Annotated in this window: 52 protein-coding genes and 2 pseudogenes (1 of these 54 only partly in view); 32 read left to right on the forward strand and 22 right to left on the reverse strand. The window is 66.9% G+C overall.

What is annotated here, in order from left to right:
• Positions 1-346, forward strand: a pseudogene (locus AC1DNE_RS20635) (hypothetical protein); the annotation flags it as partial.
• A 76-nt stretch (positions 347-422) separates the two neighbouring features.
• Here AC1DNE_RS20635 and AC1DNE_RS20640 read toward each other — a convergent pair.
• Positions 423-2,051, reverse strand: coding sequence for a long-chain-fatty-acid--CoA ligase (locus AC1DNE_RS20640; protein ID WP_476766445.1), 1,629 nt, complete (start codon positions 2,049-2,051; stop codon positions 423-425).
• Positions 2,052-2,186: 135 nt separating this feature from the next.
• Here AC1DNE_RS20640 and AC1DNE_RS20645 point away from each other — a divergent pair, with 135 nt between their 5' ends.
• From AC1DNE_RS20645 to AC1DNE_RS20660, 4 genes are all read left to right on the forward strand, one after another.
• Positions 2,187-2,651 (forward strand): MarR family winged helix-turn-helix transcriptional regulator, encoded by a 465-nt coding sequence (locus tag AC1DNE_RS20645; protein WP_441472840.1) that lies wholly within the window; start codon positions 2,187-2,189, stop codon positions 2,649-2,651.
• Positions 2,652-2,658: 7 nt separating this feature from the next.
• A complete protein-coding gene (locus AC1DNE_RS20650; RefSeq protein ID WP_476766444.1) occupies positions 2,659-4,122 on the forward strand; it encodes an amidase in 1,464 nt (487 codons plus the stop codon).
• Between the two features lie 301 nt (positions 4,123-4,423).
• On the forward strand, positions 4,424-5,800 hold the full coding sequence (locus tag AC1DNE_RS20655; RefSeq protein ID WP_441472842.1) for an aspartate aminotransferase family protein: 1,377 nt from the start codon (positions 4,424-4,426) through the stop codon (positions 5,798-5,800).
• Positions 5,801-6,008: 208 nt separating this feature from the next.
• Positions 6,009-6,218, forward strand: a complete 210-nt coding sequence (locus AC1DNE_RS20660) for a hypothetical protein (protein WP_441472843.1) — start codon at positions 6,009-6,011, stop codon at positions 6,216-6,218.
• 133 nt (positions 6,219-6,351) lie between these two features.
• Here AC1DNE_RS20660 and AC1DNE_RS20665 read toward each other — a convergent pair whose 3' ends face one another.
• Positions 6,352-6,948 (reverse strand): L,D-transpeptidase, encoded by a 597-nt coding sequence (locus AC1DNE_RS20665; RefSeq protein ID WP_441472844.1) that lies wholly within the window; start codon positions 6,946-6,948, stop codon positions 6,352-6,354.
• A 222-nt stretch (positions 6,949-7,170) separates the two neighbouring features.
• On the opposite strand from AC1DNE_RS20665, the gene AC1DNE_RS20670 reads away from it, so the two are divergent.
• Positions 7,171-8,100, forward strand: a complete 930-nt coding sequence (locus AC1DNE_RS20670; RefSeq protein WP_441472845.1) for a histone deacetylase family protein — start codon at positions 7,171-7,173, stop codon at positions 8,098-8,100.
• A 7-nt stretch (positions 8,101-8,107) separates the two neighbouring features.
• Here AC1DNE_RS20670 and ribB read toward each other — a convergent pair whose 3' ends face one another.
• Both ribB and aroC read right to left on the reverse strand, forming a co-directional pair.
• Positions 8,108-9,385: a 3,4-dihydroxy-2-butanone-4-phosphate synthase gene (gene ribB / locus AC1DNE_RS20675; RefSeq protein WP_441472846.1), complete on the reverse strand. Its 1,278-nt coding sequence runs from the start codon at positions 9,383-9,385 to the stop codon at positions 8,108-8,110.
• Positions 9,386-9,584: 199 nt separating this feature from the next.
• Positions 9,585-10,703 (reverse strand): chorismate synthase, encoded by a 1,119-nt coding sequence (gene aroC / locus AC1DNE_RS20680; RefSeq protein WP_441472847.1) that lies wholly within the window; start codon positions 10,701-10,703, stop codon positions 9,585-9,587.
• A gap of 400 nt (positions 10,704-11,103) precedes the next feature.
• On the opposite strand from aroC, the gene AC1DNE_RS20685 reads away from it, so the two are divergent.
• Entirely contained in the window at positions 11,104-11,895 is a 792-nt protein-coding gene (locus AC1DNE_RS20685; RefSeq protein WP_441472848.1) for a pseudouridine synthase, read from the forward strand.
• 12 nt (positions 11,896-11,907) lie between these two features.
• Here the strand turns inward: AC1DNE_RS20685 and AC1DNE_RS20690 are convergent, their stop codons facing one another.
• Together AC1DNE_RS20690 and AC1DNE_RS20695 are read right to left on the reverse strand one after the other, a co-directional pair.
• Positions 11,908-15,918 carry a Pls/PosA family non-ribosomal peptide synthetase gene (locus tag AC1DNE_RS20690; protein ID WP_476804032.1) on the reverse strand — a complete coding sequence of 1,337 codons (4,011 nt, stop codon included), beginning with the start codon at positions 15,916-15,918 and terminating at the stop codon, positions 11,908-11,910.
• 255 nt (positions 15,919-16,173) lie between these two features.
• Positions 16,174-16,770 (reverse strand): histidine phosphatase family protein, encoded by a 597-nt coding sequence (locus tag AC1DNE_RS20695; protein ID WP_441472850.1) that lies wholly within the window; start codon positions 16,768-16,770, stop codon positions 16,174-16,176.
• A 151-nt stretch (positions 16,771-16,921) separates the two neighbouring features.
• Between AC1DNE_RS20695 and folP the strand changes: the two genes are divergently transcribed.
• The 3 genes from folP to folK are packed head-to-tail and all read left to right on the forward strand — an operon-like array spanning position 16,922 to position 18,640.
• Entirely contained in the window at positions 16,922-17,764 is an 843-nt protein-coding gene (folP, locus tag AC1DNE_RS20700) for a dihydropteroate synthase (RefSeq protein WP_441472851.1), read from the forward strand.
• Complete coding sequence (gene folB, locus AC1DNE_RS20705; protein WP_441472852.1) at positions 17,761-18,135, forward strand: dihydroneopterin aldolase; 375 nt, start codon at positions 17,761-17,763, stop codon at positions 18,133-18,135. The genes folP and folB overlap by 4 nt, the downstream gene beginning before the upstream one ends.
• Positions 18,125-18,640 (forward strand): 2-amino-4-hydroxy-6-hydroxymethyldihydropteridine diphosphokinase, encoded by a 516-nt coding sequence (folK, locus tag AC1DNE_RS20710; RefSeq protein WP_441472853.1) that lies wholly within the window; start codon positions 18,125-18,127, stop codon positions 18,638-18,640. The genes folB and folK overlap by 11 nt, the downstream gene beginning before the upstream one ends.
• 64 nt (positions 18,641-18,704) lie before the next feature.
• On the opposite strand, the gene fabI is transcribed toward folK, so the two are convergent.
• From fabI to AC1DNE_RS20725, 3 genes are all read right to left on the reverse strand, one after another.
• The gene (gene fabI / locus AC1DNE_RS20715) at positions 18,705-19,544 is read right to left on the reverse strand and encodes an enoyl-ACP reductase FabI (RefSeq protein WP_441472854.1); all 840 of its coding nucleotides are present in this window, start codon (positions 19,542-19,544) and stop codon (positions 18,705-18,707) included.
• A 166-nt stretch (positions 19,545-19,710) separates the two neighbouring features.
• Complete coding sequence (locus tag AC1DNE_RS20720; RefSeq protein WP_441472855.1) at positions 19,711-20,655, reverse strand: DnaJ C-terminal domain-containing protein; 945 nt, start codon at positions 20,653-20,655, stop codon at positions 19,711-19,713.
• A 156-nt stretch (positions 20,656-20,811) separates the two neighbouring features.
• Positions 20,812-21,267: an RT0821/Lpp0805 family surface protein gene (locus tag AC1DNE_RS20725; RefSeq protein ID WP_476766439.1), complete on the reverse strand. Its 456-nt coding sequence runs from the start codon at positions 21,265-21,267 to the stop codon at positions 20,812-20,814.
• 124 nt (positions 21,268-21,391) lie between these two features.
• Here AC1DNE_RS20725 and pdxH point away from each other — a divergent pair, with 124 nt between their 5' ends.
• From pdxH to AC1DNE_RS20750, 5 genes are all read left to right on the forward strand, one after another.
• A complete protein-coding gene (gene pdxH, locus AC1DNE_RS20730; protein WP_441472857.1) occupies positions 21,392-22,006 on the forward strand; it encodes a pyridoxamine 5'-phosphate oxidase in 615 nt (204 codons plus the stop codon).
• Positions 22,007-22,019: 13 nt separating this feature from the next.
• Positions 22,020-22,796: an SDR family NAD(P)-dependent oxidoreductase gene (locus AC1DNE_RS20735; RefSeq protein ID WP_441472858.1), complete on the forward strand. Its 777-nt coding sequence runs from the start codon at positions 22,020-22,022 to the stop codon at positions 22,794-22,796.
• Entirely contained in the window at positions 22,777-23,292 is a 516-nt protein-coding gene (locus AC1DNE_RS20740; protein WP_441472859.1) for an NUDIX hydrolase, read from the forward strand. Before AC1DNE_RS20735 ends, AC1DNE_RS20740 begins: the two co-directional genes overlap by 20 nt.
• Positions 23,289-23,732: a TIGR02301 family protein gene (locus AC1DNE_RS20745; protein WP_441472860.1), complete on the forward strand. Its 444-nt coding sequence runs from the start codon at positions 23,289-23,291 to the stop codon at positions 23,730-23,732. Before AC1DNE_RS20740 ends, AC1DNE_RS20745 begins: the two co-directional genes overlap by 4 nt.
• 183 nt (positions 23,733-23,915) lie before the next feature.
• Positions 23,916-24,185: a hypothetical protein gene (locus AC1DNE_RS20750; RefSeq protein ID WP_441472861.1), complete on the forward strand. Its 270-nt coding sequence runs from the start codon at positions 23,916-23,918 to the stop codon at positions 24,183-24,185.
• 134 nt (positions 24,186-24,319) lie between these two features.
• Here the strand turns inward: AC1DNE_RS20750 and AC1DNE_RS20755 are convergent, their stop codons facing one another.
• The 4 genes from AC1DNE_RS20755 to AC1DNE_RS20770 all read right to left on the reverse strand — a co-directional run bounded on the left by AC1DNE_RS20755 (position 24,320) and on the right by AC1DNE_RS20770 (position 28,115).
• Positions 24,320-25,606 (reverse strand): RNA polymerase sigma factor, encoded by a 1,287-nt coding sequence (locus AC1DNE_RS20755; protein WP_476766437.1) that lies wholly within the window; start codon positions 25,604-25,606, stop codon positions 24,320-24,322.
• Positions 25,607-25,668: 62 nt separating this feature from the next.
• A complete protein-coding gene (locus AC1DNE_RS20760; RefSeq protein ID WP_441472863.1) occupies positions 25,669-26,094 on the reverse strand; it encodes a YciI family protein in 426 nt (141 codons plus the stop codon).
• A gap of 73 nt (positions 26,095-26,167) precedes the next feature.
• Positions 26,168-26,590, reverse strand: a complete 423-nt coding sequence (locus tag AC1DNE_RS20765) for a YciI family protein (protein ID WP_476766436.1) — start codon at positions 26,588-26,590, stop codon at positions 26,168-26,170.
• A gap of 184 nt (positions 26,591-26,774) precedes the next feature.
• Positions 26,775-28,115, reverse strand: coding sequence for a dihydroorotase (locus AC1DNE_RS20770; RefSeq protein ID WP_476766435.1), 1,341 nt, complete (start codon positions 28,113-28,115; stop codon positions 26,775-26,777).
• Between the two features lie 150 nt (positions 28,116-28,265).
• Between AC1DNE_RS20770 and ygfZ the strand changes: the two genes are divergently transcribed.
• The 3 genes from ygfZ to AC1DNE_RS20785 are packed head-to-tail and all read left to right on the forward strand — an operon-like array spanning position 28,266 to position 30,414.
• Positions 28,266-29,165, forward strand: coding sequence for a CAF17-like 4Fe-4S cluster assembly/insertion protein YgfZ (gene ygfZ, locus AC1DNE_RS20775; RefSeq protein WP_476766447.1), 900 nt, complete (start codon positions 28,266-28,268; stop codon positions 29,163-29,165).
• Positions 29,162-29,788 carry a DNA-3-methyladenine glycosylase I gene (locus AC1DNE_RS20780; RefSeq protein ID WP_441472867.1) on the forward strand — a complete coding sequence of 209 codons (627 nt, stop codon included), beginning with the start codon at positions 29,162-29,164 and terminating at the stop codon, positions 29,786-29,788. Before ygfZ ends, AC1DNE_RS20780 begins: the two co-directional genes overlap by 4 nt.
• On the forward strand, positions 29,788-30,414 hold the full coding sequence (locus AC1DNE_RS20785; RefSeq protein WP_441472868.1) for a YfbR-like 5'-deoxynucleotidase: 627 nt from the start codon (positions 29,788-29,790) through the stop codon (positions 30,412-30,414). Before AC1DNE_RS20780 ends, AC1DNE_RS20785 begins: the two co-directional genes overlap by 1 nt.
• Here the strand turns inward: AC1DNE_RS20785 and AC1DNE_RS20790 are convergent.
• On the reverse strand, positions 30,389-31,756 hold the full coding sequence (locus AC1DNE_RS20790; protein WP_441472869.1) for a pilus assembly protein TadG-related protein: 1,368 nt from the start codon (positions 31,754-31,756) through the stop codon (positions 30,389-30,391). The genes AC1DNE_RS20785 and AC1DNE_RS20790 overlap by 26 nt on opposite strands.
• 254 nt (positions 31,757-32,010) lie before the next feature.
• On the opposite strand from AC1DNE_RS20790, the gene aceB reads away from it, so the two are divergent.
• Complete coding sequence (gene aceB, locus AC1DNE_RS20795; RefSeq protein WP_476766433.1) at positions 32,011-33,618, forward strand: malate synthase A; 1,608 nt, start codon at positions 32,011-32,013, stop codon at positions 33,616-33,618.
• A 62-nt stretch (positions 33,619-33,680) separates the two neighbouring features.
• On the opposite strand, the gene AC1DNE_RS20800 is transcribed toward aceB, so the two are convergent.
• Genes AC1DNE_RS20800 through AC1DNE_RS20810 form a run of 3 tightly spaced genes read right to left on the reverse strand, consistent with a single transcriptional unit; the run spans position 33,681 to position 35,053 of the window.
• The gene (locus AC1DNE_RS20800; RefSeq protein WP_441472871.1) at positions 33,681-33,842 is read right to left on the reverse strand and encodes a hypothetical protein; all 162 of its coding nucleotides are present in this window, start codon (positions 33,840-33,842) and stop codon (positions 33,681-33,683) included.
• Positions 33,843-33,890: 48 nt separating this feature from the next.
• Complete coding sequence (locus AC1DNE_RS20805) at positions 33,891-34,835, reverse strand: dihydrodipicolinate synthase family protein (protein ID WP_476766432.1); 945 nt, start codon at positions 34,833-34,835, stop codon at positions 33,891-33,893.
• Between the two features lie 8 nt (positions 34,836-34,843).
• The gene (locus AC1DNE_RS20810; protein ID WP_441472873.1) at positions 34,844-35,053 is read right to left on the reverse strand and encodes a hypothetical protein; all 210 of its coding nucleotides are present in this window, start codon (positions 35,051-35,053) and stop codon (positions 34,844-34,846) included.
• A 175-nt stretch (positions 35,054-35,228) separates the two neighbouring features.
• On the opposite strand from AC1DNE_RS20810, the gene AC1DNE_RS20815 reads away from it, so the two are divergent.
• The 8 genes from AC1DNE_RS20815 (at position 35,229) to AC1DNE_RS20850 (ending at position 42,124) form a co-directional block, all read left to right on the forward strand.
• Entirely contained in the window at positions 35,229-36,275 is a 1,047-nt protein-coding gene (locus AC1DNE_RS20815; protein WP_476841172.1) for a DUF3616 domain-containing protein, read from the forward strand.
• Between the two features lie 5 nt (positions 36,276-36,280).
• Positions 36,281-36,841 (forward strand): NUDIX hydrolase, encoded by a 561-nt coding sequence (locus tag AC1DNE_RS20820; RefSeq protein WP_476766430.1) that lies wholly within the window; start codon positions 36,281-36,283, stop codon positions 36,839-36,841.
• Between the two features lie 158 nt (positions 36,842-36,999).
• On the forward strand, positions 37,000-37,899 hold the full coding sequence (locus AC1DNE_RS20825) for a hypothetical protein (RefSeq protein WP_476841173.1): 900 nt from the start codon (positions 37,000-37,002) through the stop codon (positions 37,897-37,899).
• Between the two features lie 138 nt (positions 37,900-38,037).
• Complete coding sequence (locus AC1DNE_RS20830) at positions 38,038-38,322, forward strand: metal-sensing transcriptional repressor (protein ID WP_441472877.1); 285 nt, start codon at positions 38,038-38,040, stop codon at positions 38,320-38,322.
• 25 nt (positions 38,323-38,347) lie between these two features.
• Positions 38,348-39,460: an S-(hydroxymethyl)glutathione dehydrogenase/class III alcohol dehydrogenase gene (locus tag AC1DNE_RS20835; protein ID WP_476841174.1), complete on the forward strand. Its 1,113-nt coding sequence runs from the start codon at positions 38,348-38,350 to the stop codon at positions 39,458-39,460.
• Between the two features lie 198 nt (positions 39,461-39,658).
• Positions 39,659-40,495, forward strand: coding sequence for an S-formylglutathione hydrolase (gene fghA, locus AC1DNE_RS20840; RefSeq protein ID WP_476766428.1), 837 nt, complete (start codon positions 39,659-39,661; stop codon positions 40,493-40,495).
• A gap of 329 nt (positions 40,496-40,824) precedes the next feature.
• A complete protein-coding gene (locus AC1DNE_RS20845; RefSeq protein ID WP_441472880.1) occupies positions 40,825-41,061 on the forward strand; it encodes a hypothetical protein in 237 nt (78 codons plus the stop codon).
• A 208-nt stretch (positions 41,062-41,269) separates the two neighbouring features.
• Positions 41,270-42,124: an outer membrane protein gene (locus AC1DNE_RS20850; protein ID WP_441472881.1), complete on the forward strand. Its 855-nt coding sequence runs from the start codon at positions 41,270-41,272 to the stop codon at positions 42,122-42,124.
• Between the two features lie 75 nt (positions 42,125-42,199).
• Here the strand turns inward: AC1DNE_RS20850 and gpmI are convergent, their stop codons facing one another.
• Positions 42,200-43,714 carry a 2,3-bisphosphoglycerate-independent phosphoglycerate mutase gene (gpmI, locus tag AC1DNE_RS20855; protein ID WP_476841175.1) on the reverse strand — a complete coding sequence of 505 codons (1,515 nt, stop codon included), beginning with the start codon at positions 43,712-43,714 and terminating at the stop codon, positions 42,200-42,202.
• A 115-nt stretch (positions 43,715-43,829) separates the two neighbouring features.
• Here gpmI and AC1DNE_RS20860 point away from each other — a divergent pair.
• From AC1DNE_RS20860 to AC1DNE_RS20875, 4 genes and pseudogenes are all read left to right on the forward strand, one after another.
• Positions 43,830-44,578 (forward strand): annotated as a pseudogene (locus tag AC1DNE_RS20860) (haloacid dehalogenase type II).
• A gap of 18 nt (positions 44,579-44,596) precedes the next feature.
• Positions 44,597-45,283, forward strand: coding sequence for a glutathione S-transferase family protein (locus AC1DNE_RS20865; RefSeq protein ID WP_476766426.1), 687 nt, complete (start codon positions 44,597-44,599; stop codon positions 45,281-45,283).
• Between the two features lie 160 nt (positions 45,284-45,443).
• The gene (locus AC1DNE_RS20870) at positions 45,444-47,117 is read left to right on the forward strand and encodes a formate--tetrahydrofolate ligase (RefSeq protein ID WP_441472885.1); all 1,674 of its coding nucleotides are present in this window, start codon (positions 45,444-45,446) and stop codon (positions 47,115-47,117) included.
• Positions 47,118-47,202: 85 nt separating this feature from the next.
• Positions 47,203-48,162: an alpha-D-ribose 1-methylphosphonate 5-triphosphate diphosphatase gene (locus AC1DNE_RS20875; RefSeq protein ID WP_441472886.1), complete on the forward strand. Its 960-nt coding sequence runs from the start codon at positions 47,203-47,205 to the stop codon at positions 48,160-48,162.
• Positions 48,163-48,284: 122 nt separating this feature from the next.
• On the opposite strand, the gene AC1DNE_RS20880 is transcribed toward AC1DNE_RS20875, so the two are convergent.
• On the reverse strand, positions 48,285-49,322 hold the full coding sequence (locus tag AC1DNE_RS20880; RefSeq protein ID WP_441472887.1) for an L-idonate 5-dehydrogenase: 1,038 nt from the start codon (positions 49,320-49,322) through the stop codon (positions 48,285-48,287).
• A gap of 262 nt (positions 49,323-49,584) precedes the next feature.
• On the opposite strand from AC1DNE_RS20880, the gene AC1DNE_RS20885 reads away from it, so the two are divergent.
• Entirely contained in the window at positions 49,585-50,352 is a 768-nt protein-coding gene (locus AC1DNE_RS20885) for an SDR family NAD(P)-dependent oxidoreductase (protein WP_441472888.1), read from the forward strand.
• A 234-nt stretch (positions 50,353-50,586) separates the two neighbouring features.
• Here the strand turns inward: AC1DNE_RS20885 and glmM are convergent, their stop codons facing one another.
• From glmM to tilS, 3 genes are all read right to left on the reverse strand, one after another.
• On the reverse strand, positions 50,587-51,930 hold the full coding sequence (glmM, locus tag AC1DNE_RS20890) for a phosphoglucosamine mutase (protein ID WP_441472889.1): 1,344 nt from the start codon (positions 51,928-51,930) through the stop codon (positions 50,587-50,589).
• Positions 51,931-52,092: 162 nt separating this feature from the next.
• A complete protein-coding gene (gene ftsH / locus AC1DNE_RS20895) occupies positions 52,093-54,018 on the reverse strand; it encodes an ATP-dependent zinc metalloprotease FtsH (protein ID WP_441472890.1) in 1,926 nt (641 codons plus the stop codon).
• 109 nt (positions 54,019-54,127) lie between these two features.
• A protein-coding gene (gene tilS, locus AC1DNE_RS20900) for a tRNA lysidine(34) synthetase TilS (RefSeq protein WP_476766422.1) crosses the window boundary here: on the reverse strand, positions 54,128-55,125 show its 3' portion. It continues 61 nt past the right edge of the window; the window shows 998 of its 1,059 coding nt (coding positions 62-1,059); its start codon lies beyond the right edge, outside the window; the stop codon is at positions 54,128-54,130.

The following is a 55,125-nucleotide window of genomic DNA, read 5'->3' on the forward strand; positions in this document are numbered from 1 at the left end:
GCTGCTGGCCGAACAGAGCGCCGCCTCCGCCAATGCGCTTTCCGGCCGGATCGGCCAGCTCAACGAGCTGGTCGCGACCTTCCGCACCGGCCGCGAGGCGGTGGGGCAGTCAGGCTATCCGCAGCCTGTCCCGGCAGCGCGCCCGGCGAAAGGCGCGCCTCGCGCCGCGGCGCGCCCTGTCGCCGTCACGGCAGCCGCCCCGGCCGTATCCGCCAGGGCTCCGGCGGCCGAGCCGGAGCGGCTGCGCAAGCTCGCCGAGGCCGCCTTCGCCCAGTCCAAGGCCGCCCCCGCCCCGCGCAAGGTCGCCAATGGCCGCGCCCAGGACGCAGGCTGGGAAGAGTTCTGAGGCGGGAAGGCCCGCCCAATACGACACGACCCGGCGCCCCGAAAGGGCGCCGTTTTCGATTCAGGGACGCAGCGGCTCAGCCCGGCAGCCGGTAGTCCTTGAACATCTCGCGCAGCGCCGTCTTCTGGATCTTCCCCGTCGCGGTGTGCGGGATAGCCTCGACCAGCACGACATCGTCCGGCAGCCACCATTTCGCGATCTTGCCGCTCATGAAGGCAAGCATCTCCTCCTTACCGGGCCTGCGGCCCGGCTTCGGCACGATCACCAGCAATGGCCGCTCGTCCCATTTCGGATGCGCGACACCGATCACCGCCGCCTCGGCCACATCGGGGTGGCCGACGGCGAGGTTTTCGAGGTCGATCGAGGAGATCCATTCGCCCCCCGATTTGATCACGTCCTTCGAGCGGTCGGTGACCTGCATGTAGCCGGCGGGATCGATCGTCGCGACATCGCCGGTATCGAAGAAGCCGTGATCGTCGAGAATGTCCTCGTCCTCGCGCCGGTAATAGGCGCCAGCCACCGCCGGCCCACGCACCTTGAGGCGACCGAAGGTCTTGCCATCCCAGGGCAGGTCCCGGCCGGCGTCGTCGGTGAGCCGGAACTCCACCGTGAAGGGTGGGTGGCCCTGCTTGACCTTGAGATCGTAGAGCGCCTCGCCTTCGAGCTGCTGGTAGACCGGCTTCATCGAGCAGAAGGAGCCGAGCGGGCTCATCTCGGTCATGCCCCAGGCATGGGCGACCGTGACGCCGTATTTGCGCTCGAAGGCCTCCGTCATCGCGCGCGGGCAGGCCGAGCCGCCGATGACGACGCGCTTCAGGGTCGAGAGCTTGCCGCCGGTCGCCTCCAGATGCTGCAGCAATCCGAGCCAGACCGTGGGCACCGCCGCGGTCATGGTGACGCCCTCGCCTTCCAGCAATTCATGCAGGGAGGGGCCGTCCAGCTTCGCGCCGGGCATCACCAGCTTGGCGCCCGTCATCGGCGCGGAATAGGCCAGCGACCAGCTGTTTGCATGGAAGAGCGGCACGACCGGCATCACGGTGTCGCGCGAGGACAGCCCCATATAGTCCGGCGCCGCGCAGGCGAGCGCGTGCAGAACGTTGGAACGATGCGAGTAGAGCACGCCCTTCGGCCCGCCGGTCGTGCCGGAGGTGTAGCAGAGACCAGCAGCCGTGTTCTCGTCGAAGACCCCCCAGGCGAAATCCTCGTCCGCTTCGGCAAGCCAGTCCTCATAGGAGACCGCGCCCTTGAGACCGCACTTCTGCATATGCGCGGCATCGCTGAGGACGATGTAGCGCTCGATGCTCGGCAGCTTCTCCTGCAACTGCTCGATCATCGGCACGAAAGTCAGGTCGAGGAAGAGCAGCCGGTCCTCGGCATGGTTGATGATCCAGGCGATCTGCTCGGGGAACAGGCGCGGGTTGACCGTATGCGTGATCGCGCCGATGCCGCTGATGCCGTACCAGAGCTCGAGATGGCGGTCGCTGTTCCAGGCCAGCGTCGCCACCCGGTCCCCGAGCTTGACGCCTTCACGCTGCAGCCGCTTGGCCACGCGAAGCGCCCGCCCCCTGATCTCGGCATATGTTCGTCGCCGCAGCGTGCCGTCCTCGACCGCCCGGCTGACGACCTCGCGCGTGCCGTGCTGGATCGCCGCATGGTCGATGATCCGGTGGAGCAGAAGGGACCAATCCTGCATCAGGCCGAGCATGCGCGTTCCTCCCGAAGGCTTATCGTTTTCGAGAGGATAGCGACGTGCTTCCGCGAAAGGAAAGTCGCACTATCGAAGGCTCGCCTGACGGCTCCGGATAGTTTAGGTCTGATCGTTCCAGAGGGGGGAAACGCGATGACCGCTCCGAAAAGCGTGCCGCACGCGGTGACGGAGCCTGACCGGGTCTGGTTCCGCTTTATGCGGCTGCATCAGCGCATGCTGATGCAGATGACCGGGCGCATCCGCAAGCTCGGCCTCTCGATCCCGCAATTCGATCTGCTCTCGACCCTGACGGAGCAGGAAGGCATCAGCCAGAGCGAGCTCGCCGAGCGGCTTTATGTCACCAAGGGCAATGTCTCGGGACTGGTCGACCGCCTCGTGCAGGCCGGCCTCGTCGAGCGTCGTGCGATCGCCGGGGACCGGCGCTCCTATGCCATGCACCTGACTGCCGAAGGCCGCCGGCTGGCCGAGGCTGGCATCGCCAGCCAGCGCGACTTCGTCGCCAGCACGCTTGGCAAGCTGAAGCCCGACGATCTCGCAGAGCTCGATCGGCTCGTCCTGCTCTGGCGCGATCACGCCCGCGCCGTCGATGCGGAGTGATGCCGGGATGGCTGCCGACATCGACCTGACCGCCTCGGCCACCGCCCTGCGTACGGCCCTGCTTGCGCGCCGCTTCAGCGCCACCGACCTGCTCGAGGCCAGCTTCGCCCGCATCGATGCGATCAACCCGCATCTCAACGCCATCGTCGCGCAGGATCGCGAGGCCGCCCGCGCCATGGCCCGCGTCGGTGACGAACGGTTCGCGAATGGCACGGCGCGGCCTCTCGAAGGCCTGCCGATCACGATCAAGGACGCCTTCGACGTCGCCGGCCTGCCCTCATCAGGCGGTCTGCCGGCCTATCGCGAGCGCGTGCCTGCCGAAGATGCGGCCGCGGTCGCGAGGCTGCGCGCTGCCGGCGCGGTCATCGTCGGCAAGACCAATGTCCCGGTCTTCTCCGGGGACTTCCAGAGCTACAATCCCGTCCATGGCGTGACCAACAACCCCTGGGACGAAACCCGCTCCCCCGGCGGTTCTTCAGGCGGCGCAGCGGTCGCTGTCGCCACGGGCATGAGCGCCTTCGAGCTCGGCTCCGATCTCGGCAGCTCAATCCGCTGGCCGGCCCATGCCTGCGGCGTCTTCGGGCTCAAGACGAGCTGGGGGCTGGTCTCGACCTGGGGCGCGATCCCACCTCCGCCCGAGCGCCGGACTGCCCGCAATGTCGACCTGATGGTGGCCGGTCCGATCACCCGCGCGGCAGAGGATCTCGACCTCATATTGCCGGTGATCGCCGGCCCGCGCGATGCCGCGCTCCCCTCTCCCGCCCTGCCTGAGCCGCGCGCCCGGACTGCCAAGGGCCTGCGCATCGCGCTGTGGGCCGAGGACTCCTTCGCTCCCGTCGACAAGGAGGTGTCCGAGGCCGTGCGCGAAGCCGCCCGTCGCCTCGCCGAAGCCGGCGCCAGCGTCGACGAGACAGCCCGCCCCTCGGTGAGCTTCGCCGATGCTTTCGAGGTCTATGCGCTGCTGAACCACGCCGTCGTGGCCTATGGCCTGCCGCCGAAGGTGCGCGCCCGCATCCAGGCGCAGGCCTCGCGCTTCAGCCCGAACGATCTGTCACATCAGGCGCTGCAGGCGCGCGGCGCGCGCATGACGCCCGGTCTCTATCAGCAACTTGCCCATCGCCGGCTCGCCCAGAAGCGGCAATGGGCGCGCTTCTTCGAGCGCTACGACGTCGTGCTTTGTCCGCCGGCTCCGGTCGCCGCGATCCCGCACGACCACGGCCCGGACATCCATGCCCGCCGGCTGATGGTGAATGGCGAGCCGAGACCCTATCTCGATTTCCTGCTGTGGGCAGCGCCCGCCACCGGCGCCGACCTGCCGGCGCTCTGCGCGCCGGTGATGCGGTCGCGCGAGGGCCTGCCGCTCGGCGTCCAGATCATCGCGCCCTTCGGCGAGGACCGCACGGCGATCGCCGTCGGCGCGATGCTGGAAGAACTCGGCAGCCGCTTCGTCCCGCCGCCGATCGCGCGCTGAGGCCTGTCACGGCGCACTGCATTTTCACGGATGCGGGGTCATCCCGGACGCAGCGAAGCTGAGATCCGGGATCCCTGCCTGGACCTTGATCGGTAGCGCTCCGGCAAGGCCCCGGGTCAAGCCCGGGATGGCGGCGTGTTTCCGCATGAAATCGGCAGGCTCCAAAAACACCTGGCGGAACTCTTTGCCTCCGCAGCCGCCCTGCGGCAGAGTCTACCGTCCCCTGCGCCAAAATCGCTCAACATTTGCGGCCATCTCGGCTTATGGTGGCAAGAATATTAAACAGAACCGGGAGCCCATCATGCTGTCGAATGTCGCCGTCAGGGACATCGAGACCCTCGTCCATCCCTATACGAACCTCGCCACCCACCGGCAGAACGGGCCGCTGGTGATGGAAAGCGGCAAAGGCGTCTACGTCTACGATTCCGCCGGCAAGGAATATATCGAGGGCATGGCGGGCCTCTGGTGCACCTCGCTCGGCTACTCCAACCAGGAGCTGATCGAGACCGCCTATGAGCAGATGAAGAAGCTGCCCTTCACCCACATCTTCGGTGGGCGCAGCCACGACCCGGCGATCGAGCTCGCCGAGAAGCTGAAGGAGATCGCCCCGGTTCCGATCTCGAAGGTGTTCTACGGGGCCTCCGGCTCCGATGCCAACGACACCCAGGTCAAGATCGTCTGGTACATGAACAATGCGCTCGGCCGGCCGCAGAAGAAGAAGATCATCTCGCGGCTGAAGGGCTATCACGGCGTCACCGTCGCCTCGGCATCGCTGACCGGCCTGCCGAACAACCATATCGACTTCGACCTGCCGCTGCCGGGCATCCTGCACACCTCCTGCCCGCACCATTACCGCTTCGCCGAGCCGGGCGAGAGCGAGCAGGACTACTCGACGCGCCTCGCCGCCGAGCTCGAGGAGATGATCCTGCGCGAGGGGCCCGACACCGTCGCCGCCTTCATCGCCGAGCCGGTGATGGGCGCCGGCGGCGCGATCACCCCGCCGGAGGGCTATTTCGAGAAGGTCAACGCCGTCCTCGCCAAATATGACATCCTGTTCATCTCGGATGAGGTCATCACCGGCTTCGCCCGCACCGGCAAGATGTTCGGCACCGAGACTTACGGCATGAACGCCGACACGATCTCGCTCGCCAAGCAGATCACCTCGGCCTATTTCCCGCTCAGCGCCGTGATGATGAACGAGAAGGTCTATGAGGTTCTGGTCGACCAGAGCCGCAAGATCGGCACCTTCGGCCACGGCAACACCTATGCGGGCCACCCGGTCGGCTGCGCCGTCGCGGTGAAGACGCTGGAGATCTACCAGCGCGACAAGATCGTCGATCACGTCAACAAGGTCTCGCCGACCTTCATCCGCCGCCTCGAGAAGCTTGCCGAGCATCCGCTCGTCGGCGAAGCCCGCGGCGTCGGCCTGATCGGCGGCGCCGAACTGGTCAAGGACAAGCAGACCAAGGCTGCCTTCGAGACCAAGAAGGGCGTCGGCGCCAAGGCTGTCGCCTTCGCGCTGCAGGAGGGTCTCATCACCCGCGCCATGGGCGACCGTCTCGCCTTCTGCCCGCCGCTGGTCATCAGCGAGGCCGAGACCGAGGAGATGTTCAACCGCTGCGAGCGCGCCCTCGACAAGACGCTGGACTGGGCCAAGGCGGAAGGCCTGTTCGCCTGACGGCCACGGCATGTGCGATTTTGAAGGCCGGGCGGCGATCGCCCGGCCTTTTTTGTTTTCGTTCATCAATGTGGCCGAAACCGCTCACGGCCCGAGATCGCCACGAACAAATCACAGACGCGCCCCGGCCCCGTCCTGATCGGCCGGCAGGGTGACGAGGTCGGCGGGCGAGAGCCTCCGGCGTCAGGTCATCAGAGAGTCAGGAGCCATGTTTCAAAACGACGTCCGTCCCCAGATGCAGGTGCGCAAGAGTTTCCACGATGCCGCGGCACGCGAAAACTACACGTCGCAGTTCCGCCCGATCGCGATTCAGGCGGTCGCTGCGGGAACCAGGCAGCTGTCAGGCGCGTTGAAGAAGCACGGCGAGGCACGCAGGACCGAACTCCCCGGTGTGCTCCGCCACGGTTTCGACGACTGAAACCTCCCTTCGAGACCCTAAACTGGCCGGCGCGGAGCTCTACTCCCGCCGGCCTTTTTCGTGACGGCCGCCTGTAACGAAAACGGGCGACCCGAAGGCCGCCCGCTCGAATTCCTGAAGTTGCCGTCGAAAGTCAGACGACGATGACCTTCGCGCCTACCGGCACGCGATTGAACAGGTCGATGGCGTCGATATTGCGCATCCGGATGCAGCCGGACGACGCCGAACGGCCGATCGTCTCGGGTTCGTTGGTGCCGTGGATGCGATAGAGCGTGTCGTGGCCGTTCTGATAGAGATAGAGCGCGCGCGCGCCGAGCGGGTTTTCCGGCCCGCCGTTCATTCCGCCCGCAACCGGCTTCAGATGCGGCCAGCGCTTGACCATCTCGGCCGGCGGCGTCCAGCGCGGCCATTCGGCCTTGCGCTGCACCACGGCCTCGCCGGTCCAGCCATAAGCCTCGTCACCGGTGGCGACGCCGTAGCGGATCGCCTTCTTGTTCGGCAGGACGAGGTAAAGGAACTTCTCCTTCGTATCGACATAGACCGTGCCGGGCGGTTGCCCGGTCGGATCGGCGATCTCGTAAGGGAGATAGGGAAGGTAGGTATCGAACTTGGGGACGAGCGCGATATATTCCGCGTCGCGGGCTGACAGCTCCGGAGCGGCCACGCTCTTATACTGGCAGGCACCGAGCAGCGCCGACAGCGCCAGGGCAACGAAAACGGTCTTCTTCATAGTCTCCACCAGAGCGACCCGAAGGCACCCTTTATGATGAATCAAGAGTTAACGCTTCGTATCGCCCAAGTCATACCCGAGGCGCGACGGTCTGGCGAAGCACTAGGCTCCAAACCGGCAAGGCGCAATCAAGTTCCCCTTAGGGCGCCCTGATCGCGCGCAGGCGTGGCAAACGGGCCACGCTTTCCGTCGCTTTGACAGCAATCGTCTGGATTGACCCGCTTGACCACGCTTCTGATCACCCATCCCGCAGGCTTCGGCCACGCCATGCCGCCCGGCCACCCCGAATGCGCCGAACGGCTGAAGGCGATCGATCAGGCTCTGGAAGCAGAGCGTTTCGCGGCGCTGATTCGGGTGGAGGCGCCGCTCGGAACGCTCGAACAGGTGACGCTCTGCCACCCCGCCACCTACGCTCAGGCGCTGATCGATTCGAGCCCGGCTTCCGGCTTCGTTCAGGTCGACGGCGACACGTTCATGTCTCCCGGCACGATTGAGGCCGTCCTGCGCGCCGTCGGCGGCGCAACCGCTGCCGTGGACGAGGTCATGAGCGGCAAGGCCCGCAATGCCTTTGTCGCCATGCGCCCGCCGGGGCACCATGCCGAGCGCAACCGCGCCATGGGCTTCTGCTTCTTCAACCACGCTGCGATTGCCGCCCGTCATGCGCAGAACGCCCACGGTGCCGCGCGCGTCGCCATCGTCGATTGGGACGTCCATCACGGCAACGGCACGCAGGACATCTTCTGGGAGGATGCGAGCGTCCTTTACGCCTCCACGCACGAGATGCCGCTCTATCCGGGCACCGGCGCGGCGTCGGAGCGCGGCGCCCACGGCACGATCGTGAATGTGCCCTTGCACCCCGGGGAGGGATCGGACGAATTCCGCGAGGCCTTCGAGATCGCGATCCTGCCTCGCCTCGATGCCTTCCGCCCCGATCTCGTTGTGATCTCGGCCGGGTTCGACGCGCATTGGCGCGATCCGCTCGCCAGTCTCAATCTCCGCGAAGCCGATTTCGCCTGGGCGACGCAGAAGCTGATCGACATCGCCGACAAGCACGCCGGCGGCCGCGTCGTCTCCGTGCTCGAGGGCGGCTACGATCTCGACGCGCTGGCGCGATCGGCGGCCGCCCATGTCGGGGCGCTGATGGGCAGCTGAGCGGGCCTCACTCCAGTGGCGCGGTCTCCGCGATCTCGATGCCGAAGCCGCTGAGGCCCACGAAGGAGCGCGGCGAGGAGGCGAGGTTCACGATCGAGCTGACTCCGAGATCGCGCAGGATCTGCGCGCCGAGGCCGACCTCGCGCCATTGCTGGATGCGCAGCTCGTCCGAGCCTTCCTCGACGCTCTTGATCGGCACGCCGGCGCTGCCGTCGCGCAGATAGACGAGGACGCCCTTCCCTTCCTGCTGGAAGCGCCGCAGAACGCATTGGATCGAGCTGGCGCCGCCGAGCACATCGGCCACCACATCGGCCCTGTGCAGCCTGGCGGGCACCTTCTCGCCATCGCCCAGCTTGCCCATCACGAAGGCAAAGTGCTGGGTGTTGTCGAAGGGCGTGATGTAGACATGGCCCGTCATCTCGCCGAACGCGGTCTTGACCGGGAAGGAATGCACCCGCTCGACCAGCTTCTCGCGCAACTGGCGATAGGCGATCAGGTCGGCAACCGTGATCTGCTTCAGCCCGTGCTTCTCGGCGAAGGCGGTGATCTGCGCGCCCTTCATCACCGTGCCGTCGTCATTGGCGAGCTCGCAGATGACGCCGACCGGCGGCAATTCGGCGAGCTTGCACAGGTCGACGGCGGCTTCCGTATGGCCGGAGCGCATCAGCACGCCGCCATCCTTGGCGATGAGCGGGAAGACATGGCCGGGGCGGACGAAATCGGCGGCGCCCATATTGCCGTTGGCGAGCGCGCGCACCGTGTTGGTGCGCTGCTCGGCCGAAATGCCGGTGGTCAGCCCGTGCTTGACGTCGACGGTGATGGTGAAGGCCGTGCCGAGCGGCGCGTCGTTGGACGAGACCATCGGATCGAGGCGCAGGCGCCGGGCCTCGCTCGCGGTCAGTGGCGCGCAGACGATGCCGCAGGTGTTGCGGATGATGAAGGCCATCTTCTCCGGCGTGCAGAGAGAGGCGGCGACGATGAGATCGCCCTCGTTCTCGCGATCGTCGTCATCGGTGACGATGACGATCTCGCCGCGGGCGAAGGCTTCGATGGTCTCGGCGACGTTGTTGGACATGGCAGCCTCGCGCGGCCCTGACAGGCCGAGGAAATCATTGGGAGTGACGGCGCCGCCTGTAGCGGCGGTGATGCGCTCGGCGCTTTCGCGGGAGATCCAGGCGGCAGGGTCGTTGCAGAGCGCCGTCACGCTGGCCGGCGACAGGCCAACCTGCTTGGCGAAGGCGCTGCGCGCGATCTTGTTCTGCCGGAGCCAGACGTCGAGCTTCATGCGAGCAAGCTAATACGACGAGACTTCATCCGCAATGAATGATTGACGCATTTTCAGTATTGCTGAAATGCAAGCCGCTACGCGTCGTGCCCGGGCTTGACCCGAGCATCTCGTGACGCGGGAGACTCGCCTATGAGCGCCTCTTCCGACCAGAGATTCCCGGGTCTCCGCTACGCTTCGCCCGAGAACGACGGCAGCGTCACTCCTGAAACGGCCAGCGCGGCTCCACAACGCCGACCTGCCCGCGATGGCGCAGATAGTGATCCGCCAGCACGCAGGCGACCATCGCCTCGCCGACCGGCACGGCCCGGATGCCGACGCAGGGATCATGGCGCCCCTTGGTGAACATCTCGGCTTCGCCACCCGTTCGCGTCACGGTCGCGCGCGTCGCCAGGATCGAGGAGGTCGGCTTCACCGCGAAACGGGCCACGATGGCCTGCCCCGTCGAGATGCCGCCAAGAATGCCGCCGGCATGGTTGGAGAGGAAGAGCGGGCGCCCGTCATTGCCGGCGCGCATCTCGTCGGCGTTCTCCTCGCCTGAAAGCTCGGCCGCGCCGAAGCCCTCGCCGATCTCGACGCCCTTCACCGCATTGATGCTCATCAGCGCCGCAGCGATCTCGGCATCGAGCTTGCCGTAGATCGGAGCGCCAAGGCCCGCCGGCACGCCTTCCGCGACGATCTCCAGCACGGCGCCGATCGAGGAACCGGACTTCCGGATACCGTCGAGATAATCGGCGAAGAAGGCCGCGGCCTTCGCATCCGGGCAGAAGAAGGGGTTGCGGGCGACCTCCTCCCAATCCCAGTTGGCGCGGTCGATCTTGTGCGGCCCCATCTGGACGAGTGCGCCACGCACCACCATGCCCGGCACGACCTTGCGGGCGATGGCGCCGGCGGCGACGCGCATCGCCGTCTCGCGCGCCGAGGAACGCCCGCCGCCGCGATAGTCGCGGATGCCGTATTTCACATCATAGGTGAAATCGGCATGGCCCGGCCGGTACTTGTCCTTGATGTCCGAATAGTCCTTCGAGCGCTGGTCGACATTGTCGATCAGGAGCCCGATCGAGGTGCCCGTCGTCACCTGCACGCCGTCGCTCTCGCGCGCGAAGACGCCGGAGACGATGCGGACCTGGTCCGGCTCCTGGCGCTGCGTGGTGAAGCGCGACTGGCCGGGCCGGCGCCGGTCGAGATCGCCCTGGATATCGGCTTCCGTCAGCGGGATCAGCGGCGGGCAGCCGTCGACGACGCAGCCAATGGCGGGGCCATGGCTCTCGCCGAAGGTGGTGACGCGGAAGAGATGACCGAAGCTGTTGTGCGACATGGGAGCCCGATGCGTTGCGTATCGGCTCTTAAGCCGGATCGGGCCGCGGCGAAACCCCGCCCCGCTGCACGCGCTCCATTGACAAGACCGCGCCGCGCCGGCTTCAAGCTGACCGCATGAGTTGCTTGGCGCCCTGCCCCTCGCGCTCCTGGCGCCCCGGGAGCCCCATCATCGCGGGACTTTAGCCCCGAACCGCCCGCCGGCGGTTTCGGGGTTGAGCCGGCTCGCCCCTGCCAGCGCAATCGCGGCACCGAGCCACAGACACCAGATCACTCCCTGTCACCATCGCTCGATCGTCGGGACGGGCTCCGCCGCCTGCTGGCCGAACCGGCCGCACCGCAGCAGGCGGGAGCTTTTCCGATCCGTCGGGCAGGCCGCGCCATCGGCGCCCAGGCTCATCATGAAACCTTTCCGCAGGCGCCCCGCGCCCGGAACCGCGGCAGGCGTCGGCCTGGCCCGCGCCCTGTCCAAGCTCGGCTACTGCTCGCGCACCCAGGCGGAGAAGCTGATCCAGGAAGGGCGCGTCGCAGTCGACGGCCGCCGCGCCCGCCATCCGGAGCTGCGCATCGACCCGCAGCGGGCGCGTCTGCAGGTCGATGGCCAGCCCGTTTCCGCCGCAAGCCGTGTCTATCTGATGCTCAACAAGCCGCGCGGCGTGGTCACGACAACCAGCGACCCTGAGGGGCGCCAGACCGTCTATGCCTGTCTGGACGGCCTCGACCTGCCCTTCCTGGCTCCGGTCGGGCGCCTCGACATGGCGAGCGAGGGGCTGCTGCTCATGAGCAACGACACCCGCTGGGCGCAGCACATTCTCGACCCCGCTTCCGGCGTCGAGAAGACCTATCACGTCCAGATCGACCGGGTGCCCGACGACGCCTTCATGGCCCGTTTGCGGGCAGGAGCCACGCACGATGGCGAGACCCTGACGACACGCGCGGCCACGCTGCTGCGCCACGGCGCGCGCAATGCCTGGGTCGAGATGGTGATCGACGAGGGCCGCAACCGGCAGATCAGGCGGATCGTGGAAGCGGCCGGGGCCGAAGTCCTGCGCCTCGTCCGGGTCAGGATCGGCGAACTCGAACTCGGAGACCTGCCCAAGGGCGATGTCCGCGAACTCGGCGACGCGGAAAGGGCACTGCCGCTGGCCGGCCGCGCCGTTCCCGCAGGAAAGATCTGGGGTTCGGCGCGCTGAACCGCTCCAGCTTCAGTGCGCCGAGGCCTTCGCCGGCACCGCCGGCGCACCCTCCCAGCGCGTATGCGCCGGCAGGTTTTCGCCCTTCATGATCACGGTCAGCAACCCGACCTGAGCGTAGTCGCCGACATGGGTGTCGTAGAGCACGGTCGCGCCGGCACCGACGCAGACGCCCTTGCCCAGCCTGACACGGCCGACCTTCATCACGCGATCCTCGTAGAGGTGCGTCTGCAGCGCCGAGTGGGCGTTGACCGTGCAGAAATCGCCGACCTTGATGCAGTCGAACTCGGTGATATCGGTAGAGTCGAGCCAGACGCCCTTCCCGTACTTCGCGCCGAACAGCATCAGGAACCAGGGCAGAAACGGCGTGCCGCGCAGATAGTCGAACAGCACCTTGCCGCCGAGGCCCCAATACATCACCGCGACGGCCTCGGTGCGCATCGCCCACCACGACCACATCGGCTTCATCACCGGCTTGTAGGTGCCCATCATCAGCCATTTGACGGCAGCGCAGATCAGGGCCTGGGCCACGGCGATCAGCACCGAGACCGCCATGAAGGACAGGGCAAGGCCGAGCCAGTCGCCCTCGTTGATCTTCTGCTGCAGCACCATGTCGACGGCGATGGTGCCGAAGGTGATGAACAGCATCGACGGGAAGGAAGTGTGCAACGCCTCGAAGACGCCGCGCCCGAACTGCTTGGCGAAGGAGGGCTTGTAGGTCCAGTCCGCGCCGAGATCGACCTTCTGACGGGTCGGCAGCTTGATCGGCGGGGAGCCGAACCAGGTGTCGCCGGGCTGCATCCGGTCATTGGCCGGCGGCTTCGACTTGATGCCGATCAACACCCGGTCTGGGATGACCGCGCCGGGCGGCACCACCGCGTCGTTGCCGACGAAGACCTGCTCGCCCGTGCGCGTCGCGTCGAGCCGCATATAGCCGCGGCGCATGTCCTCGTCGCCGAAGACGACCTCGTCGGCGATGAAGTTGCCCGCGCCGATGCCGGTGAGGTCGTAGCGGCCGGAGAGATTGGTCGAGATCTCCGCGCCCTTGCCGATGTGCGCGCCCATCAGCCGGTACCAGGCCCGCATATAGATCGTGGCAAAGAGCGAGGAGAGCGTCTCCAGCGTCACCTCGGTCGCCAGCGCCACCGTCCATTTGCGGGCGTAGAAGCCGGAATGGATCGAGTAGGAGCCGGAGGTGACGCGCGGCAGGATCGCCCAGCGCAACCCCGCCATCAGCAGCACGGTGAAGGCGATGAGGCCGATCGCGGTCGGCCAGGTCAGGATCGGCAGGAACCAGAGATAGCTGATCTCGGTCCAGCCGGCGATGAAGTCGTCGATCTTGTCGAACAGCCAGAAGGCCGGAAAGATCGGCAGTAGGCTGACCGGCGGCAGCACGATCAGCATCAGGAGGTAGAAGACGGTCATCAGCGCGCGCCGCGCCGGTGAGGCTTCGGCCTGCGGCGGCAGGGCGGCGAGGTCGACCGTGCCGATCTTGCGGCCGGGCGTGCCGTCCCAGATCTCGGCCTCTCCGACATGGACGCCGGGCTGAATGGCGGTGAGGTCGCCGATCTCGGCATGAGCGCCGATGACCGCGCCATGGCCGAGCACGACCGAAGCTCCCGCCGAGACATCCTTCCCGATCTTGATGCGGCCGATGATCAGCTTGTCGCCGATCGCCTCGCCATTGGCGAAGGTGGTCTTGGAGCCGAAGCTCGTGAAGTCGCCGATCTCGATCAGATCGATCGCGCCCGCCTCGTAATCGGAGATGACGACGTCGCGCCCGACCTTGGCACCGAGCAGGCGCCAGTAGAACCGCATCACCGGGGTGCCCTGGAGCCATTTGATATGGACGAGGCCGGCGACACGCGCCGCAAACCACCAGCGGAAATAGTAGACGCCCCAGAGCGGATAGACGCCGGGCTTGGTCCGGCCGAGCACGATCCACTTCAGCGCGACGGCAATGAGCCCGGTCGCGACGATGATCATGATGTAGACGCCGAGCAGGGCAGCGATCTGGCCGAGCAGCGGCAGATCCTCGCCCGAGAGGATCATGTAGGTGACGAAGACGCCGAGCCACTGCGCCGTCGACAGGCCGATGATGACCGGCAGCACAGCAGCCTGCGCCAACCCGCACAGGAAGCGCCGCAGGAACGGCGGAGGCGTGAAGGAGAGGTCCTCCGCCGTTGCCGCGCCCCGCTCGTCGAGCAGCGCGGCCATCGCACGCAGCGTACGGGCACCATAGACATCCTGCAGCGTGATGCCGGCATAGGCCGGCGTCTCCCGCACGATCGAGATGAAGCGCGCCGCGAGCAGCGAATGCCCACCCAGATCGACGAAGAAATCGGCTTCCAGCGGCAGGCTGGCTGCGCCGAGCACGCGCCTGGCGGCATCGAGCAGGGCGGCTTCCGTCTCGTTGCGCGGGGGCTCCTGTTCGCCCTCGGCGCTCGGCGCCGTCAGCGGCGCCGCCTTCAGCATCTTGCGGTCGACCTTGCCGGAAACCATGCGCGGCAGCGAGCCGACCGCCTCGAAATGCGCGGGAACCATGTAGGGCGGCAGCTTCTCGCGCAGTGCCGCTCTGAGCGCAGCACCGTCCACCGCCACGCCCGGCTCCGCCACGACGAAGGCGACGAGCCGCTCGATGCCGTCATCCGTGCGCAGCACGACGGCCGCCTGCGCCACGCCCGGCTCGTCCGCGAGCTTCGATTCGATCTCGCCGAGCTCGACGCGGAAGCCACGGATCTTGATCTGGTCGTCGATGCGGCCGTGGAAGACAATGTTGCCGTTCTCATCGAGGCTGACGGCATCGCCGGAGCGGTAGAGCACCGGGTCGCCCTCGCCGGCCAGCCCGGAAAACGGGTTGGCGATGAACTTCTCGGCCGTCAGTTCGGGGCGCCCGTGATAGCCCTTGGCGACGCCCGGCCCGCCGATCAGAAGCTCGCCCTGCTCGCCCGGATGGACCAGGCGCAAATCTTCGCCGACGACATAGGCGGTGTAGTTCGCGATCGGCTTGCCGATGGTGACGGTCTCACCGGGAACGACCTCGGCAGCGGTCGCCACGACCGTCGCCTCGGTCGGGCCGTAGGTGTTGAGGATGCGCCGGCCCGGCTTCGACCATTTCTGCACGATCGCCGGCGGCAGCGCCTCGCCGCCGAGCAGGATCAGCTTCAGGGAAGGCACGTCGGCCGGCAGGATGCCGAGCAGGGTCGGCACGGTGTCGATGACGGTGACGCCGGCCTCGTCGAGGATGGCAGGCAGCTTCTCGGCATCGCCCATCATCTCCGGCGAGGCGACGAAAAGCGTCGCCCCGACGAGATAAGGCGTCCAGATCTCCTCCATCGACAGGTCGAAGGCGACCGAGGCGCCCTGGAAGACGACGTCGTCGGGTCCGATGCCGTAGAGCGCGTTCCCGGAGCGCAGGAAATGGCAGATGTTGCGGTGGCTGATGACGATCGCCTTCGGCGTGCCCGTCGAGCCGGAGGTGTAGATCAGATAGGCCGGGTGTTCCTTGGTCAGCCCGGCCGGCCGCGCCGGCGGCTCATGCCCGTCCGCCGCGGCGGCGAGGATTTCGGGCGTCCAGACCTTGCGGTCCGTCTCCTCGGCCCGGGCGGCCCAGCCGGCGCAGGTGACGATGCCCTTGGCCTCGGCGTCATTGAGGCAGGTCGCGATGCGCTCGACCGGCGCATCCGCGTCGAAGGGCACCCAGGCCGCGCCCGCGCGCGTGATCGCGATCTGCGCGACGAGCAGATCGATGCCGCGCGGCATCCACAGGCCGACCATGTCGCCCGGCCCGACGCCGGCAAGCTGCAAGCCCCGCGCCTGCCGCCCGGCCTGGGCCCAGACCTCGGCATAGCTGAGGCGACGTTCGCGATCGACAAGAGCGGGATGGTCAGGGCGAGCGGCTGCGGTCGCCGCAAAGATCTCGGCCAGCACCTCGTCACGGATCAGGTCCGGGCGCTTCTCGCCGGCCAGCATGGCAAGGAGGTTTGCGCCGGCCGGATCAGACGCCGCCGACAGCTTCGTCATATCGTTCATCGCGCCCCGCTGCGCTCAAAGGCCCGTCGCTATGACCGAGGCGGCTCATGCCTTCGGTCGGGCGGCACCTTGCCACGCACCCTATGAAGAAAACCGGAATCCGTCGCCACTGCGCCGCGACATCCGCGTGAGCCCCCCGGCCGGGCAGGCCGCCGCATCACGACGCTCTGCTAGCATATTCTTCCTGCCGAATCACGCGTGAACCGGTGATGAATGCCGGGATGCCGCCGGCACTGCCCGAGCCTCTCAGAGCCAGTCGGCCTTGCTCCCGGTGACGACGAGCAGCTTGCCCTGCCAGATCTCCACCCTGGCGGCGTCGCGTGGCGCAACCGCACCAACCAGCGCGAGCACGGCGCGCGCAACCCCGCCATGGCTGACGATCACCGTCTCGCGCCGCAAGCCTTCGAGCACCGGACGCACCCGTTCGGCCAGCATGCGATAGCTCTCGCCGCCCGGCGGCACGAAGCCCCATTTGTCGCGCTCGCGCAGATGCGCCTGCTCGCGCTCGGCCTTGCGGACATCGCGCCAGGTAAAGCCTTCCCATTCGCCGAAGGTCAGCTCCCGCAGCCGGTCATCGACGGCATAGCCGCCTTCCGGCAGAGCGAGTTCGCGGCTCAGGATGTCCATCGTCTCGCGCGCCCGCCGCATCGGCGATGAGATGTAGTCGAGCTCGGCATAGGCCGGCTCCAGCGTCTTCAGACGGCCGGCGGCCTCAGCCGCCTGTTCACGGCCGAGATCGTTGAGCGGGATATCCTGTCCGCCTTGCAGCCGCCCCTCGCGATTCCAGTCGGTTTCGCCGTGGCGGACGAGGATGAGCCGATGCGAAAGCGAAAGCGGAAGCATGCGGGGCTTCTGCACGCTGACGCCGCCCGCGTCAAAAGCCAAAGGCGGCCGGAGCCCATGCATCCGCCCCATAGCGACAATCGGCCGCTTTCTGTGGCCCATCTCACACGGGATGTGTATAGCGCCCTTGCCCAATCATCGGCGGAACCGCATGCCCTTCTCCCTCGCCTTGCCCGATGGCCGCAGCCTTGCGCTCGATGCGCAGCCGCTGGTCATGGGCATCGTCAACGTCACGCCCGATTCCTTTTCGGATGGCGGCCTGCACGCCGGTACCGAGGCCGCGGTGTCGCATGGCGAACGCCTTGTCGCCGAGGGGGCGGCCATCGTCGATGTCGGTGGCGAGTCGACCCGGCCGGGCCATGCCACCGTCGATGCCGAGACCGAGAAGGCGCGCGTGCTGCCGGTGATCGCCGGGCTGAAGGCGCGGGTCGAGACGCCGATCTCCATCGACAGCTACAAGGCCGAGATCGCGGAAGCGGCGCTCGCCGCCGGCGCATCGATCGTCAACGACGTCTGGGGCGCCCAGCGCGATCCGCGCATCGCCGCGGTCGCAGCACGGGCCGGCGCCCCGATCATCCTGATGCACAACCGCGAGAAGGCCGACGGCGCGCTCGACATCTTCGACGAGGTGCTGCGCTTCCTCGAGCGCTCGATCGCGATCGCGACGCAGGCCGGCGTCCCACGTGACCAGATCGTCGTCGATCCCGGCATCGGCTTCGGCAAGACCATCAGCCAGAATCTCGACCTGATCCACCATCTCGACCGGCTCGGCGAGCTCGGCTGCCCGATCCTGCTCGGCGCCTCGCGCAAATCGACGCTCGGGCATATCACCGGCCGCACGATCCCGGCCGAACGGCTCGCCGCCAGCATCGCCGCCCATCTCTACGGCGCCAGCCGCGGCGCCGCCATCATCCGCGCCCATGACGTCGCGCCCCATATCGATGCGCTGAAGACCTGGGCCGCGATCGAGGACAGCACGAAGGCAGACCTGTGAGCGAAACCGGCCGCATCCTGATCGAGAAGCTCGATATCTACGCCTATCACGGCTTTTTCTCGGAGGAGGAGCGGCTCGGCCAGCGCTTTGTTCTCGACCTCGTGCTCGACGTCGACCTGCGTGCCGCCGCCGCCAGCGACCGCCTGGCCGATACGGTCGATTACGGGCGTGCCGTCGCCATCGTGAACGACGCTTTCACGGCCTGCCGTTATCACCTGCTTGAAGGCGCAGCCCGTGCCGTGGCTTTGGCGATCCTCGACGCTTTTCCCTCGGTCGATGCTGTGGAAGTCACGTTGCGCAAGCCGGCGCCTCCGATCCCGGCGACGCTCGGCTCGGTCGGCATCCAGTTGAGATTCCAGCGTGAAGGTTGAAGCCGCGCTCGCCTTCGGCGGCAATCTCGGCGATCCCGTCGCCGCCTTCGCCGCGGCCTTGCATGGGTTGCGCGACCACCCGGCCATCACTCTTGGCCGGCTGTCCTCGATCTATCGCACACCGCCCTGGGGCAAGACCGACCAGCCGGAATTCCTCAACATGGCAGCTCTGGTCGAGACATCGCTCGCCCCGCAGGACCTGCTCGCGTTCTGCCTTGAACTGGAGCGTGCCGGCGGCCGCGAACGGCGCGAGCGCTGGGGACCGCGCACGCTCGACATCGACATCCTGACCTATGGCGATGCGGTCATCGACCAGGCGCGGCTGCAGATTCCGCACCCGCGCATTCCCGAGCGCGCCTTCGTGCTGACGCCGCTGGCGGAGATCCTGCCACAACGCCTGATCGGCGGACGGACGGTGGCCGATCTGCTTGCAGCCGCCGCAGACGAAACGATCCGCCGCGACGACGGCGCGACGGATCGCTTGAAAACCTTGCTGGCGGGCTAGTTCTCTATTTCCGCATTGAAACGATCCGGAAAGTGGATGTCACTTTCCGGTTCGATGCTTGCGCTCACTCGCCCTTGTCGAGGGAGATGTCCGGCGCGGTCGGCACCTTCATGCCGACGACATGGTAGCCGGCATCGACATGCATGATCTCGCCGGTGATGCCGCGCGACATGTCGGAGACGAGGAACACGGCGGTCTCGCCGACCTCCTCGATGGTCACCGTGCGGCGCAGCGGCGAGTTGTACTCGTTCCAGCGCAGGATGTAGCGGAAATCGCCGATGCCGGAGGCGGCCAGCGTCTTGATCGGGCCGGCCGAGATCGCGTTGACGCGGATCTTCGAGGGGCCGAGATCGGCGGCGAGATACTGCACGCTCGATTCCAACGCCGCCTTGGCAATGCCCATGACATTGTAATGCGGCATCCACTTCTCGGCGCCGTAATAGGTCAGCGTCAGCAGCGAGCCGCCATCGGGCATCAGCTTCTCGGCGCGCTGGGTGATCGCGGTGAAGGAATAACAGGAGATCAGCAGCGATTTGGAGAAGTTCGCCTCGGTGGTCTCGACATAGCGGCCGGTCAGCTCGTCCTTGTCGGAGAAGGCGATGCAGTGGACGACGAAGTCGAGCTTGCCCCAGAGCTTCTCGACCTCGGCGAAGACCGCGTCGATCGTGGCGCCGTCGGTGACGTCGCAATGGCCGACCACATGGCCGCCGAGTTCCTTGGCGAGCGGCTCCACCCGCTTCTTCAGCGCATCGCCCTGATAGGTGAAGGCGAGTTCCGCGCCCGCGTCGGCCGCCGCCTTGGCGATGCCCCAGGCGATGGAGCGGTTGTTCGCGACGCCCATCACGAGTCCGCGCTTGCCCTTGAGGAGATTGGCGGTCGGCGAAATGGCGTTGGAATCAGGCATGGGGAACCCGCAGGGTGAACGAGGAGCAGGTCTCTTAGAACAGTCGCAGGGAAACGGGAACCGCTTTTGACGCCGGCCTCCACGGTTGAATCACGCATCCGGCCCCAATCGGGGGTATTTTCCCTCCGATCGGGCCGGCAAAGGCCCATCGCATAATGCTGGAAGGTTAGCCGGCCTCGCTGCGCGCCTTCATCAGGGCGGTCAACTCGGCGTCGCTTGCCGGCATCTCGATATCGATCGCGACGAAGAGGTCGCCAACCGCGCCCTTCTCGCCCTTGAGCCCTTTGCCGCGCAGGCGGAACTGCTTGGTCGTGCCGGTCATCGGCGGGATCGTCATCTCGACGGCGCCGGTCAGCGTCGGGACGTGCAGCGGCCCGCCAAGGACCGCCTTGGTGAGCGGCACCGCGACGCGGGTGCGCAGATCCTTGCCGTCGACTGTGAAGCGCGGGTCCGGCTTGATCTTGATCGTCATCATCACGTCGCCGGTCTCGCCGGAGAACGGATCGGTCTGGCCGAGACCGCGCAGGCGCATCACCTTGCCGTCGGTGACGCCTTCGGGGATGGTGATCTCGACCTCGCGCCCGGTCGGCAGCTTGACCCGGCGCGCGCCGCCGGTCACGGCCTGAGCCAGCGTGACCTCGAGCGTGAAGCTCTGCTCCGCCGGCTTCTGCGGCTCGGGCCGCCCGCGCGAGCGCCGGCTCGCCTCGCCGAAGAGCGAGGAGAAGATGTCGGAGGCGTCGAAGCCGGCGTCGCCACCGGGCTGCCCGCCGCCGGGTTGCGCGCCGGCGCGCCCGCCGAAGGGGTTGCCGCCCTGGCCGAAATTGAATTCGAAGCCGCCGCTGCGGCCGCCGCGGCCGGCGCCCATGCCCTCGAAGCCCTGGAACTTCGGCTTGCCCTCGGCATCGATCTCGCCGCGGTCGAACTGCTTGCGCTTGGTCTCGTCGCCCAGGATCTCATAGGCGGTGTTCAGCTCGGAGAAGCGGTCCTGCGCCTTCGGATCTTCCTGGTTGCGGTCCGGGTGCAGCTCCTTGGCACGGCGGCGGAAGGCCTTCTTGATCTCCGCATCGCTCGCGCCGCGGGCGACGCCCAGAACCTGATAGGGATCGCGCATCCAAAACCTCGTTTTCACGCAAAGTCGGACGGCCGGCATCGAAAGCCGGCATCCGTCCGCTCCGCCTTATCTGGGGATGGTGTGGCGCCGACGCAACACCCTCCGGGGGCCCTTCTGCACCCGCCGCAAACGCAAGGCAAGCCGATAGCTGGGCGCTCAGCTCACGCCCTTCCAGGGCGCGACATCCTTGACCGCCCACTCGCCGCCGGAGGGGCGGCAGGCGGTGCCTTGCAGCTTGGCCGGCCGGGTTTGCGTCTGGACGCTGGCGATGAAGGCCCGGCAGATCTCGTCCGACCGCAGGAACGGGCCACCTACCGGAATGAAGGAACCCTTGATGCCGCTCTGGGGGTTGTCCCAGGATACCGCGGCACCGTTGCCCTGCGGGTCGAGAGCGACGCTCATCGCGCCATCGGCGCGGCGCATGTCTTCGGGGCCGAGCTCGGCCGCAAGGCTGGCGAGGGCCGCCGGCCGGTCGCCGCCGCGTGCCGGCAGAATCGCGGAGGTCGTCGCGACCTCGTCCTCGCTCTTGCTCGACAGGCCGAGAATCGGAAAGGAGACCGAGCAGCCGGCGGCGAACAGCGCCAGCACGGCCACAGCCATCAGCGGGCGCATGGGGGCTGCGCGATCAGGAAGGCTTTGGAACGCTCCGGCCCCTGCCCTATATAAACCAGTCGCCCGTAACCGGATCACTTTGCGCTCGCCCGACGCCCAACTTCCACTGACCGAGGATTAGAACGTGCAACCGTTAACGAGCGGTGACTTCACCGAGGAAAACGAGCCTTTCGCCTTGTTCCAGAAGTGGTTGGACGAAGCGACGAAATCCGAGCCCAACGACCCGAACGGCATGGCGCTTTCGACCGTCGATGCCGACGGCCTGCCCAACAGCCGCATGGTGCTGCTGAAGGGCCACGGGCCGGACGGATTCGTCTTCTACACCAACACCGAAAGCCAGAAGGGCGAGGAGCTGCTCGGCCAGCCCAAGGCCGCGGCACTGTTCCACTGGAAGAGCCTGCGCCGGCAAATCCGCATCCGCGGCCCCGTCGCCCCCGTCACCGACGCCGAATCGGAGGCCTATTTCCAGTCGCGCCCGCGCGACAGCCGCATCGGCGCCTGGGCCTCGCAGCAGTCGCGCCCGCTGGAAAGCCGCTTCGCGCTGGAGAAAGCGGTCGCGGCCTATACGCTGAAGTTCGGCATCGGCGAGATCCCGCGCCCGCCCTATTGGCGCGGCTTTCGCATCACCCCTGTCTATATCGAGTTCTGGCGCGACGGCGCCTTCCGCCTGCACGACCGCATCATCTTCCGCCGCGGCTCGGCCGGTGAGCCCTGGTCCAAGACACGCTTCTACCCCTGAGGACTCCAGCCCCATGGCGATGCCGAAGTTCGATTTTCCGAAGACCGAGCCGGGCAAGCGCCCGGTCATGCTGCTGACCGGAGCGAGCCGCGGAATCGGCCATGCCACGGTGATGCAGTTCGCCATGGCGGGCTGGCGTATCCTGTCCTGCTCGCGCCAGGGCTTCTCCGAGAAGTGCCCCTGGCCCTCTGGTGCCGACGACCATGTCCAGATCGACCTCGGCGATCCCGAGGACACGATGCGCGGCATCGCCGAGATCAAGAAGCGGCTGGCCGTCGAGGGCGGCAAGCTGAATGCGCTGGTCAACAATGCCGGCATCTCGCCGAAGGGGCGCAACGGCGAGCGGCTCGGCGCCGCCACCACCTCCTTCAACGACTGGCACAAGGTCTTCCAGGTCAATTTCTTCGCGCCGATCATGCTGGCGCGCGGACTGCTCGACGAACTCACCGCCGCGAAGGGCGCGATCGTCAACGTCACCTCGATCGCCGGCTCACGCGTCCACCCCTTCGCCGGTGCCGCCTATGCCACCTCCAAGGCGGCTCTCGCCAGCCTCACCCGCGAGATGGCCGCCGATTTCGGGGCGTTCGGCATCCGCGTGAACTCGATCTCGCCGGGCGAGATCGATACCGCCATCCTCTCGCCGGGCACCGAGAAGATCGTCGCCACCCTGCCGATGAAGCGGCTCGGCAAGACCGACGAGGTCGCCAAGGCGATCTATTTCCTCTGCACGGACGCCTCGAGCTACGTCACCGGCTCGGAGCTGCACATCAATGGCGGACAGCACGTTTGACGCCGGTCAGCGCGCCATGAGCAAGGATGGCGGCCAGGTCATCCGCTTCCCCATGCCCGGCCGCGCGGCGGCTCGGCCCGTGCTCGCAGCGTCGGTCGCCGTCTTCCGCGAAGGCAAGGTGCTGCTGGCGACCCGCACCAAGCCGCCGGCCGACCAGCTCTGGTCGCTGCCCGGCGGCAAGGTCGAGGCCGGCGAGACGCTCGAGCAGGCGGCGCTGCGCGAACTCGACGAGGAGGTCGGCGTGACCGCCCGCATCCTCGGCTTCAACCGCCATGTCGAGATCTTCGGCCGCGATGCCAAGGGCGCCGTGACGCATCACTTCGTCGTCGCCTCCTTCGTCGGCGAATGGCTTTCCGGCGAACCGCAACCGGGCCCGGAGGCAGGCGCCGTGATGTGGGCCGATCCCCTGAAGATCGGCGGGCTCGCCACCACGCGCGAACTCGGCGACGTGCTGCGCCGGGCTCACAGCCTCTTCGCGGCCAGCGGGTCGGCATGAGGCGCGGCGCTCGCGCTTCGGCCGTTCTGGCCCTTGCCGTGCTCGCGCCGCTGGTTTCGCAGGCGCAGCAGCGAACGCCGCAGCCGGCGAAACCGCCCGCAGCCAAGCCTGCCGAACCGCCCGTCCAGGAGCCGGACGGCCCGCCCTATGAGCCGCAACTGCTCCAGCTCGCCGAGATCATGGGCTCGCTCGCCTATCTGCGCACGCTCTGCGGCGGCAAGGAGGCTCAGGATTGGCGCGCCCGCATGGCCGCCCTGATCGAGGCCGAAGGGCGCACCCCACAACGGCGCGACCGCCTGACCGCCGCTTTCAACCGCGGTTTCAAGGCCTATTCGCTGACCCACCGTTCCTGTACCGATGCCAGCCAGGAAGCCTCCGCGCGTCTCGCGGCTGAAGGCGAGGCCCTGTCGCGGGCGCTGGCCAGCCGCTATGGCGGATAGGCAACAGCTGTTGCCCGAATGCGATCTTCGGTGGAATTCTTCCGGTCGCGTTAACCTTTCTTAAACACCGCGGTAGCGTGCCGCTCTGGCACGGCCTATGACTTGAGTGTCGCCCAACCGTCGCGAACCGGGTCACAACCGGCGCGATTCGCATCAGATAGAAGGCCGCAGAGTCCCATTTCGATGCCAATCCAGCCCGAAGACACGATGCTCGACCCGAATCTCGCCGAAGACCATGGCGATGCGCGCCGCGTCGCCTACGGCTACGTCGAGGACGCCTTCACCGAAGCCCAGCAGGACGGGCTCGATTCGGATGCGCTCGCCCATGCCGCGCTCTTTGCTGCGCTCCGCACCCTGGTCGAGACCTATGGCGAGGAAGCCACCGCCGTCTTCACCGAGGCCCTGCCCGAGAAAGTTCGCTGCGGCGCCTTCACCACCGGCACGCGGCACTGAATCCAGGCGTCATTCTCGGGCGAAGCGAAGCGCAGACCCGGGAATCCCGGGACGGACAAGTGCGGAAGCCTCGGTTGGCATGAGATGCCCGGGTCAAGCCCGGGCATGACGGCTTAAGGCCTGGTGAGACATTCTCAGCTCGATGCGGCCCTGCAGGCACCAGCCCGTGCCGCTGCTGCTCGTTCTTCCATCAACGCTCGCTCCTTGACGTTGCGCGTCAGTGCTACAGCCTGCTCGAAGGCCGCAGCCGCCTCGGCAAGCCGGCCGAGCTTGGACAGCAGGTCGCCGCGCACGCTCGGCAGGAGATGGTAGCGCTTGAGCGACGGCTCGGTCGCCAGCGCTTCGACCAGTTCCAGCCCTGCTGCCGGCCCTTCAGCCATGCCGACCGCCACGGCCCGATTGAGCTCGACGATCGGCGACGGCATCACCCGGCCGAGCACCGCGTAGAGCGCCGCGATTCGCTGCCAGTCGGTCTCTTCCGCCGTGCGCGCACGGGCATGGCAGGCGGCCAGTGCCGCCTGCAGCAGATAGGGACCCGGCAAAGTGCCGGCGAGCCGCTCCGCCCGTTCCAGCGCCGCGAGCCCTCGTCCGATCAGAAGCCTGTCCCAGCGCGCGCGGTTCTGGTTGAGCAGCAGGATCGGCTCGCCATCGGGGCCGACGCGCGCCCGGAGTCGTGAAGCCTGCAGCTCCATCAGCGCGACAAGACCGAGCACCTCCGGTTCCTCCGGAGCCCGCGCCGCCAGGATGCGCCCGAGCCTCAGCGCTTCCTCGCACAGCGCCGGCCGCACCCAGTCCTGCCCGGCTGTCGCGGCATAGCCCTCGTTGAAGATCAGATAGATCACCTCCAGCACCGAGGCGAGCCGCTCCCCGAGTTCGGCGCCGGCGGGCACCTCATAGGGGACCTTCGCTTCGCTCAGCGTCTTCTTCGCCCGCACGATGCGCTGCGCCATCGTCGGTTCGGGCACCAGGAAGGCACGTGCGATCTCCTCGGTCGTCAGCCCGCCGAGCAGCCTGAGCGTCAGCGCCAGGCGCGCCTCCTTGGGGAGGACCGGGTGGCAGGCGGTGAAGATCAGCCGGAGCAGGTCGTCGCCGACCTCATCGTCGAGGGCGGCATCGAGATCGGGCATGGCCGGGCCGTCATTTTCGAGGTCGCGGCCGAGCTCTTCCTGCTTGCGCCGGGCCATCATCTCGTGGCGGGCGGCATCGAGCGCGCGATGCTTCGCGACCTGCATCAACCAGGCGGCGGGATTCCGGGGCACGCCCTCCTGCGGCCACTGCTTCAGCGCCGCGACGAGCGCTTCCTGCGCCAGCTCCTCGGCCCGGCCGACATCGCGGGTCAGGCGCGCAAGGCCCGCGATCAGCCGGGGCGACTCCATGCGCCAGACCGTCTCGATGGTGCGGTGTGCATCGCTGCCCGACATGGGAAGCGATACACACCATCAGCGCATCGGCTGGCAAGTGGCCCAGGCAAGGCGTCGATCGCTCAGCCCTGCCCCTCGGACTCGGCCTTGAGCCGGTCCCACTGCGCCGCCGTCTCCGGCGTGACGATCTCGCCGAAATCGGCCAGTTCGAACAGCGGCCGGATTTCGATCTCGGACGGACCCGGCATCGGATTGGGGCAGCGCTTGACCCAGGCGATCGCCTCGTCGAGCGATTGGCACTCCCAGAGCCAATAGCCTGCGACGAGCTCCTTGGTCTCGGCGAAGGGCCCGTCGACGACGGAGCGCTTGGCGCCGTCGAATTGGACGCGCGCGCCCTTCGAGCTGGGCTGCAAGCCGTCGCCGCCCTTCATGATGCCGGCTTTCACCAGCTCTTCGTTATAGGCCATCATCGCCTCGAGCAGCTCCTGGCTCGGCGGAGCGCCGGCTTCGCTGTCCTTCGTCGCCTTGACCATCACCATGAAACGCATCGGTTTTCTCCTTCGAGAGACGGGGGCGTAGCCTGCACCGTCCGTTGAGCTGGGTTTGGGGTATCGGGCCGGCTCAGCCGGGACGTTTCTCGAATTCGGCGCGCAGGTTTTCCTTCCGTTCGCGCCGCTCCGGCGTCACCATCTCGCCGAGATCCTCCATCTCGAAGACGGGCCTGAGCTCGATCTCGGTGCCGCCGTCGAAGGGCGCGCGCTTGAGCCATTCGACCGCTTCGTCGAAGGACTTCACCTGCCAGAGCCAGAAGCCGGCCAGCAGTTCCTTGGTCTCGGCGAAGGGGCCGTCGGTGATCGCGCGCTCGCTGCCCGAGAAGCGCATGCGGATGCCCTTGGACGTCGGCTGCAGGCCTTCCGCGGCGAGCAGGATGCCGGCCTTGATCAGTTCCTCGTTATAGACGCCCATCTTCGCGAAGACGTCCGGGTCCGGCATCACGCCGGCTTCGCTGTCCTTGCTTGCCTTGACCAGAACCATCACACGCATCGGTCTTCTCCTTGGGTTTGGGAGAACCGGGCGGCTTCGGCGCGGACCGCCGAAACCCGTTCTCTGACTGCACGTCGAACGGGCGCGGCTGGAATCGACAGCGCCGGGAATCTTTTTTCGCTTTTTTTTTGCGGAGCTGCCCGCGCGCTCATCCAGAGGCAAACGCGGGCGGCGCCGATCCGTTTCAGGCGCTACGCGGCAGCGCCTCCAGGAAGCGGGCCGGCTCACCCTGCGACGGCGTCGTCAGCTCGCCCTCCCACATCACCTTGAGGCCACGAACGAAGGTGCCGACCGGCCAGCCGGTCACGGTCACGCCGTCATAGGGCGTCCAGCCGCATTTCGAGGCGATCCAGTCATTGGTGATCGTCTCCCGGCGCTTGAGGTCGACGATCGTGAAATCGGCATCGTAGCCGACCGCGATCCGGCCCTTGCCTTCCAGTCCGAAGATGCGCTGCGGCCCATGGCTGGTCAGGTCGACGAAGCGCTCCAGCGAGAGCCGGCCAGCATTCACATGGTCGAGCATGATCGGCACCAGCGTCTGCACTCCGGGCATGCCGGAATGGCTTGCCGGATAGGCGTGGTGCTTCTCCTCATGAGTATGCGGCGCATGATCGGAGCCGAGCACGTCGACGATGCCCTGTTCCACGCCCCACCAGATGCGCTGGCGATGGCTGTCATCACGGATCGGGGGATTCATCTGGGCGTAGGTGCCGAGCCGCTCGTAGCAATCCGGCGCGACCAGCGTCAGATGGTTCGGCAGCACCTCGACGGTCGCGACGTCCTTGTGATCCCTGAGGAACAGCATCTCGTCCCCGGTCGAGATGTGCAGGATATGCACCCGCGCCCCGGTCTCGCGCGCGATGCGCACCAGCCGCGTCGTGCAGGTCAGCGCGACCTCGGGCGAGCGCCAGACCGGATGGCTTGCCGGATCGCCCTCGACGCGCAGGCCCATGCGCTCGCGCAGCATCGTCTCGTCCTCGGAGTGGAAGGCGGCGCGCCGGCGGGTGCGCTTGAGGATCTCGGCGACGCCCTTGTCGTCCTCGACCAAAAGATCGCCGGTGGACGAGCCCATGAACACCTTGATGCCGGCCGCGCCCGGCAGCCGCTCGAGCTCCGGCACGTCGGCAGCGTTCTCATGCGTGCCGCCGACCCAGAAGGCGAAGTCGCAATGCATGCGGTGCCGGCCGCGCCGGATCTTGTCGGCAAGCGCCTCCGGCGTCGTCGTCTGCGGGATGGTGTTCGGCATCTCGAAGACGCAGGTCACGCCGCCGAGGGCGGCAGCGCGCGAACCCGTCTCCAGATCCTCCTTGTGGTCGAGCCCCGGCTCGCGGAAATGCACCTGGCTGTCGATCACGCCGGGCAGGATGTGCAGGCCGGTGCAATCGACGACCTCGCCGGCCGAGGCCTGGGAGAGATCGCCCAGCGCCATGATCTTGCCGCCGGTGATGCCGATGTCGCGCGCGACGCGGCCATCCTGGTTGACCACCGTGCCGCCCTTGAGGATGACGTCATAGGTCTGCGGCATGGCGGTTCTCCGGGCGGTTGAGCAAAGGGCCGATGCGGCCTACCTATCGGCAGTCTCGCCGTCCCGAAAGCGGAAACAGCTTTCGGGTGGCGCGATCATCCCTTTCGGCCGCACGAGCCCGGCATGGAATCAGAACTGGAACGGCTGCCTATGTCCGCAACCCGATTGATCGATCGCGGCGTCATCCGCGTCAGCGGCGAGGATGCCCGCGACTTTCTGCAGAACATCGTCACCAACGAGATGGACGAGGTGACACCGGAACGGGCCGGCTATGGCGCGCTGCTGACACCGCAGGGCAAGATCATCTGCGATTTCTTCGTCGTCGCGCTGCCGGCGGAAGACGGGGGCGGCTTCCTGCTCGACACCCCCCTGCTCCAGACCGCCGATCTGATGAAACGTCTGAAACTCTACAAGCTGCGCGCCAAGGTCGCTCTGGAAGACCTCACCGAGAAGAGCGCCGTGCTCGTCTCGGCGGACGGAGCGCCGCTGCCGGGAGAGGCCGGCTTCGTCTATGACGACCCGCGCCTGCCGGCGCTCGGCCAGCGCGCCATTGCCGATGTCGAGGGCATCGATGAGCTCGTCACGGCCGAGCCCGACGCCTACCACGCCCGCCGCATCGCGCTCGGTATTCCCGCAGGCGGTCGCGATTTCCCCTATGGCGACACCTTCCCGCACGAAGCCCTGCTCGACCAGCTCGGCGGCGTCTCCTTCAAGAAGGGCTGCTATATCGGGCAGGAGGTCGTCTCCCGTATGCAGCATCGCGGCACGGCCCGCACCCGCGTCGTTCCGATCGCCTTCGACGACGGCATCGTCGCCGAGACCGGCGTGGAAGCGACCGCCGGCGGCAAGATGCTCGGCAGCATCGGCTCGGGCGCGAACGGCAAGGCGCTCGCCATGCTCCGCCTCGACCGGCTGGCCGATGCATTGGCGGCAGGCGAGACGCCGCTCGGTGGCGGCCTCGCCTTCCATCTCGCTGACAAGCCCGATTTCATCCGCTTCCCCTTCCCCGGCGAGACGGGCTTCGTAGCCGCCGCAGGAGTCGCCTTATGAGCGAAGAACGCATCGCGATCGAGGGGCCGGACGGCAAGTTCCGCTGCCGCTGGCCGGGAACGGACCCGCTTTATCTCGCCTATCACGACACCGAATGGGGCGTGCCGGAATATGATTCCCGTGCACTCTGGGAGAAACTGATCCTCGACGGTTTCCAGGCCGGCCTCTCCTGGATCACGATCCTGCGCAAGCGCGACGCCTTCCGCACCGGCTTCGCCAGCTTCGAGCCGGAAGCCGTCGCACGCTTCGGCGAGGCCGATGTCCAGCGCCTCCTGGCCGACCCCGGCATCATCCGCCATCGCGGCAAGATCGAGGGCACGATCAAGAGCGCGCAGGCCTATCTCAGGATCAGCGAGCGCGAGCCCTTCGCCGATTTCCTCTGGAAGCATCTCGATGGCCGCGTGCTGCAGAACGCCTTCCGCACCCATGAGGAGGTGCCGACGCAGACCAAGTTTTCAGAGGCTATGGCCAAGGAACTGAAGAAGGCCGGCTTCACCTTCTGCGGCCCGACCATCGTCTATGCCTTCATGCAGGCCTGCGGGCTGGTCAACGACCATCTCACCGGCTGCTTCCGCTACACCGAATGCGCCGAATTGGCGCGCGACTCCCGTCCCGCCGCCTGATGTCCCGCACGCCTGAACCGCCGCGTGCCTGGCAGCGCATGCTTTCGGGCCGGCGGCTCGATTTGCTCGATCCCTCTCCGCTCGACATCGAGATCGAGGACATCGCCCATGGACTCGCCCGCGTCGCCCGCTGGAATGGGCAGACGCGCGGCGCGCATTCCTTCTCGGTGGCGCAGCATTGCCTGCTGGTCGAGGCTATCGCGGGCTTCCTGTATCCGGACTGGAGCGAGGCGTGGCGGCTGATGGCGCTGCTGCACGACGCGCCGGAATACGTCATCGGCGACATGATCTCGCCGTTCAAGGTTGTGATGGGCGATGCCTACAAGAGCGTGGAGCTGCGCCTGCTCACGGCGATCCACCTGCGCTTTGGCCTGCCTGCAACCACACCGGCGATGCTGAAGCGCAAAACGAAGGAGGCCGACACCATCGCCGCCTTCTTCGAGGCGACGCAGCTCGCCGGTTTCGACCGTCCGGAGGCGCTGAAATTCTTCGGCCGGCCGCAGGCGCTGCCGGCCGAAGTCCTGGCCTGGCTCGACCCGCTGGACACCGAGACGGCGCAAGCGCGCTTCCTGGCGCGCTTCGCCGAACTCGGCGGCGGCCTCAGTGCGTCAGACGCACTGCGCTGATCTCGTTGGCGATCGACTTGAAGATCGGGCTGAGCTGCGAGGCGCTCGTCACCTCATAGTACATGGTCGAATCTGTGGCGCAGTTGCGCAGCATCGCCGCGTTTCCATCCATGACGCGGATCGTATAGACGCTGACGCCGGCCGCCTTGACGTTTGCGCAGGCAAGTTTCGTTCGAGCATCGATATTTGGATTGGGGGTGCTACCGTCGCCTTCGAAACGGTTCTGGGTGTTGTCGCCGTCGGTCAGCAAGATCATGTACTTCTTCAGCCGCGGCTCCGTATTTGGCTTGGCCTCCGTGTAGGGCGCGCCGGTCGACAGCGTTGCCCAGCCCCAGACTGCGCCGATGGTGACGTTGGTGGCGCCGACTGGTGTCATCGTATCGATCTTGGCCGTCAGCGCCGTCCAATCGGAACTCAACCCCATCGTTTGCGCCAGCGAGGTTTGGCCACACCAGGTCGCCGGATACTGCTGGGCGCTGGCGGAATACGCCCCGCCATCGGTGACGTCGTAGCTCTGGTCCCGGTCGGCTATGCAGCCCTCAGTCTTGACCCAGTTAGCCTTCGTCAGGGTCTCGGTGCAGGTCGTCACGCCCTTGCTGGTCTTGCAATTCGAAATTGTGGGGTCGGACGCAGCCGCACCGCTAGGCGCCTTGCAGTTGTTGCCGTTCTTGTCGCAGGTCATCGTCACCGACCGGGTCATGCCGTAGCGAATCCACGGCTCGTCCTTCAAGGCGCGGTCGATACGAACCTGCGTGTTGAACGGCACGATCGAGATCCGAATCTGATCCGTTTCGATCGCAGCGTCCTTCATAATCTGAATCAGATCCTTCGACGCCTGTTTCAGCGCCGTCATCTTTCCCGAGGACGACATCGAGCCCGTATTGTCGAGCACCAGGGCCAGCTCGATCTTGTTCGTTCCCCAGGTCGATTGGCTGTCACTGGCGACAGGAATGTACTGAGGTCCAAGCACGCGCCCGATCGTCGTCTCCACATTGGCGTTCGCCGTGATCTTGATCGTTCGCGCCGTGCGGTCGATCACCACGTTCGCACCGGTGAATTCACTCTTCGCGCTCGCCGGCAGATTGTCGCGGATCCAGGAATCGATCCGATCCCTGAGTTGCCCGTCCGTCAGCTTCTGGGCGTCGCGCGCCGCCATCAGCGAGGCGGAATCGATCGCCGAGCTCAGCGCCTGGCGGGCGTTGCTGGCGCGCGAGTAGTCGACGGTGACGCCGACGATGCCGATGAGCGGAAGCGTCAGGAAGCCGGTCATGACGAGCACGTTGCCGCGCTGGTCGCGGCGGAACCGCCGCATTAATTCCGAAATGAAAGCGAGCTTGACCATGACATCTCATCCTGGGCCGGATTGCCGCATTGAGCCGGATGAGGGTTGGGGCTCGGAGCTTACGAATTGCTAAAATCGATTCATGGAACTCGGCCCTATCTGCGCATTTTTTGGGAAAAGAAGTGCCGTTGCGTCATCCCGCCTTCCACACGCCGATAATTATTTCTCAAATAGAATAAGTGAAAATCATTTTTCTCCATTCCGAAAACAATCATTTCGCGGAACAGTGCGTTCAGATCACCAAAGGAGCAGCCATGTCGGACACCCCCACTCTCTCCCTTCCGCCGGGCGTCGTCATCAAGGGCGCCGTGCAGCCGCGCTTCGACGAGATCCTCACCACGGAAGCGCTCGCCTTCGTCGCTGACCTGCATCGCCGCTTCAACGAGACGCGCAAGCGCCTGCTCGCCTTGCGGGCCGAGCGCCAGAAGCGCTTCGACGCCGGCGAAACGCCGGATTTCCTGGCTGAGACCAGGCACATCCGCGAAGGCGACTGGAACGTCGCGCCGATCCCGGCCGAACTTCAGGATCGCCGCGTCGAGATCACCGGCCCGGTCGACCGCAAAATGATCATCAACGCGCTGAACTCCGGCGCGAAGGTCTTCATGGCCGATTTCGAGGACGCTTCCTCCCCGGTCTGGACCAATATGGTCGAGGGCCAGATCAACCTCAGGGATCGCTGGGCGGGCAAGATCGACTTCACCGATCCCACGAGCGGCAAGGACTACAAGCTCGGCGCCAAGCCGGCCGTGCTGATCATCCGCCCGCGCGGCTGGCATCTGCCGGAGCGCCACATCGAGATCGACGGCGAGGAAGCCTCCGGCTCGCTGGTCGATTTCGGGCTCTATGTCTTCCACAATGCCAAGGCGGCGCTGGCGGCCGGTTCGGGCCCCTATTTCTACCTGCCAAAGCTCGAGAGCCACCTCGAGGCCCGACTCTGGAACGACGTCTTCGTCGCGGCGCAATCGGCGCTCGGCCTGAAGAACGGCACGATCAAGGTGACCGTCCTGATCGAGACCCTGCCGGCCGCCTTCGAGATGGACGAGATCCTCTACGAGCTGCGCGAGCACATCGCGGGCCTCAACTGCGGCCGCTGGGACTACATCTTCTCCTTCATCAAGAAGCTCGCCCGCAACAAGGCCTATGTCCTGCCGGACCGCTCGCAGGTCGTGATGTCCAAGGCCTTCCTGCGCGCCTATTCGCTGCTGCTGATCAAGACCTGCCACAGGCGCGGCGCCTTCGCGATGGGCGGCATGGCGGCGCAGATCCCGGTCAAGAACAATCCCGAAGCGAACGCCGCAGCCTTCGCCAAGGTCAAGGCCGACAAGGAGCGCGAGGCCGGCGACGGCCATGACGGCACCTGGGTCGCCCACCCCGACCTCGTTCCCGTGGCGATGGAGGTCTTCGACCGGCTGATGCCCCAGGCGAACCAGCTCGGCAAGAAGCGCGACGACGTGAACATCGGCACCAGGGACCTGCTGGAGGTCCACCAGGGCACCCGCACCGAGGAAGGCTTCCGCGAGAACATCCGCGTCGGCGTGCAGTATATCGAGGCCTGGCTGCGCGGCCGCGGCGCAGTGCCGATCTACAACATGATGGAAGACGCCGCGACCGCCGAGATCAGCCGCGCCCAGATCTGGCAATTCGTCCAGTATGGCGTCGAGCTCGAAGGCGGCGTGAAAGCAGATGCGGCGCTGTTCAAGCGCTGCCTGCCCGAGGAAATGGAGCGGGTGAAGGGCGAGCTCGGGGCGGACGTCTATGCCAAGGGCCGTTTCCCCGAAGCGATCGCGCTGTTTGAGACACTGTCGCTCGCGCCGAACTTCGAGGACTTCCTCACCGTCCCGGCCTACGCCAAGCTGGGCTGAATCCGGGTCCGGTCAGTCGATCGAGGGCGCCGCTGCGAAGCGGCGCCCTTTCGTTTGCACGGTCAGTGCAGGTGCCACCAGACCCGCCCGCCGATGACGACGGCGAGCAGGGCGACCGACCCGAAGAGATGCAGCAGGTCGGCCTTCCAGCTGCCGCTCGATGAACCGCGAACATGCTGGTAGATCGCCTCCCGGCGACGGCGATAGGTGCCGATCGTGGTCATTGAAGTCTCCATCCGATCATTGCAGGCGCTTCGGCGCCCACGCCGGGTTCAGGCGCGGCAGGGCGCCCCCGCCGCACCGCTCCGCGTCGCCGCCATCGCCGTGCCGGCGAGCGGGCGCGGCAGATCCTCGATCGCATCGCGCATGAGGGCCGCGAACTCCGGGCGCGCCGGCGCGAGCGGCGCGCGACAGGCAGCACCGATCTCCGGGTGAAGCATCGACAGGGCGAGCTTGACGAGCACCGGATCGGGCTCCCGGGCCAGCAGGTCGAGCAGCGGGACGAGACGCCGCTGCAGGATCTGCGCCTGCCCGTAGAGTTCGGAGCGCGCGGCGCTCTCCAGCCGCGCCAGCCAATGCGGTGCGAGATTGCCGACGCTGGTGACGGCTCCGCAGCCGCCCGCGAGCAGATAGGCGGGGATCGTCTCGGCCGCGCCGGTCAGCCGCATGAACCGGCGGTCGCGCAGCCGGGCGATCCGGTCGCAGCGAACGAGATCGCCGCGCCGCTCCAGGATGCCGACGATATTCGCGGCGCCTTCCAGGCGCTCCAGCGTCTCCGGCGCGACCTCGACGCCGCAGCGGTCGGGATCGTTGTCGAGGATGATCTCGAGCCCGGTCGCCGCCGCCGCAGCCAAGGCATGGGCGGCGAGACCCGCCTGCGTCGGCCGGTTGTAATAGGGCATGCGCAGCAGCAGGGCTGAGGCGCCGGCCTTCTCGGCAGCGGCGATCTCGGCGATCGTCTCGGCCGTGGCATAACTGCCGACGGCCGCGATCACCGGGAAATGCCTGCCGGCGATGCGGCGGGCGGCAGCACAGAGTTCCCTGCGCTCCGCCTCGTTCAGGGTCGGGCTTTCGCCCGTGGCGGTGCCGATCACGATACCGTCGGCGCCCTGCGCGATCTGCCAGTGAATGAGGCGTTCCAGAGCGCCGTAGTCGATCGCGTCCTCATCGAAGGGCGTGACCAGCGCGGTGAACATGCCGTGTAGCCAGTGGTTCATGGCGCGCCTCAGAGCAGCCTCAGCGTCTTTGCCGTCATGCGGACCGCGCGCGGCCGGTGGCCGGTCTCGAAGACGGCATAGCGCAGCGCGGTGCCGCGGTCGGCGAAGATGCCGCCGCCGCGACCATGGGTCTCGACGGCCAGCCAGTGCCCTTCGATGTCTCGCCCGACCAGAAACTGGAGCGGACCGCCGAAGGATTTGCGAGGGATACTGAACATCATCCTGTTTCCCGAACGGTCTTCCAGACCGCACGGACAAGGTATTTTTGCCGCCATAGGCATTCGAGACGTAGCGAAGCGCGACAACATCAACGATGCATAAAAACTGCGACGCCGCTTTTGACTTCCGCGGGCCGCTCGCGCTCAATCCGCCCGTCTCTCCTGGATTCGCCGCATGCGCCCCCGCCTACTCTCCCTCCTCGCCGCCGCCCTCCTCGGCGCTTCCTTCGCCCATGCCGCGACGCTCGCATCCGAACAGCGGTTCAGGACGCTGGGGGACTTCTCGGGCAAAAGGCCGGGCAGGGTGGCGCACGATGTCAGCGGCCTTGCCTGCATGCCGGTCGCGAACGGAGCCCAGCGCTGCCTGCTGATCAACGACGAGGGCTCCTTCGCCCAGTTCGCCCGGATCGCCGAGAACCGCATCACGCCCGGCGCGACCCTGCCGGTCGTCGGCACGGACGCCTCGCCCGACACGCTCGGCCAGCCGCCGCAGGGCATCTGCCGGGCGCCCGGCCGCTTCGCCGAACTCGATGGCGAGGCCGTCGCCTATGCGGATGGCGCTTTCTATCTGGCCGGTTCCCATGGCTGCTCGCGCAACAAGGGCGAGTTCCGCCTCTCCGCCTTCCATCTGGCGCGGATCAAGGTCGATGCCGACGGCGCCCCGACCGGACGCGTCGAGCTGACCTATCGCTTGAGCGACATGCTGCGCCGGGCTGGCGAGGCGGGCGCTTTCTTCGGCCGCAGCCTGATGGACGACAACGGGCTCAATGTCGAAGGCATCGCCGTCATCGGCGATACGCTCTGGGCCGGCCTGCGCGCGCCTTCGCTCGGCAATCGCAGCTTCCTCGTCGGCGCTTCGCTCGCAGCGCTCTTCGCACCGGGGCATGCTGCCGCGACAACGGCTCCGACGGTGGTGGCACTGCCGGCCGGGCGTGATCGCGGCATCCGCGACCTGGCCCCCCTGCCCGATGGACGGCTGCTCGCGCTGCTTGGCCCGGCGCAGGACCAATCGCTGCCCTATTCCCTGATGCTGGTCGACACGTCCCGGCCGGAGGCAGCCGCGCCCCTCGGCGAGTTGCCGGCCCGCGGCGAAGGCAAGGCGGAATCCCTGACGATCCTGGCGGAAAGCCGCGGCGCGCTCACCGTGCTGATCGGCTATGACGGCCGCAAGAACGGCCATTTCGAATCCTACCGCCTGCCTCTGCCTGGCCAGACCCGTTGATCGCCATGGATTTTCACTCCCGCCTTGCCCGCGCCGTCGCGCGCTACCGTGCCGAGGTCGCCGGCCCGCGCGAGCATCTCTCGCTGCTGCGCTGGCAGATGGCGGAGGGTCACGCCCTCGACCGCCGCGACACCTTTCCCGGCCATCTCACCACCAGCGCCTTCGTGCTCTCCCCCGACCATGCGCAGGTCCTGCTGATCGACCATGTCGTGATCGGCCGCTGGCTCCAGCCCGGCGGTCATTGGGAGGAGGCCGAGCATTTCCATCTGTCGGCTGCGCGCGAAGCCGAGGAGGAGACCGGGGTCCAGGGGCTGACGCTGCATCCCTGGCACGCGGGCGGCGACGTGCCCTTCACCATCGACAGCCACGACGTGCCGGGCAAGCCCGCCCGCGGCGAGCCCGACCATATCCATCACGACCTGCAATATCTCTTCCTCGCCGACCCCACCCGGCCGCTCGTCGCGCAGGTCGAGGAGGTTCACGCCGCCGCCTGGAAGCCCGTCGCGGCCTTGGCCGAGATCGCGCCACGCGCCCTGGAACGGCTCTCGCGCCTGCCAAAGCGCTGACTGTTGCAGCGCAACAACATCGGGCCGGATTGCGGAAACGCCTATGGCTCTTTTATCGCGCCGGGTCCGGACCCACGGCATGGTTCATTCAAGGATGAATTAGATATTGCAAACGATTTGCAATAACGTATTGATCCGTGACCTCCCCGGAGCCCGCTATGCCTTCGAAAGCCCTCGCTCTCGCCCTGATCGCTACTGCTGCGTCAGCCTCTGCCTTTGCCGCTGATCTGCCATCCCGCAAGACCGCTCCCGCACCGGCGCCAGTCGTCTCGGCTTGTACCGAGAGCGAAGGCATTCCGACTGACGCATTCGGCTTCACCACCGGCTCGGATGTCGCGGAGAAGGGCGCCTTCGGCCCCAGCCTCACCTATAACGGCGCGTTCGGCACGCGCGTCGGCTCCTCGAACGGCCACGGCCTCACCCTGCAGGGATCCTACGGGCTCTTCCCCTGCTTCGAGATCGGCCCCTATGTGCTGGGCTCCTTCACCAATGCTTCGGCCAACGGCATCGGCGCCGACGCGCGCGCCATCGGCGCCGGCGTCGAGATGAAGTACAAGCTGCTCGGCCGCGACATGCACGGGCTCGGCTTGACCCTCGTGATCGACCCCAGCTTCAACCGCGCCGATCCGGACGGCGCCGGCCGCTTCACCACCTACAACACCGGCATCCGCCTCTTCGCCGACAAGACGCTGATCCCCGGAACGCTCTATGCGGCGCTCAACCTCTCGCAGGATCTGACCTGGACCGGCCCCTCGCCCTATCAGCGCTCCTCGACCCTCACGGTCGCTGGTTCGCTCTCCTGGCAGGTCTCGGACGGACTCTATCTCAGCGGCGAAGTCCGCCACATGCGCGCCCATAACGAGCTCGGCTTCGGTAATGAGGCGGGCTACGCCACCTTCGCCGGCCCCGGCATCTTCTGGCAGGCGACGAAGCAGCTCGCACTCTCGGCCGCCTACAACATCCAGGTCGCCGGCAAGGCCAAGGGCGACCCCGGCAATCTCGACCTGACCAATTTCGGCCAGCATCTCGTCAAGGTGAAGCTCGGCTACAGCTTCTGAGCCTTCTGAACATCGCGCCTGCGCAAGGGCGGCAGCGGCAACGCTGCCGCCCTTTTTCATGTCGGCAAGTCGCCCGCGTTGACATACTCCCCCCGAGTACCATAGCGTAACTGGCAGATCGAAGCTCGACATGTCGCCATGCCTCATACGCCGGAAGAGAAGAAGCGCGCCGTCACGCGGCTGCGCCGGATCAGGGGGCAGGCCGACGCCCTGATCGCCGCCGTGGAACGCGGCGAGGAATGCGGCGCCCTGCTCCAGCAGCTCGCCGCGCTGCGCGGCGCCGCGACCGGGCTGATGGCGGAGGTGCTGGAGAGCCACCTGCGCGAAACCATGCACGGCACCGCCGGCCCGGCAAAGACATCCCCCGATGACGCCGACGAGGTCGCCGCGATCATGCGGGTCATCCGCCCCTATCTGAAATGACCGTTCGCAAGGAAGGAAACACCCCATGAAAACCCGCGCCGCCGTCGCCTGGGAAGCCGGCAAGCCGCTTACCATCGAAACCATCGAGATCGGTGGCCCCAAGGCCGGCGAGGTCCTCGTCGAGGTCATGGCGACCGGTATCTGCCACACCGACGCCTACACGCTCTCGGGTCTCGATTCCGAGGGCAAGTTCCCGGCGATCCTCGGCCATGAGGGCGCGGGCATCGTGCGCGAGGTCGGCGCCGGAGTGACGACGCTGAAGCCCGGCGACCATGTCATCCCGCTCTACACGCCGGAATGCCGCAGCTGTAAGTCCTGCCTGTCGCGCCGGACCAATCTCTGCACCTCGATCCGCGCGACCCAGGGCCAGGGTGTGATGCCGGACGGCACCTCGCGCTTCTCCTGCGACGGCGGCGAGGTCTTCCACTACATGGGCTGCTCGACCTTCGCGAATTTCACGGTCCTGCCCGAGATCGCGCTCGCCAAGGTCCGCGAGGACGCACCCTTCGACAAGATCTGCTACATCGGCTGCGGCGTCACCACCGGCATCGGCGCCGTGATCTACACCGCCAAGGTCTGGCCGAGCGCCAATGTCGTGGTCTTCGGCCTCGGCGGCATCGGCCTCAACGTCATCCAGGGCGCGCGCATGGTCGGCGCCGACAAGATCATCGGCGTCGACATCAATCCGGCCAAGCAGGAGATGGCGCGCAAGTTCGGCATGACCGACTTCATCAACCCGGCCGAGGTCGGCAACGACAAGGTCGTGCAGGCGATCGTCGACCTGACCGGCGGCGGCGCCGATTTCTCCTTCGACGCCACCGGCAACACCAATGTGATGCGCCAGGCGCTGGAATGCTGCCATCGCGGCTGGGGCGAGTCGATCATCATCGGCGTCGCCGAGGCCGGCAAGGAGATCGCCACCCGCCCGTTCCAGCTCGTCACCGGCCGCGTCTGGAAGGGCACCGCCTTCGGCGGCGCGCGCGGGCGCACCGACGTGCCGAAGATCGTCGACTGGTATATGGAAGGAAAGATCAACATCGACGACCTGATCACCCACAAGCTCACGCTGGAGGAGATCAATCACGGCTTCGACCTGATGCATGAGGGCAAGTCTATCCGCAGCGTCGTGGTCTACTGAGGCACGCCGCTTTCTGGCCTTATCGATAGGGCACGGAGCCATCGTCATCCCGGACAAGCGGTGAAGCCGCGCCGATCCGGGCTCCATCGTAGAGCAAAGTTCCTCACGATGGATCCCGGATCTCCGCTTCGCTGCGCCCGGGATGACGGCGCAGGTTAAGCTGCATTGTCGCAGGCGCTCGACCGAAAGGAACTCACCATGGAACTCCTCTCCTCCTCGAAGGCCTTCGGCGGCTCCCAGCGCGTCTACCGTCACGAGAGCGCGGCCTGCGCCTGCCCGATGACCTTCGCGATCTATCTGCCGCATCAGATCGAGGATGGGCCGGTTCCGCTGCTGTGGTACCTTTCGGGCCTGACCTGCACCCATCAGAACGCGATGGACAAGGGCGAGTACCGCGCCGCGGCTGCCGCCAATGGCATCGCCATCATCTGCCCGGACACCAGCCCGCGCGGCGAAGCCGTGCCGGATGAGCCCGACAACTGGCAGTTCGGCTCGGGCGCCGGCTTCTATCTCGATGCCACGCAGGAGCCCTACGCCCGCAACTACCGGATGGAGAGCTACATCCGCGACGAGCTGCCCGCGCTGGTCACCAAGAACTTTCCGCTCGACATGAGCCGGCAGGGCATCTTCGGCCACTCCATGGGTGGGCATGGGGCGATCACGCTCGCGCTCAAGAATCCCGGGCGCTACGCCTCGGTCTCGGCTTTCGCGCCGATCACCCAGCCCTCGACCGCGGGCTGGTCCCGGCCTGCATTCGAGAAATATCTCGGCCCCGACGAAACGACCTGGCGCGCCTATGATTCAACCCTGCTGATCGCGGACGGGCATCGCATCCCGGATCTCCTCGTGGACCAGGGCACCGCCGACGGCTTCCTCGACGAGGGCCTGCGCCCGCAATTGCTCGAAATCGCCTGCGCCACGGCCGGCATCCCGCTGCAGCTGACGATGCGGGATGGCTACGACCACTCCTACAATTTCGTCTCGACCTTCATGGCGCAGCATATCGCCTGGCACGCCGAGCGGCTGTTCGCCTAGAGCATCGGACCGAAGAGGTTCGCCGCGAATTCGAGGATGTGGCGGCAAAGGGCCGCCAGACTGCCAACCGGAAGGCAGCTGTCGGCTCCAGCCTGCCCGCCGCAAATACGGTCGCGGCAAGGGGCTGAGCCGGCCGCTCTCAGCCCCGATCGGGAAAGGCACGGGACGGAGAACGTCCCCCCTCTCGAACCGGCCATGCGCGCAATTCATCCAAATGAAGGATGCCGGTTAACGTCATTTAAGGCCAAGTATCCTCGGGGGGCCACGGGTGCGGCCTATCAATGATGGATGTGCAGATCGCTCACCTGAATGAGCGCGGGAATTTCTTTGTGATCGTTCCGGTCGAAAGTTCCTTCGGCGCGCAGACCCGCGTGGCGCAGGAGGCCGCGATCGACAGGATGCGGCTTGCAGCGATGACCGCGCGCCTCAACGGCACGGTCGTCCCCGTCTGGCAGGATGGCAACCGCCTCGCTTTTCGGGCGCCCCAGCGCTTTCACAGCTTCTTCAGGAGCCTGTCGCTGCCGATCATCCGCAGCAAGCTGAATGCGACTCTGCCCTGCCAGTGACCAGGCAGTCTCCCTGCCATCGCCCTCGCCTCGGATCTCGGCCACGCCGAAATCAGAAAGATTTCGTTAAGCATTCGGGCGCAGTTCAGGCAAAAGTAAGGTTAGCCGTTAGGGTTAAGGGTCATTTAAGAAATGTCTGACAGGTTCTTCCCGTTGGTAACTCGCGCGGGCTGCGTTCTTGCGCCGCGCAAACGCGAAGGACACTGCCATGGGCAGCCTGAAAACTCTCGCGCTGGCGGGCGCCCTGGCCCTCGGTGCCTCCGTCGCGGCGCACGCAGCCGATCTGGCCTACGCACCGCCGCCTCCCCCGCCTGAGCCCCTCGGCCTCAAGGGCACGATCTCCGGCGGCTTCTACCTGCGCGGCGATATCGGCGTCGGTGTCCAGAGCGTCGGGAAATATTTCCAGGAAGATGTCGCCCAGTTCGGTGGCAGATTCTTCGGCAAGACCGACAACTCGGCCTTCTTCGCCGGCCTCGGCATCGGCTATCGCTTCAACAACTGGCTCCGCTTCGACGTCACCGGCGAGTATCGCGGCTCCACCTCGATCGGGGTGAACGACATCGTCTTCAACCCCTTCATCAACGACAACCAGACCAACACCTACAAGGGCAACCTGTCCTCGCTGGTCACGCTGTTCAACGGCTACATCGACCTCGGCACCTGGAACTGCCTGACGCCGTATATCGGCGCCGGCATCGGCTTCACGCAGAACCGCATCAGCGGCCTGACCGACCAGGGCTCGGTCGCCGGCTTCCCGACGCTGGGCTACGCGAACAACGGCACCAAGACCAACGTCGCCTGGGCGCTCATGGCCGGCCTCGGCTACGAGGTGAACAAGAACCTCACCCTCGAACTCGGCTATCGCTACCTCAACCTTGGCGACGGCCAGTCGGGCCGCATCCAGAACGCCTTCCTCCCCGAGAGCTATGGCCCGCTCAAGGCCAAGGACCTCGACAGCCACGACTTCCGCATCGGCATGCGCTGGAACTTCGGAGACCCGAACTGCTGCGGCACTCCGGAGCCGGTCGCCTATGCGCCGCCGCCGGTGGTGCGCAAGTACTGAGACTGACCCAACGACCAAAAAACGAAACGGCGCGGATCATCTCCGCGCCGTTTTGCTTTTGCCGGTCGCCCCGCCTCAGCGCAGCAGCGACTGCCCGGTCATCTCCGCCGGCTGCTCCAGCTCCATCAACGCGAGCAAGGTCGGCGAGATGTCGGCAAGGCGCCCATCCGCCAGCGCCTTGGCCTGCCCGCCGATCAGCATCACCGGCACCGGGTTCGTCGTGTGCGCGGTATGCGGCTTGCCGGTCTGCGGATCGACCATCAGCTCGGCATTGCCGTGATCGGCCGTGACGAGCAGCGCCCCGCCCTGCCGCTGCACCGCTTCGGCGATCGCACCCAAGCCTGCATCGACCGTCTCGACCGCCTTGATCGCCGCCGCCAGCACGCCGGTATGGCCGACCATGTCGGGATTGGCGAAGTTGAGCACGACGAGATCGTAGCGGCCGGACTCGATCGCCTCGACTGCCTTGGCGGTCAGCTCCGGAGCCGACATTTCGGGCTGCAGATCATAGGTCGCGACCTTGGGCGACGGCACCATCACCCGCTCCTCGCCGGCATAGGGCGTCTCCTCGCCGCCGTTGAAGAAATAGGTGACGTGCGGATACTTCTCCGTCTCCGCCATGCGGACCTGCGTCCGGCCCGCCCTGGCGACCGTCTCGCCCAGCCCGTTGGCGAGTGTCTGCGCCGGGAAGAGCGCCGGCATGATCTTGTCGAGCTCGGCGCTGTAGGAGGTCATGCTGACCGCCTTGACGAGCTTTGGCACGCGCGGACGTGCGAAGCCGTCGAAAGCCGGCTCCAGGACCGCATTCAGGATCTCGCGGATGCGGTCCGAGCGGAAGTTGAAGCTGAGCAGCCCGTCGCCATCCTTCATGCCGGCATAGCCGCCGATCGCCGCCGGCAGGATGAATTCATCGGTGACCTTGCCGGCATAGGCGGCCGCGATCGCCGCATCGGCCGTGTCGAAGGCCTCGCCCTCTCCCAGCACCATCGCTCGCCAGGCCTTCTCGACCCTCTCCCAGCGATTGTCGCGGTCCATCGCATAGTAGCGGCCCGAGACGCTGGCGATCACCGCCTCTGGCGGCAGCGCGGCGGCAAAGGCCTTGACGTAGTCGGCGGCCGATTGCGGCGGCGTATCACGCCCGTCGGTGAAGACATGGACCCGAACCGGGATGCCCTGCTTCGTCAGGATATGGGCGAGCGCGACGGCATGGTCCTGATGGGCATGGACGCCGCCCGGCGAGACGAGACCAAGCAGATGGCAGGCACCACCGCTCGCCTTGAGTTCAGCGACGAGACCGGAGGCAGCGAGCGCGGCCTCGATCGAACCGTCGGCGATCGCCTGGTTGATCCGCGGCAGGTCCTGCATCACCACCCGGCCGGCGCCGAGATTCAGATGGCCGACCTCGGAATTGCCCATCTGGCCTTCGGGCAGGCCGACATCGAGCCCGGAGGTGCGCAGGAAGGCATGCGGGCAACTCGCCCAGAAACGATCGAAATTCGGGGTCTTCGCCAGCCGCACGGCGTTGTCTTTGCTGTCGTCGCGCCAGCCCCAACCGTCGAGGATCATCAGCATCACGGGGCGAGGCGGCATCGGCTTACCTGTCGGCATCGGTGAAGGATGGTTGTGCGGATATCACGCACCACCTCGCCTATGCGAGTGCTAAGAAAGCGGCGGAACCGCGGCGAAGCTCCGATGGGAGGCAGCGATGACGATCAAGGCGCTGGTTTTCGATGCCTATGGCACGCTGTTCGACGTGCAGTCCGTCGCAGGCGTCACCGATCGGGCTTTTCCGGGGCACGGCGCGGCGATCACGCAGATCTGGCGGCTGAAGCAGCTCGAATACACCTGGCTGCGCGCCCTGATGGACCGCTACGAGGATTTCTGGACCGTCACCCGCGACTCGCTCGACTTCACCTGCGGACGCTCGGCCTCTCGGCGCCGCCGAATCTCGTTTGGCAGATTGCCGAGGCCTATGACGCGCTCGCCCTCTACCCGGAGGCGCGGGCGGCGCTGGAAGGGCTCGCCTCGCACCGCCTCGCCATCTTCTCGAACGGCAGCCCGGCGATGCTGAAGCGGCTCGTCGCCCATGCCGGCATCGGCGAACTGCTGGAAACCGTGATCAGCGTCGACGAGATCGGCGTCTACAAGCCTGACCCGCGCGGCTACGCCCATGTCGAGAAGCGGCTCGGGCTGGCGCGCGAGGAGATCCTCTTCGTCTCCTCGAATGGCTTCGACATCGCCGGCGCCAAGTCGCATGGTTTCCACGTCGCCCGCATTGAGCGCGTGCCAGCGGACAGGCTGCGCTGCGAGCTGGAAACGGCAGCAACGCTCGACCCGGCCCTGATGTTCAAGGCGCTCAGGATGCAGCCTGAACAACTCGGATTTCAGGCCGACGCGACCATTGCAGCGCTCACCGATCTCGTCTCCTATGTCGCCGCACTGAGACAGGCCTGAGCGCCGCCGAGGAGCCCCATGATCAAGCTCTACTACCACCCATCGCCCAATCCGGCGAAGATCGCGCTCTTTCTCGAGGAAGCCGGCCTGCCCTACGAGATGGTGCCGGTCGACACCCGCAAGGGCGACCAGTTCAAGCCGGAATTCCTCGCCATCAACCCCAATGCCAAGACCCCGGCTCTCACCGATGGCGACGTCACGGTTTTCGACTCGAACGCGATCCTTCTCTATCTCGCCGAGAAGACAGGGCAGTTCCTGCCGCAGGACACGCCGAAGGCGCGCGGCGAAATGCTGTCCTGGTTGATGTTCGTCGCCACCGGCATCGGCCCCTATTGCGGCCAGGCGGTGCATTTCAGCCGCTTCGCACCGGAGAAGATTCCCTACGCCATCAACCGCTATTCCCGCGAGGCCGAGCGGCACTGGGGCATCATCAACGATCTCCTCGCCCGGCGCCGCTACATGCTCGGCGACGTCTACACGCTGGTCGACATGTCGGTCTGGGGCTGGGCGACGCGCCTTTCCTTTGCGGTGGGCGAGACCTGGCCGCAGATGTTCCCGCATGTGAAGCGCCATCTCGACGAGATCTCGGCTCGCCCCGCAGCGCGGCGCGCGGTCGCTCTCAAGGACCGGTTCGACTTCAAGGCCGATTTCGACGCCGAGGCGTTCAGGTACCTGTTCCCGCAGAACGCCCATCTCAAATCCTGAGGCCGCCCGTGCGGTGCGCTCATCGCAGCGCGCCGCACCGCCTGTGCATCATGGCTGCCTCCGCGGCAAAAGCGCTGGCGGCGACAGGCGTTTCGCGCCAGTGTCGCCGCGGCTCTGCCCCCGGGGAGGCGCGGAGCAAGTACAGTCTCCGAGAGGACGGATGCCGACCGATATCGAGATCGCGCGCGCCGCGACGCTTCAACCTGTTGCCGCCATCGCCGAGCGCGTGGGCATTCCCTCGGAGGCGCTCAACCCCTACGGCAAGCACATCGCCAAGATCGACACGCAGGCGATCCCCGACTTCGAAACGCGGCCGGACGGCAAGCTGATCCTCGTCACCGCGATCAGCCCGACACCGGCTGGCGAAGGCAAGACCACGACGACGGTCGGTCTCGGCGACGGGCTTTCTCGCATCGGCAAGCGCGCGATGATCGCGCTGCGCGAGCCTTCTCTCGGCCCCTGCTTCGGCGTCAAGGGCGGCGCGGCCGGCGGTGGCTATTCCCAGGTCGTGCCTATGGAGCAGATCAATCTGCACTTCACCGGCGACTTCCACGCCATCACCAGCGCCCACAACCTGCTCGCGGCCATGATCGACAATCATGTCTACTGGGGCAACGGGCTGGAGTTCGACACCCGTCACATTGCCTGGCGCCGCGTGCTCGACATGAACGACCGGGCGCTGCGCTCGACGGTCTCGTCGCTCGGCGGCCCCGGCAACGGCTTTCCGCGGGAGGACGGCTTCGACATCACCGTCGCCTCCGAAGTGATGGCGATCTTCTGCCTGGCGCGTGACGCGATCGATATCGAGGAGCGTCTCGGCCGGATCGTCGTCGGCCGCACGCGCGACAAGCGCCTGATCACCGCGGCCGACCTCAAGGCGACCGGCGCGATGAGCGTCCTGCTCAAGGACGCGCTGATGCCGAACCTGGTGCAGACGCTGGAGGGCACGCCGGCCTTCGTCCATGGCGGCCCCTTCGCCAACATCGCCCATGGCTGCAATTCGGTGATCGCGACGCGCGCGGCGCTGAAGCTCGCGGACTATGTCGTCACCGAGGCCGGCTTCGGCGCGGATCTCGGCGCCGAGAAGTTCTTCGACATCAAGTGCCGCAAGGCCGGGCTCAAGCCCGCCGCGGCCGTCGTCGTCGCCACCGTGCGCGCCCTCAAGATGCATGGCGGCGTCGCCAAGGACGAACTCGGCCAGGAAAACCTCAAGGCGCTGGAAGCCGGCATGGCCAACCTCGCGCGCCATGTCGAGAACATCCGCAAATTCGGCGTGCCGCCGATCGTCGCGATCAACCACTTCACCACCGACACCGCGGCCGAGCACGATCTGATCCGCCATTACTGCCGCAACCATCTCGGCGCCGAGGCGGTCATCTGCCGGCACTGGGCCAAGGGCGGCGCCGGCGCCGAGGAGCTCGCCCGCAAGGTCGCCGCGCTCACCGACGAGGACGAGGCCGATTTCGCGCCGCTCTACCCGGACGAGATGCCGCTGCGCGATAAGCTGGAGACGATCGCGCGTGAGATCTACGGCGCGGCCGGGGTCGGCGTCGACGGCAGGCTGCGCGACCGCTTCGCGGAGCTGGAGGCAGCCGGCTTCGGCAACCTGCCGGTCTGCGTCGCCAAGACCCAATATTCCTTCTCGGCCGACCCTGCGCTGCGCGGCGCGCCCTCCGGCCATATCGTGCCGCTGCGCGAGCTCAGGCTTTCGGCCGGCGCGGGTTTCGTCGTCGCGATCTGCGGGGACATCATGACGATGCCCGGCCTGCCGCGCCAGCCGGCCGCCGAGCGCATCCATATCGATGCGCAGGGGCGGATCGAAGGCTTGTTCTGACGGCTCCGCCAACCGGCAGCGTCACGCCTTCGTCAAATGACTCATCGAAGCCCCCCGCCTCGGCATCGACAGCGGGGCAGCGAAGATGAGCACGAAAATCACGGGCGTGCGGGCGCTCCTCGATGAACTCGCCGCGACGGACGTCTCGCTCGAAGGAGGTCTGATCGCCTCATTGGGCGAGGCCTCGCACACGGCGGATCTCGTGCTTCACGCCGAAGGCTGCCTCCTGCTGCCGGGTATCGTCGACTGCCATGGCGATGCCTTCGAGCGTCACATCATGCCGCGCCCGGGCGTCGCCTTCGATATCGATCTCGCGCTGCGCGACGCCGACCGCGCTTTGCTGGCGAGCGGCATCACCACCGCCTTCCATGGCGTGACCTGGTCCTGGGAGCCGGGCCTGCGCAGTGCGGAGAATGCGCGCCGGCTGGTCGAGCGCATCGCCACCCTCAAGCCGGAGCTCGGCGCCGATACCCGTTTCCACATGCGTCATGAGACCTTCAACCTCGACGCTGAGGAAGAGATCGCCTCATGGCTGGCCGAGGCGGCGCGCAAGGCGGGCGTGCCGACCATGTCCCATGACGACATGAGCCCTGGGATGCGGCGGCAGCATCGTGCGCTCGGCATCGCCATCGCCGAGTTTCCGATCAATGAGGCGACGGCGCGCGAGGCGGCCTCGGCCGGGGAAGCGATCGTCTTCGGCGCGCCGAATGTGCTACGCGGCGGCTCGCATACGGGCTGCCCGGCGGCCGAGGAGATGGTGCGCCAGGGGCTCTGCACCATCCTGGCCTCCGACTACTACTACCCGGCGCTAGCGCTGGCGCCCTTCCTGCTCGCCGAGAGCGGCGCGGCCTCCTTCGCCACTGCCTGGACGCTTGTTTCGGAGAACCCTGCAGCAGTGCTCGGGCTCACCGATCGCGGCCGGATCACGCCGGGCTTGAGGGCCGATCTCGTCATCGTCCGGCCGGCCCCCACACCGCGCGTGGTGGCGACCATCGCCGGCGGGCGGCTCGTCCATCTCGCCGACCCGTCGCTGCTAGGCTGGTAGAACACACTGCGTCATGCTCGGGCTTGACCCGAGCATCTCATGCCGAAGGAGGCTCCCGCGCTATCCCCTCCCGAGATTCTCGGGTCCGCTAACGCGGCCCGAGAATGACGCTCCGCTTCGGCTCATGCGAAATCGAGCTGCACCTTGATCGCCTTCGACTTGTCTGCCGCCAGGTCGAAGGCCTCGACCGCGCGATCGACCGGGATCGTCGCCGTCAGCAGCGGCGAGAGATCGATAGTACCGGAGCCGATCATCGCCACCGCCCAGTCGAACTCCTCATGGAAGCGGAAGGAGCCGCGCAGGTCGAACTCCTTGGCGACCACGACGTTCATCGGCAGCGTGAACTGGCCGCCCACGCCGATCTGCACGATGATGCCGCCCGGCCGGACCACATCGAAGGCGCCGGTCAGCGCATGCTGATTGCCGGAGGCCTCGAACATCACGTCGAAGGCGCCCTTCTCGGCCCCGTATTCCGCTTTCAGCCGCTCGGGCTCGGCGGCAACGTTCACGGTCGCGGTCGCTCCCATCCTGCGCGCGACCGGCAGCGGCCCGTCGACCACATCGGTCGCCACGATCTCTGAAGCGCCCGCCGCCTTCGCCGCCACGATGGTGAGAGCGCCGATCGGCCCGGCCCCCGTCACCAGCACGCGCTTGCCGAGCAGCGGGCCGGCGCGCTTGGCGGCGTGGAGGCAGACCGAAAGCGGCTCGGCGAAGGCAGCCTCGGCGGCGCCGACATGCGGCGCGACTTTGACCGCCTGCCGCTCCTCGACGACGAGCACGTCGCGGAAGCCACCCTGAACATGCGGGAAACGCATCGCCGAACCGTAGAACAGCATGTCCGTGCAGTGCTGCTGCAGCCCCATCTGGCAGTAGCGGCAATGGCCGCAGGCCCGGCTCGGATTGACCGCGACCCGGTCGCCCGGCTGCACCCGCGAAACCTCGCCGCCGATCGCCTCGACGCGGCCGGCGATCTCATGGCCCAGGATCATCGGTTCGCGCACGCGGATCGTGCCGAAACCGCCATGAAGGTAATAGTGCAGATCCGAGCCGCAGATGCCGCCGGCCTCGATCCGCACGCGCACGTCGCGCGGCCCGAGCTCCGGCGCGGTCGTCGGCTCGACCCGCAGGTCCTTCTCGGCATGAATGACGACGGCACGCATGGTGGTTCTCCCTGATCCGGACAGCTTGTTTTCCTCTGCCCTCATCCTGAGGAGCCGCGGAACGCGGCGTCTCGAAGGATGGTTTGGAGCGCGCTGGAACACCCTTCGAGACGCAAGGCATTCGCCTTGTTCCTCAGGATGAGGGCTGAGAAAGCGAAGGCGCCCTTCCGTGGTTGTCTAATCGATTGAAACCTGCTTACCCAAGGATGCAGGCTTTGCGCAAACCGAATTTGCTCACACCAGAACACTGCGAGGATACGCCATGTCGCTGTCGCTGTTCAGTCTCGAAGGCAAGATCGCACTGGTCACCGGCTCCGGCCAGGGCATCGGTCTGGCGCTCGCAGAGGGCCTGTCCGAGGCCGGCGCCCATGTCGTGCTGAACGGCCGCGACAAGGCCAAGCTCGAACGTGCCCGGCAGGCGCTCGCCGCCGCCGGCCGCAAGGCCTCCATCGCTCCCTTCGACGTCACCGACCAGAAGGCGGTCGAGGCCGGCATCGCCGCGATCGAGGCCGAGATCGGGCCGATCGACATCCTCATCAACAATGCTGGCATGCAGAAGCGCGCGCCGATCACCGAATTCCCGGTCGAGGGCTGGCACGAGGTGATGAACACCAACCTGCATTCAGTGTTCTACGTCACCCAGGCGGTGACGAAGCGAATGGTGCCGCGCAAGCGTGGCAAGATCATCAATATCGGCTCGGTGATGAGCGAGCTCGGCCGCGCCACCATCATCCCCTACACGGCCTCCAAGGGCGCGGTGAAGATGATGACGCGCGGTCTCGCCGCCGAGCTCGGCAAGCACAACATCCAGGCCAACGCCATCGGCCCCGGCTATTTCGCCACCGAGATCAATGCCGCGCTGATTGCGGACGAGGCCTTCTCGAACTGGGTTGCCACCCGCACGCCGGCCGGGCGCTGGGGGGAGACGAAGGAGCTCGTCGGCGCCGCCATCTTCCTGTCCGCGGCGGCATCCGACTACGTCAACGGCCATCTGCTGATGGTCGACGGTGGCCTGACTGCGGTGGTGTGAGGCTGGCACAGCCGTCATTCTCGGGCGAAGCGTAGCGCAGACCCGAGAATCTCATGACGGGGTCGCACCGAACCTCCACCGTCATTGCGAGCACAGCGAAGCAATCCAGGAGGACCGGGTGAGACGTCCAACCCAGTCTTCCTGAATTGCTTCGTCGCTTCGCTCCTCGCAATGACGACCGGAGCCTCCTCCGGCCGGAGATGCTCGGGTCGAGCCCGAGCATGACGGTGCCCTTCAGGCCGCGGCCTTCGTCACCGCCTCGACGACATCGTCCACCGCGCGCTCGACCAGATCGCGGTCGTCGCCTTCAGCCATCACGCGAATCACCGGCTCGGTTCCCGAGGGGCGGATCACCAGGCGTCCGCTGTCGCCCAGCAACTGCTTCGCGGCCTCGATCGCGCTGATGACGGGCTGCTGCTCCAGCGGCTTGCCGGCCTTGTAGCGCACGTTCTTGAGGATCTGCGGCAGCGGCTCGAAGCAGTGGCAGACTTCCGAGACCGGCCGGTCCATCCGCTTCACCACCGCGAGCAGTTGCAGCGCCGCGACCAGCCCGTCGCCGGTCGTGCCGAAATCCGAGAGGATGATGTGGCCGGACTGCTCACCGCCGAGGTTGAAGCCGTGGTTGCGCATATGCTCCAGCACATAGCGATCGCCGACCGCCGTGCGCGCCAGCGACAGGCCCAGCCCCGCCAGATAGCGCTCCAGCCCGAGATTGGACATCACGGTTGCGACGATGCCGGGCGCCGAGAGGCGGCCGTCCTCCATCCAGCTGCGCGCGATCACGGCCATGAGCTGGTCCCCATCGACGATATGGCCGTGTTCGTCGACCACGAGCACGCGGTCGGCGTCGCCGTCGAGCGCGATGCCGACATCGGCGCGCAGCTCCTTGACCTTCTCGATCAGCGTCGAAGGATGGGTCGAACCGATCTCGCGGTTGATGTTGAAGCCGTCAGGCTCGACGCCGATGGTAATGACCTCGGCGCCCAGCTCCCAGAGCGCCTGCGGCGCGACCTTGTAGGCGGCACCGTTGGCGCAATCGAGCACGATGCGCAGGCCTTCGAGGCTCAGGTTGCGCGGCAGCGTCCGCTTGGCGAACTCGACATAGCGCGCATCGGCGCTGTCGATACGCTTGGCCCGGCCGAGCATCGGCGAAGTCGCCAGGCGCGGGCCGAGATCGGCGTCGATCAGCGCCTCGATCTCCCGCTCGACATCGTCGTTGAGCTTGTAGCCATCGGGCCCGAACAGCTTGATGCCGTTGTCCTCATAGGCGTTGTGCGAGGCCGAGATCATCACACCGAGATCGGCGCGCATCGAGCGCGTCAGCATGGCGACGGCCGGGGTCGGCATCGGGCCGAGCAGCATCACGTCCATGCCGACCGCGGTGAAACCCGCGACCATGGCGTATTCGATCATGTAGCCGGAGAGGCGGGTATCCTTGCCGATCACGACCCGATGGCGATATTCGCCGCGGCGGAAGGCCAGGCCGGTCGCCTGGCCGACCTTCATGGCAAGGTCGGGCGTAATGACGCCGTTCGCCCGCCCGCGAATGCCGTCAGTTCCGAAATATTTGCGCGTCATTGCGTTTCGATTCCGAGGGGCTGCAACGCCCGATTGTACGTGTTCTATAGCCAAAAAACCTTTCCGCCTTCTCACAAATTATGACGGAACATGACATCGTGGCTGCCCAAACAGAAAGGGCGGCCACGGGGGCCGCCCTTCCCTTCAACTATACTGGCGGTATCAGACCTGCGGCTGCGGCTCCATGCCGGCGTCCGGCTCGCCGCGCTTGCGGCCCTTGCCCGCGCTCGGCACGGCCGAGCCGCGCGGGGCATGCGGCGTGTCGTCGAGATCGCGCGAAGGGCGCTTGCCGGCGATCAGGTCGCGGATTTCCTCGCCGGTCAGCGTCTCGAACTCGAGCAGCGCCTCGGCCACCGCGACGAACTCCTCATGGTGATCGGTCAGGATCTTCTTGGCGTCGGCATAGCCCTCGTCGACGAGGCGCTTCACCTCCGCGTCGATCTTCTGGGCGGTCGACTCGGAGACGGACTGGCTTCGGCCCATCGACATGCCCAGGAAGACCTCTTCCTGATTGTCGCCATAGGCGACCATGCCGAGCTCGTCCGAATAGCCCATCTGCGTGACCATGGCCTTGGCCATCTTGGTCGCCTGCTGGATGTCGCCCGTGGCGCCCGAGGTCACGTTCTCGCGGCCGAAGGTCATCTCCTCCGCCACGCGCCCGCCCATGGCGACCGCAAGCTGCGAGGTGAACTCCTTGAACTTCATCGAGTAGCGGTCGCCCTCCGGCAGGAACTTGACCATGCCGAGCGCGCGACCGCGCGGGATGATCGTCGCCTTGTGGACCGGGATGCCGGCCGGCACGTAGAGGCCGACGATAGCATGGCCTGCCTCGTGATAGGCCGTGAGCTTCTTCTCCTCCTCGGACATCGCCATGGATTTGCGCTCGGCGCCCATCATGACCTTGTCCTTGGCGTCCTCGAACTCGGCATGGGTGACCATGCGCTTGCCGCGGCGGGCCGCCAGCAGCGCGGCTTCGTTGACGAGGTTCATCAGGTCGGCGCCGGAGAAGCCGGGCGTGCCGCGGGCGAGGATCTTGAGGTCGACATCCGGCGCCATCGGCACCTTGCGGACGTGAACCTTGAGGATCTTCTCGCGGCCGGCGACATCCGGGTTCGGCACGACGATCTGCCGGTCGAAACGGCCGGGTCGCAGCAGCGCCGGGTCGAGCACGTCCGGACGGTTGGTCGCAGCGATGATGATGACGCCCTCGTTCGGCTCGAAGCCGTCCATCTCGACGAGGAGCTGGTTGAGGGTCTGCTCGCGCTCGTCATTGCCACCGCCGAGACCGGCGCCGCGATGACGGCCGACAGCGTCGATCTCGTCGATGAAGATGATGCAGGGCGCGTTCTTCTTGGCCTGCTCGAACATGTCGCGAACGCGGCTCGCGCCGACGCCGACGAACATCTCCACGAAGTCGGAGCCCGAGATGGTGAAGAACGGCACATTGGCCTCACCGGCGACGGCGCGCGCCGTCAGCGTCTTGCCGGTGCCGGGAGGGCCGACGAGCAGCACGCCGCGCGGGATGCGCCCGCCCAGCCGCTGGAACTTCTGCGGATCACGCAGGAATTCGACGATCTCCTGCAGGTCTTCCTTGGCCTCGTCGATGCCCGCGACATCCTCGAAGGTGACGCGGCCATGCGCCTCGGTCAGCAGCTTGGCCTTCGACTTGCCGAAGCCCATCGCCCGGCCGGCGCCGTTCTGCATCTGGCGGGACATGAAGATCCACAGGCCGATGAAGATGACGAAGGGCAGCGAGTTGACCAGCAGCGCCATGAACCAGGGCGTGCCCTCGGACGGCGCGCGGGCCGACACCTGCACGCCCTTCTGCGCCATGGTCTTCAGCAGATTGGGGTCGCCATAGGGCGCATAGGTCACGAAATTGCGCCCGTCGGAGAAGCTGCCGGAAATCTCCTGTCCGGCGACCACGACATTGGCGACGCGGCCGGCTTCGGCCTCGTTGATGAGCTGGCTGTAGGGGATTTCGTTGGTGCTCGCGCGCTGGCTTGGGCTCTGGAACAGAGTCACCAGCGCCAGGACAAGAAGAAAAATCACCACCCAGAGGGCGAAATTACGAAAATTCGGATTCATCACCAGTCCGATCGGGCCTGCCGGACCAACCGGATAAGGCCAAGGGTTTCCCGAGCTAATCTAGGAGCGGCGTACGCCCTTGCCAAGGGAAACAGAAGACGTAAGGGCACTAAGATGTCGCAGGGTGAACGCCGCGTCGACGTGGCGGCTCCCGTTCGAGGGCCAGCACGCCGTCCACGCCAAGCATCACCATGCAGCCGGACAATGTCCGTCTGATGGCAGAACCTGTCTTCGCCGCAGCACGCAGCGCCTCCACGCAATCCTCCAGCCGTTCGAGCCGACCATAGCGGTCGCCGCTGGCCATGACGGCCTCAAGCGCCTGCCCGACCACGCGCAGAACGATCTCGTCCGGCTCGGCCATCAGCGCCGAAAAGTCGAGCCTCACCCGGTCCTCGCCCGCCTCTCGCGGCAAGCCGACCGCTGCAAACACGGCCTGCGCGCGCTGGCTCGCCGCAGCCTCCAGCCGCGCCATCCTTTCTGCCATCCGTCCGAAGCGCTCGGCCGTCAGCCCCTCCTCCGCGAGAACCGGCATGATCTCACGCCAGCGAACGCGCTCGAAGCGCAGGTCGGCATTGCTCGGATCACTCACAAAGGGAAGGCTGCGCGCCCGGGCTGTCGCAACGAGCCGTGCCTTCGCAATGCCGAGAAGCGGGCGGACAAGTGCGACACCGTCCTTCACGGTTCGCCCGCGCATCCCGACGAGACCGGACGGGCCGGAGCCATGGGCGAGCCGCATCAGCATCGTCTCGGCCTGATCGTCGAGCGTGTGGGCGGTCACCAGAACGGCACCGCCGAGCCGCTTCGCCTCTCCCGCCAGCAGCGCGTAACGGGCGTGCCGGGCCGCTGCCTGGATGCCCCTTGAAGGCTTCTCGCCTTCCCAGCGCAGGGTCGCGTGCGCGACGCCGAGCCGCGCGCAGAGCGCGGCGACAGCGGCAGCCTCCGCCGAGGCTTCCGGCCTCAAGCCATGGTCGACGGTCGCGGCATGGAGCCGTGGCCGGCCCGGCAAGCGCGCCCAATCGGCCAGCAGCCCCAGCAATGCGACCGAATCCGGCCCGCCTGAAACCGCGACGAGCAGAACGCTTTCCTGCGTCAGCCCCAGAAAGAGTT

Source organism: Allobosea sp. 05L423 (assembly GCF_056397745.1).

What these genes read in the sequence shown, in the direction of transcription:
- AC1DNE_RS20640 (WP_476766445.1), bottom strand. Translation starts at nt 2,051, where the DNA reads ATGCTCGGCCTGATGCAGGATTGGTCCCTTCTGCTCCACCGGATCATC.
- AC1DNE_RS20645 (WP_441472840.1), top strand. Translation starts at nt 2,187, where the DNA reads ATGACCGCTCCGAAAAGCGTGCCGCACGCGGTGACGGAGCCTGACCGG.
- AC1DNE_RS20650 (WP_476766444.1), top strand. Translation starts at nt 2,659, where the DNA reads ATGGCTGCCGACATCGACCTGACCGCCTCGGCCACCGCCCTGCGTACG.
- AC1DNE_RS20655 (WP_441472842.1), top strand. Translation starts at nt 4,424, where the DNA reads ATGCTGTCGAATGTCGCCGTCAGGGACATCGAGACCCTCGTCCATCCC.
- AC1DNE_RS20660 (WP_441472843.1), top strand. Translation starts at nt 6,009, where the DNA reads ATGTTTCAAAACGACGTCCGTCCCCAGATGCAGGTGCGCAAGAGTTTC.
- AC1DNE_RS20665 (WP_441472844.1), bottom strand. Translation starts at nt 6,948, where the DNA reads ATGAAGAAGACCGTTTTCGTTGCCCTGGCGCTGTCGGCGCTGCTCGGT.
- ribB (WP_441472846.1), bottom strand. Translation starts at nt 9,385, where the DNA reads ATGAAGCTCGACGTCTGGCTCCGGCAGAACAAGATCGCGCGCAGCGCC.
- aroC (WP_441472847.1), bottom strand. Translation starts at nt 10,703, where the DNA reads ATGTCGCACAACAGCTTCGGTCATCTCTTCCGCGTCACCACCTTCGGC.
- AC1DNE_RS20685 (WP_441472848.1), top strand. Translation starts at nt 11,104, where the DNA reads ATGAAACCTTTCCGCAGGCGCCCCGCGCCCGGAACCGCGGCAGGCGTC.
- AC1DNE_RS20690 (WP_476804032.1), bottom strand. Translation starts at nt 15,918, where the DNA reads ATGACGAAGCTGTCGGCGGCGTCTGATCCGGCCGGCGCAAACCTCCTT.
- AC1DNE_RS20695 (WP_441472850.1), bottom strand. Translation starts at nt 16,770, where the DNA reads ATGCTTCCGCTTTCGCTTTCGCATCGGCTCATCCTCGTCCGCCACGGC.
- folP (WP_441472851.1), top strand. Translation starts at nt 16,922, where the DNA reads ATGCCCTTCTCCCTCGCCTTGCCCGATGGCCGCAGCCTTGCGCTCGAT.
- fabI (WP_441472854.1), bottom strand. Translation starts at nt 19,544, where the DNA reads ATGCCTGATTCCAACGCCATTTCGCCGACCGCCAATCTCCTCAAGGGC.
- AC1DNE_RS20720 (WP_441472855.1), bottom strand. Translation starts at nt 20,655, where the DNA reads ATGCGCGATCCCTATCAGGTTCTGGGCGTCGCCCGCGGCGCGAGCGAT.
- AC1DNE_RS20725 (WP_476766439.1), bottom strand. Translation starts at nt 21,267, where the DNA reads ATGCGCCCGCTGATGGCTGTGGCCGTGCTGGCGCTGTTCGCCGCCGGC.
- AC1DNE_RS20735 (WP_441472858.1), top strand. Translation starts at nt 22,020, where the DNA reads ATGGCGATGCCGAAGTTCGATTTTCCGAAGACCGAGCCGGGCAAGCGC.
- AC1DNE_RS20740 (WP_441472859.1), top strand. Translation starts at nt 22,777, where the DNA reads ATGGCGGACAGCACGTTTGACGCCGGTCAGCGCGCCATGAGCAAGGAT.
- AC1DNE_RS20745 (WP_441472860.1), top strand. Translation starts at nt 23,289, where the DNA reads ATGAGGCGCGGCGCTCGCGCTTCGGCCGTTCTGGCCCTTGCCGTGCTC.
- AC1DNE_RS20750 (WP_441472861.1), top strand. Translation starts at nt 23,916, where the DNA reads ATGCCAATCCAGCCCGAAGACACGATGCTCGACCCGAATCTCGCCGAA.
- AC1DNE_RS20755 (WP_476766437.1), bottom strand. Translation starts at nt 25,606, where the DNA reads ATGTCGGGCAGCGATGCACACCGCACCATCGAGACGGTCTGGCGCATG.
- AC1DNE_RS20760 (WP_441472863.1), bottom strand. Translation starts at nt 26,094, where the DNA reads ATGCGTTTCATGGTGATGGTCAAGGCGACGAAGGACAGCGAAGCCGGC.
- AC1DNE_RS20765 (WP_476766436.1), bottom strand. Translation starts at nt 26,590, where the DNA reads ATGCGTGTGATGGTTCTGGTCAAGGCAAGCAAGGACAGCGAAGCCGGC.
- AC1DNE_RS20770 (WP_476766435.1), bottom strand. Translation starts at nt 28,115, where the DNA reads ATGCCGCAGACCTATGACGTCATCCTCAAGGGCGGCACGGTGGTCAAC.
- ygfZ (WP_476766447.1), top strand. Translation starts at nt 28,266, where the DNA reads ATGTCCGCAACCCGATTGATCGATCGCGGCGTCATCCGCGTCAGCGGC.
- AC1DNE_RS20780 (WP_441472867.1), top strand. Translation starts at nt 29,162, where the DNA reads ATGAGCGAAGAACGCATCGCGATCGAGGGGCCGGACGGCAAGTTCCGC.
- AC1DNE_RS20785 (WP_441472868.1), top strand. Translation starts at nt 29,788, where the DNA reads ATGTCCCGCACGCCTGAACCGCCGCGTGCCTGGCAGCGCATGCTTTCG.
- AC1DNE_RS20790 (WP_441472869.1), bottom strand. Translation starts at nt 31,756, where the DNA reads ATGGTCAAGCTCGCTTTCATTTCGGAATTAATGCGGCGGTTCCGCCGC.
- aceB (WP_476766433.1), top strand. Translation starts at nt 32,011, where the DNA reads ATGTCGGACACCCCCACTCTCTCCCTTCCGCCGGGCGTCGTCATCAAG.
- AC1DNE_RS20800 (WP_441472871.1), bottom strand. Translation starts at nt 33,842, where the DNA reads ATGACCACGATCGGCACCTATCGCCGTCGCCGGGAGGCGATCTACCAG.
- AC1DNE_RS20805 (WP_476766432.1), bottom strand. Translation starts at nt 34,835, where the DNA reads ATGAACCACTGGCTACACGGCATGTTCACCGCGCTGGTCACGCCCTTC.
- AC1DNE_RS20810 (WP_441472873.1), bottom strand. Translation starts at nt 35,053, where the DNA reads ATGTTCAGTATCCCTCGCAAATCCTTCGGCGGTCCGCTCCAGTTTCTG.
- AC1DNE_RS20815 (WP_476841172.1), top strand. Translation starts at nt 35,229, where the DNA reads ATGCGCCCCCGCCTACTCTCCCTCCTCGCCGCCGCCCTCCTCGGCGCT.
- AC1DNE_RS20820 (WP_476766430.1), top strand. Translation starts at nt 36,281, where the DNA reads ATGGATTTTCACTCCCGCCTTGCCCGCGCCGTCGCGCGCTACCGTGCC.
- AC1DNE_RS20825 (WP_476841173.1), top strand. Translation starts at nt 37,000, where the DNA reads ATGCCTTCGAAAGCCCTCGCTCTCGCCCTGATCGCTACTGCTGCGTCA.
- AC1DNE_RS20830 (WP_441472877.1), top strand. Translation starts at nt 38,038, where the DNA reads ATGCCTCATACGCCGGAAGAGAAGAAGCGCGCCGTCACGCGGCTGCGC.
- AC1DNE_RS20835 (WP_476841174.1), top strand. Translation starts at nt 38,348, where the DNA reads ATGAAAACCCGCGCCGCCGTCGCCTGGGAAGCCGGCAAGCCGCTTACC.
- fghA (WP_476766428.1), top strand. Translation starts at nt 39,659, where the DNA reads ATGGAACTCCTCTCCTCCTCGAAGGCCTTCGGCGGCTCCCAGCGCGTC.
- AC1DNE_RS20850 (WP_441472881.1), top strand. Translation starts at nt 41,270, where the DNA reads ATGGGCAGCCTGAAAACTCTCGCGCTGGCGGGCGCCCTGGCCCTCGGT.
- gpmI (WP_476841175.1), bottom strand. Translation starts at nt 43,714, where the DNA reads ATGCCGCCTCGCCCCGTGATGCTGATGATCCTCGACGGTTGGGGCTGG.
- AC1DNE_RS20865 (WP_476766426.1), top strand. Translation starts at nt 44,597, where the DNA reads ATGATCAAGCTCTACTACCACCCATCGCCCAATCCGGCGAAGATCGCG.
- AC1DNE_RS20870 (WP_441472885.1), top strand. Translation starts at nt 45,444, where the DNA reads ATGCCGACCGATATCGAGATCGCGCGCGCCGCGACGCTTCAACCTGTT.
- AC1DNE_RS20875 (WP_441472886.1), top strand. Translation starts at nt 47,203, where the DNA reads ATGAGCACGAAAATCACGGGCGTGCGGGCGCTCCTCGATGAACTCGCC.
- AC1DNE_RS20880 (WP_441472887.1), bottom strand. Translation starts at nt 49,322, where the DNA reads ATGCGTGCCGTCGTCATTCATGCCGAGAAGGACCTGCGGGTCGAGCCG.
- AC1DNE_RS20885 (WP_441472888.1), top strand. Translation starts at nt 49,585, where the DNA reads ATGTCGCTGTCGCTGTTCAGTCTCGAAGGCAAGATCGCACTGGTCACC.
- glmM (WP_441472889.1), bottom strand. Translation starts at nt 51,930, where the DNA reads ATGACGCGCAAATATTTCGGAACTGACGGCATTCGCGGGCGGGCGAAC.
- ftsH (WP_441472890.1), bottom strand. Translation starts at nt 54,018, where the DNA reads ATGAATCCGAATTTTCGTAATTTCGCCCTCTGGGTGGTGATTTTTCTT.